This is a genomic window from Peribacillus sp. TE19612 (assembly GCF_056279465.1).
Window position 1 is genome coordinate 115,344 of the sequence record NZ_JBWCCL010000008.1, and the last position, 55,250, is coordinate 170,593.

A 55,250-nucleotide genomic window follows, 5' to 3' on the forward strand; every position below is an offset into this window, starting at 1 on the left:
CTGCAGGCGGATAAGTCCTATAAATTGGCAATACCTGATATGTTCACGTTCGGGCACTTCTTTCCAAGTATCCATCGCTCCAATCGCAAGGAATACTTACTGCCGGAATTCTTACGGGATATCCTTTTATGGAAGCTGAAAAAAATATACACTAACCCCTGATACGAAATCACGGTTTTGCCCTTTTTTTCATAAAGTATGGGGAAGGAAGGGGCGAAACCAATTGATTAACATGATCCCAATAATTCTTGATAATCATACATTCCTAGCCATTTCTGTCCGACTGCCGAAAACGAATTTACTTGCTGTCGCGTCCGAAAAAGGGTATATAATGTGCGGTGCGTTGGATGTTGGACTGCTGAACGATAAATTGAGAGATCGTAAAATCCTTGCAGGGAGGGCCACAGGAGTTAAATCGATTGAAGAGTTATTGGAAGCGCCGCTTGAATCAGTTACCTGGGAGGCTGTGGAAAAGGGCATACATCCAGGAATGATTGGTAAAGAGGCATTAATCAAAATGATTTGAAAAGGCGGGCTTTCTTTCTTCCGGAGGGGGCCTTATTTTTTTATCAAAGTAAATGCTGATATTTTTTCAATAAATATGTTCTAACAGATTCATTTATCAAAATATGTTCCGATAAAGCTTATAAAGGAAAGAATCGGTTTGAATTACAAATATTGAATGGGGAAACGGAGTACAAGTATGAGGCTAGCTATTACAAAGTCCCTAAGCCCTGGAGAAAGGCTCGGTAAAAACATCTATAATGAGCGGGGCCATATCCTATTGTGCGAGGGTCTTACATTAACGCAGAAGATGATCAATCGACTGGTTTCCCTTAATATTCCCTTTGTTTACATTCAAGATTCCAGGACGGATGACATTATTCCGAAGCCCCCAGTTTCCGGGAAACTTAGAAGAGAAGCCATTAATACGATTGAAACCACTTTCCTGGACATGAAAAATAAAATGAACCTGGATGGATCATTCACGATAGAGCAGGCTAACGTCAAATTAACTCAAATAGTCCGGAACATCATGGGCGAGCTGAAAAGGAATAAAGAGCTAATGACTTTATTGGCCGACGTTTATACATACGATGACTATATCTTCACACATTCCTTCAATGTGACCTTATATACCTTGGCGATCGGGTTGGAATTGAATATCAAAAATAAGAATCTCGAAATTCTTGGGCTTGGAGCGATTTTACATGATGTCGGCAAAATGCTCGTGCCTTTGGAAGTCCTCCGGAAACCCGGTAAGCTGACGGAAAAGGAGTTTGAACAAATCCAAAAACATGCCGATTACGGATTTTATCTAATTAAAAATGTTCATACCGTTTCACTTTTAGTTGCGAATTGTGCCTATCAGCATCATGAAAGGTTAGATGGATCTGGATATCCCCGTGGGATAAAAGGGGATGAAATCCATTATTTCGGCAAGATCATTGCCGTTGCCGATGTGTTTGATGCCGTTACTTCCAATCGGGTTTACCGTAAGGCCATGCTGCCGCATCAGGGATTGGAAGTCCTTTATGCCGGAGTCGGGAAAAAGTTCGACAATACGATCATCGAGGCTTTCCGGAGGGCGGTTGCCATTTATCCCAATGGTCTATCCGTCGAATTGAATGATGGGAGGAAAGGGGTAGTATCCTCTCAAAATGAAGGGATAGGAGACCGCCCCATGATAAGGATACTTGAAGAAGATAGCGAGCAGATAAAAGAGCCCTACGAAGTGGACTTGAATAAAAACCTGCATTTGCTCATCATGAAATGTCTCGATATACAAGAACCAGCCTAACCTCAAGGATAAGCTGGTTTTTTCATTCCTTGTTTTCCTTCATGATGGCAGGTGCAACCGAACCATTTCCGTTACTGAAATAACTTGGAACATCACCTTCGATCAGCAGGCTTCCGACTGTCACTTCCTGACTCACCTTTGTCTCCTTCGTGAAAGAGGGGATGACGATTTGAATATTGACATCAAAGTCCACAATCAATTCATAATAAACATTATTGATGCCTGCGTTTGTCAGTTTTGTCCTCAAATCCGATTCAACATTCCCGATGACTGACATTTTCACTGGGATTTCAGGTCCGTAATTGGAAAGGAGGTTATTCCCGGTTACGACACCAAATGGTATATAATACACCACACTTTTATATTGTTCATCATTTATTTTGGCTGAACCTGTTTTAAAAGGGTTTCCCTGTTTGATTCCAAGCTTCTTTTGAATATCCTTCGTGATGTTAGCCCGCAATTCACTATATATGACTGGATTGAAGCTATAGGAAGAACTGGAGTCCTCACCACCCTTGGTGTTGGTGATGATTTTGTTCATGTCAACCTTGGCTATATTCTCATCAACCGATTCATGAATCGTTTCGGTTGCAATCCGTTTGATTTCATATTCCGCTACACTCATGATCACGGGTTCGATCGATTTGTCCACGTACCAAAGAGTCATGATGCTTGATATGATGAACAGGATAAATGAATAGAGAAATACTTTTCGGGTGGGAAGAGGCCCCTTTTTTCGGAATTTCTTCGTTCGAAATCTTTTTCGGAACACGCTTTAGCCCCCTTTACTAATAACTATGCATCAAGTTCAGGGGTTTATGTTCGAATCAAAAAAAAGCAGCGTAAAATTCACGCCGCTCACTATTTCTTTTTGGCCAGATCTTTCCTTTCCCACAATTTTAAATAGGGGTAAGGGTCAAAGCTCCATTCTGTGATTCCGTTGTCTTTGTACATTCCGTAATGAAGGTGAGGAGGGAATTTTCCGGAAGTTCCTGGAGGGCCATAGCCTGTACTGCCAACACCCCCGATGACTTGTCCGGGCTCAACGATTTGTCCGACTTTCAATCCTTTGGCGAAGCCGCTTAAATGGGCAAAATAATGATAGGTATTATTTAAATCCCGTATCCCGATCCTCCAACCGCCGAATTTATTCCAGCCTTTCATTTCAATGATTCCATAGCTCGTGGAACGAACGGGAAGGCTATAATCCGCAAAAATATCAGTGCCTTCATGGATTCTCCTTCCGCCCCATCCGCGAGCGCTTCCCCATGTATTCAAGTACGTATAATGAGTCCGTACTGGAACCGGGAAGGCTTTTTCATGCAGGTCCAACCGGCCGTATTTCTTATAAATCTCGGCATTGCCGATAATGATGCTGACGGCTTTATCGCGTTTATAATAATCCCACAAGCCGATCCGGATATTATCTTCATCTGCACCATATGCCTGGAGATGCTTCGAAAAAGCATACAATCGATCGGTATCATTAGTGATATCCGCTTTGCCATCACCATTGCCATCCTGGCCCAACCCATCAAAAAATGTGATCGTGAGCGGGTTCACATCGTTTAAGTCAGGATTGAGAGCTCCGCTCCATTTTGAAGGCTCGATGTGGATGCCTATAAAACCTTTTGCCGGCTCTAAATCCCTTCGTGCAGCCCTTAGGCTGTGCTCATATTGATCTGCTCCAGCAAGGTAATACCACGGGATTTGGAGGGCAGCCTCCATATTTTTATATAGCGCCATTCTCCCGGCATAAACATCAGGGGTATCGGCAGCATTGGCGACTTGGCCTGGTGCCAAGATAAACAAACAAGTTATCGTTAGAAGGAATAATTTTTTCAACGGGGCAGGCTCCTTTCATGATATTCTCCGTTATTAAAAGACATCAGTCCATCCATCTTTTATAGTTTTGCTGATTTGGCAATAAACATGAAAAATAAATAATGGGAAACCAACTATAACTTGTATAAATGCTTTTTTATTGTTAAAGTAGGGTGTGTTAATTTCTATAGAATGGAGTGGCATTTTCATGTCTTCTACAAATAAAGAAATTCTTCGAAAACCAGATTGGTTGAAAATAAAGCTTAATACTAACGAAAATTACCTCGGTTTAAAAAATATGATGCGCGAGAAAAATCTTCATACTGTCTGTGAAGAGGCAAAATGTCCGAATATTCACGAATGCTGGGCAGTGAGAAGGACGGCTACTTTCATGATTCTAGGTGAAATCTGTACAAGGGCTTGCCGTTTCTGTGCAGTAACAACCGGACGTCCGAATGAATTGGACTGGGCTGAGCCGGAGCGTGTTGCCGATTCCGTTGTTTTGATGAATTTAAAGCATGTCGTTATTACAGCTGTTGCCCGTGATGATTTAAAGGATGGAGGCGCTGAAGTTTTCGCTGAAACGGTCCGTGCCATCCGCCGCAAAAATCCATTTACATCTATTGAAGTATTGCCGTCTGATATGGGCGGGGTGTTTGAAAATATCAAGACTTTGATGGATGCTAAACCGGATATCCTGAACCATAATATAGAGACTGTCAGAAGTTTATCGGACCGTGTACGGGCTCAGGCCAAGTATGATCGTTCATTGGAGCTTTTAAGAAGAGCCAAGGAACTGTATCCGGAAATACCGACTAAGTCCAGTTTAATGGTAGGTCTGGGTGAAACGCGGGAAGAAATCCTTGAGACCATGGATGACCTAAGGGCCAATAATGTGGATATCATGACGATCGGTCAGTATTTGCAGCCGACTAAAAAGCATTTAAAAGTGCTGAAATACTACACGCCTGAAGAATTTGCCGAACTGAAAGAACGTGCATTGGAAAAAGGATTCAGCCATTGTGAATCAGGTCCGCTTGTCCGTTCATCCTACCATGCGGATGAACAGGTTAATGCTGCGGCAAAACATAAGCAAAACAAAGGTGAAGAATTATTGAAATAGAGTGAAATAAAGGACCGAAAAAATTCGGTCCTTTTGTATTCAACGGTTATCCATTTTTTGATGGATGTTATCATGATGATCTCTTTTATCGTTGACCATTTCACCGTTTTCATTTTCTTCGCCACTCATTTTGTATCCTTGAGGCGACTTCAGCATTCTCTTGATGGTTTGTTCAATCGTATAGTCAATCCCTCTGCTGCCGGATTTCACTGTAGCGAAATTCTCGACATCCTGGGCAAGGTTTTGATAATCATCACTGACATAGACATGATAGTAGCGTGGCACGACGGACATGGCAGTACGTTTAACTTGGTCTGCGGTTTCCGTCCGATCCTTGTTATTGGTATCATATACGACAAGAACTTCCTCATCAGTAACGAGGGTAGCGGCATCATTGACATTTGGAATCTGAACACTCAGTTTAGAAATGACATCAGAAAGTTGTTCACGGTCAATGGAAGCAGCTTTGTTTGAAATGTTACGGCCGTCAATGGTTGCACTATTTGTGCGGGTAAAACCGAAATCATCACTTTTATTGTCATTATTACGATAATCCTCATCATAATATTGAGTTGGATTATTTACGTTTGTTGGGTTACCGGCATTGTTTTTTGCACCTAGCCCCTGGTCTTCTTCTTTATCAGCACATCCGGTTAGTGCAATAATCGAGCTTAAACCTATCGTTATTATCGTTTTTTTCATCAATAACACCCCCATAACTTTAGGATGAACATATTTCTCTATTTTTCGCTTAGTAATTGATGGGGAATCAGTTATAATTTAAAGAAGGAATGTATATATGAGAGGTGAAAACAATGATTAACATCAATAACATGACCTATGAAATAATCGAGGATGAAAGGGAAGGCTATAACGAAGAAGCCTTTAAAGCCAGATACAGCGAGATTTTAACGAAGTATGATTATATAGTGGGGGATTGGGGTTACGGGCAATTGAGGCTGCGTGGATTTTTTGATGATTCCAATCAGAAAGCGACCTTTGATACGAAAATAAGCACGCTTAGTGAATATTTATATGAATACTGTAATTTTGGCTGCCCTTATTTCGTCGTGAAGAAAATAAAGAAATAAAAAGGCCAGAATTCACTCTGGCCTTCCATGTTAAGAGTTACCATATCCTTTATATGGAGGCTGTTCGTCTTTTTCTGAATCATCATGTGTCGGATGAGCCCCAGGATATTGTCGAGGTATACCCTCATGTAACGATTTATTTTCATAATTAAAGGCACTTTGATATCGTTGCCCTTCCTGCCACGGGGTATTTTTATTCTGAACGGGTTCATCTTTTGCTATGGCTGATCCAAAAGGTCCTTCGGGAAATTCTTCAGGAATTAAATAATCCCTCTGTTTTTCGACATTGGAAAAATCGTGGTATTCTTCTTTGTCCAAGATAATCCCCCCTCATGTAATCGATCTTACACTCAGTAGGTTTCCCGTTTAAGCTAAAAAACTTCAGCACTCAGACGATTTCCATTAAAAAGTGACGAAGTTCTTCGGCTTCCGCTTCCGACAATTGAAAGGCATGCTCAAGATAGCCTTCCTCTTCCAAATCATCAGGCCCAATAATCGCGAATCGGTTACTCTGCATATTTAAAACAAGCTTCTTTCCATAGAAACGATCGGTTGCCGTAATGGCCAGATCGAATCTTGATTCCTCTCCCATGAAGCTTATGAACCGGGTTTTTGAATCAACGACGTCATTGTATAAATAAAAACGATCTTCCATAGTATCATTCCCTTCGTATCTTCACATTTGTAGTTCCATCATAACAAAGTGACTTCAATAGGGGAACAGACATTTTTCGGGGCTTCCGGCTGAAGAACTTCGCTTCAGCAATAATGGCATTCATCGATTAAATGAAAATGGCAAGAATATAAATGGAATCGGGGAGTGTACGTCTGGAAATGCACCCCCGTAGAAAAGGCAATGTGTGGTTGAAGGAATTGAGAGTAAGGGAGAAGCTATGGTATTATCAAGGAATAAGGTTGGTTCGGTACAGCGTTTTTGACTATGCCGCTCATTCAACCAATGATTCCCTATATCATCTTAGATCAGAAAGGATCTGGAAAAAATGTACTTTGTAGACCGCCAAAAGATTGAACAAATATTAGGTTTTCTTGAAAAGCAACTTGGACTTTTCGAGGGGCAGGATAATTGGGATGGAGACCATTCGGAACTTATCGCTGAAAGGCTTATACAAACTTCCATCGATTCCGTGTTGGATGTAGGAAATGCGGTAATTGATGGTTTCATTATGCGTGATCCAGGAAGTTATGAGGATATTATCGATATCCTTCAAGATGAAAAAGTGATTTCAGAAGAAAAAGCGATGCAATTCAAAAAGGTTTTGCCATTAAGGAAAATGCTGGTTCAAGACTTCATTGAAGTGGATCACAAAGAACTGCATGCCGTATTTTCGGAAAATATCGAGGCATTCAAGCAATTCCCTGATTTGGTGAGGAACTATTTAACGAATGAATTGGGACCTGTTTCAGCTTTTAAAAACTAGCAGCGTTAGGAAGGCGAATATCAAATGAAGTCGTATAAAGGATATTTAATTGACTTAGATGGCACCATGTATCGCGGAACGGAACAAATTGCGGAAGCGGCAGGGTTTATTAATGACTTAAGGAAAAGGGATATCCCTTATTTATTCGTCACCAATAATTCATCCCGGACTCCGGCACAGGTAGCGGATAAATTGAGAAGCATCGGCATATCGACGGAGGATGAACAGGTTTTCACGACAAGCATGGCCACTGCCAATTACATAGCTGAACAAAAGAAAGGTGCATCGGTCTATGTGGTGGGTGAAGAAGGCATCATCGAGGCTCTTAAGGAAAAGGGAATGAAGCTTGTGGAAGAGCATCCCGATTATCTGGTCATGGGCATTGACCGCGGCGTCAATTATGAAAAGTTGTCAAAAGCCTGTCTTGCTGTAAGAAATGGTGCTGTTTTCATTTCGACCAATGGTGATATTGCCATTCCTACCGAGCAAGGCCTTTTGCCGGGGAATGGTTCCTTGACCTCCGTTGTTTCCGTTTCGACCCAGGTACAGCCGATTTTCATTGGAAAGCCAGAATCCGTCATAGTGGAGCAAGCCCTAAGAGTATTGGGGGTTCCTAAAGAAGAGACAATCATGGTTGGAGATAACTATGATACGGATATCCTTGCCGGCATTAATGCTGGGATCGATACACTGCTTGTACATACTGGCGTAACGACAAAAGAACGTTTAAAGCAATATAAGGAGCAGCCTACGCATGTGGTGGACACCCTTGACTTATGGCGCTTTGAATGAAAAAAACCAGGTCTGCGAATGCAGCCCTGGTTTTTTTCATGTCGTGAATATCATTCGTTTACTATTCCGCATTTTCGGTTCTATGGGCAAGCCGGCTTGAAGCAGCAGCGGCAATTGCCCCAACGATATCATCTAAAAAGGTGTTCACCTTACCTGTGCTTTTATCATTTAAATATTTTAAGATACCCGGCTTTTGTTTATCGATGAAACCATAATTGGTAAAGCCGATGGATCCATAAACATTCACAATTGAAAAAGCCAATATTTCATCGACCCCATATAGGCCTTCATCTATTTCAATGATGCTCAGCAAAGGCTCCTCGAGCAGTTTTTTCTCAGCAAGAATATCCAACTGTATGCCGGTAAGGATGGCATTTTGGACCTCGCGTTTTGAAAGGACCCGTTCGACATTGTGAAGGCAGTCTGACATTTGGAGATTTTCATGGTAGCCGGATTGTAAATACATGACAAGCTCAGCGATATCCTCCAATTTCACTCCTCGTTCAATTAGCCATTTCCGAGCCGTTTTTTCAGACATTGATTGTTCAATATTAGCCATTTCATCACCCATTTCTCTATATTTTAAAGGGATAGTTCTAATGCAGGTAGTTTGATTTGATTAAACTGAAAACCTATGGAGGATGTTTTGATTGGAATTTCTAATAAGGTTTCGATAATCATTCAGAAAACGGGTTATTCCACATATATATAAGTATATGATGTCCAATATTTCTATTATATCCATTTGATGAAGGAGGCCATTCCATGATAGAAGAAATCATTTTTAATAATTATGGCATACAGGTGGAGCTTGAAGAAGCCAATGTCAGGTTTCCAAGCTTCCGTTCAGGAAATATGGTGTACAGTATCGTTCCCATTGAAAATATGGAGCAGGAGGAATTAGTGGAACGGTATAAAATGTCTCAACATCTGATTTCACAAGGTGATCGTCACGTATCCGCCTTTGTCCTTGCCAATCATGGAAGTTATGTTTCGGAAGCGGATGAACAATTATTCATCCTTCTCGCCAATCAGGCATTGGAAGGTCCGAGAAATTTCAACCCGGGAAGACGTCTGGCAAGGTTCCATCAGCGTGGTCGAACGATTAATGAAACGATTCGAACATGTTCAAGGATCGGTAAATGGAAAGAGCTCTGGGAACAAAGGATCGATCAGTTAGAAAAGATTTGGCGGGATAAGCTCAACGCCCATCCTGATAACCAGTTTGAAAAATTATTTATAGAAACCTTTCCCTATTATATGGTCCTAGGTGAAAATGCGATTCAATATTTAGTCGACACGGAAATAGATGATACCCCGCAAATTGTCGATAGCGGAACGGTATGTTATGAACGTTTTTTACATGATACCTGGAAAAGCAATAAGTGGATGAAAAATCCGTTCGATTGGGTATTCGACCACGGAACCAGGGATGTCGCGGAATGGGTGAGGGAACATTATTTTCAAAATGTGCATACCCATCAGCGGGGCATTGGCCATTTCTTTCACGAATATCAGTCCATAGAACCCTTCTCCAGTTTTTCAGCCCGGTTGTTATATTCGAGGATGCTGTTTCCCATTCATTATTTTGAAACGGTGGAAGAGTATTTTTCAAAAACGACGGAATCAAGGTCGAATGAATTGGAGGATAAAATAGCTTCGATCACGAAATCCTCCCAACAATATGAGTCCTTCCTCAAACATTTTTATGAATTGGCAGAGGTCCCTGCCAAGCAATATGATTTGCCTAAAATTGACTGGATTTAGATAAAAACGGGAAAGAAATATGATTCATTCTTACTTACTATGTTATGATGATAACAAGATTTTTTAGAATAATTAGATATTTAATCACTGCGGAAGGATGGGATCATGAAAAGATTGATGATGGCCGCCCTTATAGCCTTTTTAATCATCCAAACGGCGAATCTTGCGAAAGCTGAATCGAAAACAAGTTGCGAATCGACTCAATTCAAGATTGTCATGAAGTCTGAAGCGGATGTGAAAGAAAAGGCGTCGGCTGCCAGTAAAACGTTAAAAACGTATAAGAAAAATAAAGAATTATCGGCAAACGGGAGAACTGGAAACTGGTATAAAATCTGTCACGCAAATAAGGCCGCATATATCAATATGGCAGATGTAAAAGAGGTTTTCAGTGCTGATGAAAAAGCTCTTCTGAAGAAATTCGATAGGAGGAAAGGCGTTAACCAAGTTGTATCGGCGACAGGTAAATCGATGAGTGATACGAAGGTCACGATCCAAACTTATGAGAAGAAACAAGGGGAATGGCGCCGTGCATTGAAGAAGATGGAGAGTGTCATTGGGAAGAACGGCTTCACGAAGAGCAAAAAAGAGGGGGATGGGAAATCTCCGGTTGGAATTTATTCCTTTGGTACGGCCTTTGGGAGCGAAACGAAGCCGGCCGGAATGAAAATGAGTTATAAGAAAACGACCAAATATGACTACTGGATTGATGATCAGACATCCAGGGATTATAACAAGTGGAAAACCTATAAAGGAAATCCTTCAGTTAAATGGAAGTCTTTTGAAAGGATGAATCATGAACTCTATAGGTATGGAGCGGTCATCAATTATAATACGGATCCCATCATAAAAGGAAAAGGCAGTGCAATCTTTCTCCATATATGGAGAGGGGGTACAAAACCGACGGCGGGATGTACAGCCACGGCCGAAAGGAATGTCCTCAGTTTATTGAAGTGGATGGATCCCGTGCAAAAGCCGCATATTGTAATGGGTACAAATGATTCATTGAAGAGCGTTAAGTAATAATCATCAAAATGGTTTTCCCATAAAAAAATTAACATTACCCGTTCTTACTCGTTCAAGGGATGGACGAAAAAAGTTCGTGCATCCACCTTTTCTAACTATTGATAATTATGTGAATTAAACTTATAATGTCTACTATACAAATACAAATGTTTTCTACAGGCAAACAGTTTTTAAGGGGGAACCAAAATATGAAAGCCATCTCGATCGGTTTATTGGGGTTAGGTACAGTCGGATCAGGAGTCGTACAAATCATTGAAAGCCACCAGGACAAGCTCATGCATCAAGTGGGCTGTTCCATATCCATTAAGAAGATACTAGTGAAAGACACGACGAAGGAGCGGCTTGTCGCGGTCGAAAAAGGAATGTTAACGGACAATCCTGAGGATATCCTTTCGAATCCCGAGATTGATGTTGTAATAGAAGTGATGGGCGGAATTGAAGAAACACGCGGCTATCTAATAGAAGCGATAAAAAATAAAAAGCATATCGTTACGGCCAACAAAGACCTAATGGCTTTACATGGACCGGAACTGTTGGAATTGGCCACCGATAATCAATGTGATTTGTTCTATGAAGCAAGTGTTGCAGGGGGAATTCCGATTTTACGCGGTCTTGTCGATGGGTTATCTTCTGACCGCATCACGAAAATGATGGGAATCGTCAATGGAACGACAAACTTCATTTTAACGAAAATGAGCAAGGAAGGCAGAGCTTATGATGACGTATTGAAGGAAGCCCAGGAGCTGGGATTTGCTGAAGCCGATCCGACAGCCGATGTAGGCGGATTGGATGCGGCCCGTAAAATGGCGATCCTATCAACACTCGGGTTCTCAATGAACATTGGCTTGAATGATGTTGAGGTACAGGGCATTACCGAGATATCCGAAGAGGATTTGAGATATAGCAAGAAGCTTGGTTATACAATGAAATTGATCGGGGTCGCTTCCAGGGCAGGGGATAGGGTCGACGTAAGTGTCCAGCCTGCACTTCTTCCGGAAGCACATCCGTTGGCATCGGTAAATAATGAGTATAATGCTGTATACGTTTATGGGGAAGCCGTAGGGGAAACGATGTTTTACGGACCGGGGGCTGGCAGTCTTCCTACTGCGACTGCAGTCGTTTCGGATATGGTGACGGTCATCAAGAATATGAGGCTGGGCGTAAATGGCCGCAGTGCCGTTGCACCCCAGTACCCGAAACAATTAAAAGATGCCACTGAGATTTTCGCTAAATTCTTCATTCGGTTACATGTTCAGGATGAAGTTGGCGTTTTAGCCAAAATCACGAATTTATTTGCCGAGCACGGGGTAGGATTCGATAAAATCCTTCAATTGCCTCTGGATGAAAAGGAATCTTCCGAAATCGTATTAGTTACGCATACTGCCACAAAGGCTGCATTTGAGCAAATAATACAGAAATTACATGATTACAATATGGTAAGAGAAGTGAAAAGCACATATAGAGTTGAAGGAGAGGACATCAAATGAGCTGGCAAGGACTTATAAGCACGTATAAAGATTTTTTACCCGTCAATGAAAACACGCCTGCACTAACCCTTTTGGAGGGCAATACACCTTTAATCAGACTGAATCGATTATCCGAAGAGTGGGGAATCGACTTACATGTAAAATATGAAGGGGCAAATCCAACTGGGTCATTTAAGGACCGCGGAATGGTCATGGCCGTCGCCAAAGCGATAGAAGAGGGCAGCGACACGATCATCTGCGCTTCCACAGGGAATACATCAGCAGCTGCAGCAGCTTATGCGGCCCGTGCCAACCTGCGTTGTATCGTCGTCATCCCGGAAGGTAAAATAGCGATGGGCAAGCTTGCCCAAGCCGTTATGTATGGAGCGGAAATCATCTCGATCGAAGGGAACTTCGACCAAGCTTTAAAAATCGTCCGTTCACTTAGTGAGAGTTCACCGATAACTCTTGTGAATTCGGTCAACCCATACCGGATTGAAGGGCAGAAGACAGCAGCTTTCGAAATTTGTGATTCTCTTGGCTCCGCACCGGATATTTTGGCGCTGCCAGTCGGGAATGCAGGGAATATAACGGCTTACTGGAAAGGCTTTAAGGAATATAACGAAGCGAAACAAACGGGCCTTCCTGAAATGAGAGGGTTCGAAGCTGAAGGATCGGCTGCAATTGTCCGGGACAGCATTATTGAAAATCCAGAAACGATTGCAACGGCCATCAGGATTGGAAATCCTGCAAGTTGGAAGTTTGCTGTGGAAGCGGCTAATGAATCCAAAGGCAAAATTGATGAGGTGACAGACGAAGAAATTCTGGAAGCCTATCATTTCCTTGCTAAAAAAGAAGGGGTATTTGCAGAGCCGGCATCATGTGCTTCCATTGCAGGTATCCATAAACAATTAAAAAGCGGTGAAATCAAAAAAGGAAGTAAGATTGTTGCTGTATTGACTGGAAATGGATTGAAGGATCCGAATGTGGCAGTTACTACAAGTACGATTCAACCTACATTGCTGCCAATGGATGAAGAAGTCATTTTAGAACATCTGCAGGGTGTGAAACAGGCATGAGTGCAGAATCAGAGATGTTCTTGATCCGTGTACCAGCAAGTACGGCTAACCTAGGCCCAGGATTCGATTCCATCGGCTTGGCGTTAGGGCTTTACTTGGAAATACACGGATCTTCATCAGATCATTGGGAAGTTGTCCCGCTTTCAGAGGAAATGTCTGTTTTTCCAAGGGATGATCGTAATTATATCGTCCAAATTGCCAAGGAAACGGCGGCTTCTTATGGAAAGGAACTATCCCCATGCCGGCTTTTCGTCTCTAGCGAAATTCCCCTGGCGCGGGGGCTTGGAAGCAGTGCCTCTGCCATTGTGGCGGGAATTGAATTGGCGAACATCGTTGGTGAGCTTCATTTATCAAATGAGGAGAAGAATAGGCATGCTTCCCTCTTTGAAGGGCATCCCGATAATGCTGGGGCATCTGTGTATGGTGGATTGGTTGTGGGCCTTCATACGGAGGAAAGAACGGATGTCGTGTCGTTTCCAATCGAGGGAGTTAAGGTGATCGCTGTCATTCCCAATTTTGAATTGCTTACTGAGGATTCAAGAAATGTCCTTCCGAATTCGCTTTCCTATAAAGATGCGATAAGCGGGAGTGCAGCCGCAAATGTAATGCTTGCAGGAGTTCTATCGAAAGATTGGAAACTTGTTGGAGAAATGATGCAAAGTGATCGTTTCCATCAGCCATATCGAGCGGAGTTGGTCCCCCATTTAGCGCTTATAGAAGAAGTTGTCCTTAATGAAGGCGGATTTGGTGCGGCACTAAGCGGAGCGGGTCCAACTGTTTTATGCTTGGCATCTCAAGAAAAAAGTGAAGGTTTGCTCACTGGATTGAAGGATAGATTTCCGGAATTCCTTGTGAAAGAATTGGAAATCGATAATGATGGAAGTTATACGGCAATCCTTTCTGAACAGGAAAAAAAGGAATTGAAGTTTTTGAAATCGTGAGCCGTTTTCATTTGCCGTCCATATAAAAAAGCTGACCCGTGTCAAGCCGTATCAATTCATTTGATAGGGCAAAAGCCGAGTCAGCTTTATTTTTATTACAGCCCGCAAAAAGATTCCGGCCTGCATGAAAAAAGGTTGAACTTGTATAGATGAAGTGATCCTTCATCCATACGCTGCATGTTATTTAAAGGGCTATTAGAAAACTTGTTCAACTTCCACTACACCAGGAACTTCTTCAAGTAGGGCACGCTCAATCCCAGCTTTTAGCGTAATGGTCGAACTAGGACAGCTTCCGCAAGCTCCTAGTAATCGTAATTTTACAATCCCATCTTCTACGTCAACTAGTTCACAGTCACCGCCATCACGAAGAAGAAACGGACGAAGCTTATCTAGGACTTCTTGAACTTGAACTTCCATTGTTTGTTCAGACATTGCAATCGACTCCTTTCCTAATCATATTATAATGCGAAGGTAATAAAAAATCCAACTGTAACTTTGCGGAAATATAATCTATATTATTCTGGTATGATGGAAACAGGTGAAGTTTTAAACATTATTCAAATGAAGCAACTATAATAAACTGAAGGAGGAAGAGTATGGTAAGGAAAGATATTGAGATAGAAGTGTATGGAGCGGAGCAAATTTGCGCCAGTTGTGTGAATCTCCCCTCTTCGAAAGATACTTGCGAGTGGCTTGAAGCCGCTTTAACGAGAAAGTTTCCTGAGCAGCCATTCAAAATATCCTATATAGATATGTATAACCCACCAGAAACATTGAAGCAAAAGAGCTTTGCCGAGAAGATGATCGAGGAAGATTTATTTTATCCACTGGTCCTCATCGAAGGTGAAATCATTGCGGAAGGAAATGTCCGTCTCAAAAAAGTGGTGGAAACGATGGAGAAATATGGATACTCGGTGCGAGTGTGATATATAATGGAAGAAATAAGAAAAACTGACCCATGAATGGGTCAGTTTATGAATCAACCGTTATGGTATTTATACATCCAGAGAATGCCTGATTTCATTAGGCGTGCCACTCTGCCGGTGATTGGGCGATTTGCAACAAGACCAAAACCTTGTTTCTTCCCAAGGGAACCTAATGTTCCTTTTAATTTCATGGTAGGGAAGCTTTCCGGAAGTGGTTCATTTGCCCATTTCTTCACAAGGACTTGGACGATTTGCTCAGCTTGGGACTCCGCTAATTGAGCACTAGGTGCATGAGGAAGGCTCGCGCAGTCGCCGACTACAAAGATACTGTCATCATTAGGAAGGAAATGCTGAGGAGTCAGAACGGCTCTTCCTTGACGGTCTTTTTCAATATCCATATCGCGGATGATCTTGCTTGGCTGAATTCCAGCTGTCCATACGATGACGTCACTTTGAACGGCTTCGTCGCCATTATAAAGAAGATTTGGTTCAACTTTCGTAATATTTGAATGATGTACGATTTCGATGGTATGTTTATCGAACCATGATTCGACAAAAGTACTTAATCTTTCTGGGAAAGCAGATAGAATATGCGGTCCACGGTCAAATAGCTTAACGTTTAAATCTGAACGGCTTTCAATCAATTCACTTGCAAGCTCAACACCGCTCAGTCCGCCACCAACGATAGAAACGGTTGCACCGGCACCTAAATTATTCAAAGCTGAATATGTGCGGCGTGATTTATCGATAGTTTGGATACTGTAAGTGTGTATGTCTGCACCAGGAATATCGTGGTATTTATCTTCGCAGCCAAGGCCAATGACTAAATCATCATAAACGACAGGATCTTGATTTTCTATAATGACCTGTTTATTTTCCATATCGATGGAAAGTACTTCTCCGTATACGTTCTTCAAGCGAGGATGTTCAGGAAATGCAACACGGATGTGCTGATCTGGAATGGTACCTGCTGCTAAAGCATAATATTCCGTTTTTAAGCAGTGATAAGGATTACGGTCGATAAGCGTGATGCTCACATTTTCAGGAAGCTGATTAGGCAGCAATCTTTGCAACATGCGCATACCACCATACCCGCCACCAAGTATGACTAGATTCTTCATATGATTTTTTCCCCTTTATTTGATCTCTTGAAAAATTTGATTAGCACTTAACTATAGGATTCCCCCAAATGGTCCCCTTAAAAGTTTAATTAAATATATATACCCCAATTTGTAGTAAGAATAAAAAATTAGATAATTTTCTTTTTTTACGTACCCCGACAAAAGTATAACGAATATAAAAGGAAATCACAACCGATATCTTGAAATAGGCTTATTTTTTATGCGTAAATATTGACTGTTAATGGGAAAAGTAATAAGATGGGTTGTTAGTAACTGTGAGGTGAAACAATGTACCCGATTATTGAATTTTGCGTAAGCAATCTAGCCAGTGGAGCTCAGGAGGCTCTAGAAAGATTGGAGCGGGATCCGAATTTGGATATCATAGAATATGGTTGCCTGGGATATTGCGGCAGATGCTCCAGTAACTTATATGCACTTGTAAACGGTGAAGTGGTTTTTGGTGACACAACGGATGAATTGGTAGATAAAATATATAAGTACATTGATGAATTTGAAATGTCTTAATCATCAACGGCGGATAAAGGCTGTTCCTGGAAGGGACAGCCCTTTTTTATCAGTGCTGCAGCAAAGGGTGGGTTGTTTCCTAGGTCCGTTTGAGTTCCTGAAAGCGGTCCCTGGCCATCTGGATGATGGAGGCTTCCCGGGCATTTTTTTGTCTTTCGAACACGAATGAAAAATACTTGATGGCTGCCTTTTCATTGCCTATCCTTCTTGAGATTTCGCCAGCGAGATAAAGGATCCGGGCTTCGGATACCTGGGTGCTGCTGAAGTCCCCTGTTGAATACAATGCTTCATATTCCTTTAGGGCGAACTTCAAAAATCTTTCTTCTTGTTCCTTGTTTTGTTTGATCCTATATAACCAGGCTATCCGTAAACAGATTCCAGCAAGGATTATATGTTTTTCCTTTTTTAAAGCTCCGCAATAACTCGCCAGCTTGTATGTATTGATCGCGTCTTTAATGTATCTTTCCTTGCTAAAATGATGGGGAACCCACTGGGAGCTGACTTTTTCCAAAATGATTTCCATTGTAGTGGGGGGAAGTACCGCGAAAAATCCTCGGAATAAGAAAAGCCGCAGTGAGGGCACACAAAAATATTATAGTAAAGTGGGTTTACGGCTGAATCAGCATGAACGGGACAAAAGTCCGTGTCGTATTTAGCAACCTTTACAAAACGTGACTGTACCTTTTTAGTGGTCGACTTTTGTTTGCATAAAAGGCATTCCATGCTTTTGTCATATAGAGGATGTATACTTTCGATGGTGATTACCCCCTTATTGTAATTAGGATTGGGTTCAACGAATTGGTCCATTATACCTATCCCTATTATTATAGACTAATGTTAGTTGGTAAAATAGGTGGGGGAATATGAATTTTTCCAAGCTGGAAAATTGAGCGCGGGAATTTCTTTGGTATATACTATAAAGAGAAATGGTTCTATCTCACATATTCAGAAGAAGGAGGGATTTATTGTGAGTGAAGTTGTTCAAATAACGGAAGCTGCCGCTTTTCAGATAAAAGAAATGATGAAACATAATGGTGAAGAGGGTTCCTTTTTAAGAGTGGCCGTTAAAGGCGGAGGCTGCAGTGGATTATCCTACGGAATGGGCTTTGAACAAGAGCCCGGAGAAAAAGATAGCCAGCTGGAACAGTTTGAAATTAAGATCCTTGTTAATGCCGAGGATGCAGATATATTGAATGGAACGGTAATTGATTATAAACAAACGATGATGGGTGGAGGCTTTACGATCGAAAACCCAAATGCCATCGCTTCATGCGGTTGCGGGTCTTCCTTCAAAACGGCAAAAAACGCCGGCACGCCGGAGAACTGCTAAGTAAACTCCAATACTTCGGAAAAAGGGGGCACTTTAATAAGTGCCTCCTTTAGTTTGTTTTGACAAAAGGGATTCAGGATGGTCTCATCCTAACACGAGACTAGATTATCATTACGTTTTTTATTGTAAACCTTATTGGATTGAAGAAATTTGCGACACTCCTGCCGAATAACTGGCTAGCCAAGAACCCACAGACGCTTGCGTCGAGGAGGCTTGGCAGACAGTCGGCGGAAAGGGAGCGGATTTCTGAAATCAACTACAACGTTTTTTAGAAAAAACGGTAGGCAAACATGCTTTTCTTTGAATGTTTCTACAGTCTAGTCCAGGGGGGAATTTAACAACTGCCCCTTTTTCATGCTGGCTTACATATTGTTCAGGGCCTCCTTGATTGGGAGGGTGCCGCTGAATATCTCGAATGTTTTATTGAACGTTTTTTCCTCTGTGACAGATTGGGCAAGAACGGAGGCGACATCGGCTCTTGGAATGGACTTATCAGTATGATCGACTTTCTCATCCGCAAAGATTTTTCCGATAGCTTGTTCATTTGTCAAAGCAACCGGCCGGACTATCGTGTATGTCAGCCCGCTTGCTTTTAAATGTTCATCGGCATCATGTTTTGCTTCAAGATAATGGCGCATTTCTTCTTGGGCTTGTTCCGGATTATCAGAACCGACAGAGCTTAACATGACAAAACGTTCGATCCCTTTCTTTTTGGCGGCATCAACCAGTTTAATGGCTCCATTCTTATCCACAGCTGTCGTTTTATCCGGCCCTGTTTTGGATCCAGATCCGGCGGCAAAAATGATGGCTTCCATGTTATCCACCGCTTTATCCACATTTCCCTCTAAATCTGCAAGGATTGGATGCCCTCCGAGTTCTTTTATCGTTTGAGCCTGTTCCTCTTTCCTGATCATCCCGTATACGGTCATTTGCGGATTTTTAGATAATTCCCCAATGATCTGCTTTCCGGTCGTTCCGTTGGCCCCTGCAATTAAAATATTCATGGATGCATTCCCCTTTCATGGCTTCTACTACTCTTTACCCATAGAATGAAAAGGGTAAGCACTGTGGATAACTAATTGAAAAAACTTATCCACAATCATCGAATTGGGGACAAAAAAAACCGGCCATGAAAGCCGGTTTTTGCGTAATATAATTAAAACATGGAAGAACTGTGCATCGGCTGAACTTTTGCTTTTGGGTCAATATATTGTTTGGCGTGATTGACGGCAGTGGGTGCCTCACCAAACCCACTGGCAATCAATTTTACTTTGCCATCATAGGTTGCAATATCACCTGCTGCATAAATTCCCGGGATATTCGTTTCCATTCTGGAATTCACCAAAATGCTGTTCTTCTGGATATCAAGTCCCCATTCCTTAATGGGACCAAGAGAAGAAACGAAGCCGTAATTGACGATGACTGCATCTACATCCATGGTCTCTGTATCGTCACCATTTGTATCCTTGATGACAATTGTATGGATACGTCCGTCTGTACCAATCAACTCTGCAGGTATGTATGGAGTCTTTATTTCCACTTTTGAATTTTTAAGTGTTTCTACACTATGTTCGTGGGCACGGAACTTATCTCTTCTGTGAATGATGCTCACTTTCTCGGCAATCGGCTCCAGCATTAAGGCCCAGTCCACTGCTGAATCCCCACCGCCGAAGACCACCACTTTTTTGCCGGCAAAATGATTGAGGTCATCGATGAAATAGTGAAGGTTGCCGTTTTCATATTTTTTTGCATCTTCAATTTCGATGCGTCGGGGTTGGAAAGCCCCATTTCCAGCTGTAATGATAATCGTTTTGGAGTAATGGATTTCTTTATCAGTCGTTAACTTGAAAACTCCATCGGCTTGCTTTTCCACTTCTTGAACGGCTTGCTCCAGGACGACATCCTGTTCGAACTTTGCCATTTGTTCTTTCAAATTATTCACTAGCTCCTGAGCTCGCACTTTGGGGAAACCAGCGATATCATAGATGTATTTCTCAGGATAAAGGGCCGACAATTGTCCGCCTAATTGTGGCAGGCTCTCGATGATTTTTACGGATGCCTGTCTCATTCCTCCATAAAATGCAGTGAATAATCCAACCGGGCCTCCGCCAATGATTGTAATATCATAAACTTTTTCATTAACTTCCAACGTTATCCCTCCGATATACTAGGTTTGCTGAAATTTATTCTCTTATTTTAACATAGATGATCTTTTAAAAAACGGAGAAAGTTAGAAAAGTGAGAAAGTTTTGACTATATTTGTGCGGTTTCGTGATGAATGTTTTGTATCCGTTTTCAAATCTGGGTGAAATTACCCTTTGCCAATGTTGAGCATAACGTATAAATATGGTCGCAACTGGGTGAAAAGTAATGTTTTTCGGCTATATTTTAACCCGGAAAAGTTCGGTTTGTTACTTGAAAAAGGTAAGGAAAAAGACTAATATTTACTTAGATATCATTTGGTAAATTTTTTATGAATTTTTTATGACATTTATGAAGTGTTACGTGAAATACGTCACAAATGTATAAGAGTGCTTTTTATAATGGAAATTATAAAGATAGACAATATATTTTAGTTATGGAAAGCATCACAAGAAAATATCGTAAAGGTGGAAGAATACTTTTGAAAAAGCCAACAATCGTTGTTTTAGGAGCAGGTTATGGTGGATTGATGACTGTTACTCGCTTACAGAAGGCATTAGGTCAAAATGAAGCAGAAATCGTATTAGTTAACAAAAATGATTACCACTATGAAACAACATGGCTGCATGAAGCATCCGCTGGAACGCTTCATCATGATCGTGTGCGCTATCCAATCAAAAGTGTCATTAACAGCAAAGTTAAATTCATCCAGGATTCCGTTTTGGAAGTGAAAACGGAGAACAAAAAAGTCATCCTTGAAAACGGCGAAATTTCTTATGATTATTTAGTGATTGGTCTTGGACCTGAATCGGAAACATTCGGAATCCAGGGGCTAAAAGAATATGCTTTCTCTATCTCTAACGTGAACACAGCACGTAAAATCCGTGACCATATCCAATTGCAATTCGCGACGTACAGTACTGAGGTCGAAAAGAATGAAGACCGCTTGACGATCGTTGTTGGAGGAGCAGGATTTACGGGTATCGAATTCCTTGGTGAATTGGCTAACCGTGTCCCTGAACTTTGTAAAGAATACGACATCGATTTCCAAAAGGTCCGCATGTACTGTGTGGAGGCAGCCCCAGCCGTCCTCCCTGGCTTCGATCCGGAATTGGTGGATTATGCAGTATCTTACCTTGAGAAAAAAGGTGTGGAATTCAAAATCGGCACACCGATCAAGGGGGCGACTCCTGAAGGCATCATCGTGGCAAAAGGTGAAGATGAAGTGGAAGAAATCAAAGCGGGCACCGTTGTATGGGCAGCTGGCGTACGTGGAAACTCCGTGATAGAGGCTTCCGGTTTTGAAGCTATGCGCGGACGTATTAAAGTGAATCTTGACATGCGGGCACCGGGGCATGACGATATCTTCATCGTAGGGGATTGCGCTTTGATCATCAACGAGGAAATTAATCGTCCATATCCACCTACTGCACAAATAGCGATGCAGCAAGGTGAGGTCATTGCGAAGAACCTGACTAAATTGGTTCGTAACGAAAGCGATCTGGAAACGTTCACTTTCGAAAACAAAGGAACGGTATGTTCACTCGGTGAAGATAATGCGATTGGTGTTGTCTTCGGCAAGAAAGTTACAGGTAAGACTGCATCATTCATGAAGAAAATGGTTGATAACAGGGCATTGTTAATGATTGGCGGAGCCTCACTTGTTGCTAAAAAGGGTAAATTCAACGTCCTTTAATTTTTTCGATAGATCAAAAATGGCCATTTGGGGATTGTCCCTGAATGGCTTTTTCATTGGCATCCCATCCATCGATGAGTGTGTCATAGCGGAGTATGCAATTTTTTTGTGTGGAATATAATGGGGATGACGAAGTTTGATCAAGGAAATTATCTTTGGCATCATCTTTACTAAATAATGAATGTAGGGGAAGTGGGTTTTGGTGGAACGTTGCAAAAATGTTTGGCTGGCAGTGTCCGGCCTTGTGATATCCGATAAAGGTGAGTGGCTTGTCGTGAACAAAAGGTATGGCGGATTGAAAGGGCAATGGTCGCTTCCGGCAGGTTTTGTCAAAAATGATGAAACCGTCGATGAAGCTGTCGTAAGGGAAGTGCTGGAGGAGACGGGCATTCATACAGAAATCGAAGGCATCGTAGGAGTGAGAAGCGGAGTCATCAAAGGGGATATAAGTGATAATATGTTGATATTTTTACTTAAACCGCTCAGTTTTGAAGTAAATGCTCAATTGGATGAATTATATGAAGCTAAATTTTATCACCCTGATTTACTCATGAAGGAGGGGAAGCAATCGTTACTATTGGAACAGCTTTTAGCTTTTAAAAAGGAAAGAATGCAGACGATGCTTGACGGGTTGAATCCGGGAGATCAATTTGGATATACATCATATAAACTATTCTTGTAATTTGGGTAATTATCTTTTCTTCGGTATTATTTGGTATAAGTCGTTGACGCAGCAATTATGTTTTCAGTAAACTAAAGGTGTCGCTTTTAAGGAGGGTCAAGAATAACATGCCATTGCCTGTTTTAATTATCTCAATACTCTTATTTTTCATATTGTTTTTCGGAATTGGCTTTTTGCTGAATATGCTCTTTCGTTCTTCGTGGATCATGGTCTTCTTATTTCCAATCGTCTTCATCATCATTGTCAATGAAACAAAGCTAATAGAATATTTTAGGAATCCGGGAATATCTTTTTCCAATCTTGGTACGAACCTTACATCCCTGCATACGGCAGACATCATTATTTTATCAAGCGGGCTGCTTGGCGCGGTTTTAGCTGGTGTGGTCATCAGGATTCTAAGGAATAAAGGATATCAAATGTTTTAATAAGGGAAGGGTCGTCATTTATGGACGGTCCTTTTTGTTTTCGCATACTTTGTTGCTATTTACTAAGTAGTGCGGTGTGGTTGATATCCCCTCCAGATGCTCGCTTTCCGCTGGGCGGGCGGTGAGCCTCCTCGGCGTAAACGCCTGTGGGGTCTCACCTGTCCCGCTGCTCCCGCAGGAGTCTCGCACTTCCGCTCCAATCAACCTTAAATAGTTTCGTTTTAATAACAACTATCTTTACGAAAAGAGCCTTTTTTGTAAGGAAAATTGGTTCTTTCCATGCTTTATGAATAATTTCACTCCGTAAAGGGAACAAATATCCTTGTGAGAGGAGTGGAATTGATACATATGAAGATTGTAAAGGCATTATTTTTGAGGGTTGCTATTATCATATTATTTATCTTGGCCATCGAATCGACCTTGAATCATGTTTTTGGGGCTGTGCCTGAAGATCATCCTTTTGAAGAAGCGATGAGACAACATCGAATGCTTGGTCTCGAATATAAAGCGATTCATAGTGGAGGGCAAGTGGCAACGCTAATGGCATCGGCATCCGCGAGCAATGGTCCCACGACGATAGCGGAGGCAATCGAGCTCTCGAAATATCCGAAGCATGAAGTTTTGGCTACAGGATATACAGCAGGGTATGAATCAACCGGAAAGTACCCGGAAAGCCCATCCTATGGAATCACGTATTCAGGGGTGAAGGTGAAAAGGGATCTGTTTTCCACCATTGCCGCCGATCTTGCCATATTCCCTCTCGGAACCATCCTTTGGATTCCGGGCTATGGATATGGGGTTGTAGCGGACAAGGGTGGTGCGATCAAAGGGAATCACCTGGATCTATACTACGAAACGGTACAGGATGTGTACGAGAACTGGGGAAAGAAAACCCTTGAAGTATATGTTGTCCAAAAAGGGAACGGCGAGTTATCCGAACAACAGTTAAGCAGGTTGAATGAAACCAAGATCAAGCAGGTATTCAAGCCGAAAATCGCTGAGAAAACATTGAATGAGAATGTAGCTTCCTTTGCTTTTTAAAAAGGAAAGTTAAAGGCTGCCTCAATTGAGGCAGCCTTTTCTGTTTCATTTGGGACGCCCTTAGGGCATGCCTTTGTAGGCTTCAGGATGCAGAGTCTTTGCCAATATGGACAGCCCATCCAGTAAACGCGGGGAAGGCCGGCAGAATAAAGGTTCTTCCATGATGTGAATATGGTTATTCCGGACGGCCTTCATATCAGTCCACCCTTGCCGTTTCTTGACAAGCGCCGGGTTTACTTTTCGTAAAGGGACACCGACCCAAGCTAAGCAAATATGGTCGGGATTCTTTTTTTGGACCTCTTCGGAAGTAACTTGAATGCTTGCCATGTCGACATCTTCGAAAAGGTTATATCCTCCCGCAAGCGTACTGATCTCGGATAACCAATTAACTCCCCCGGGGCTGAATAAGGGATTAGGCCACCATTCCCAATACAGGGACGGCTTTGTTTCGATTTTGTCTGCGATGTTTTTATATTGAAGGATGGCATCACGGAATTTGGCAGCCTGTTCCTCTGCTTTTTCCTTAAGATCCATCGCCTCGCCCAAGGTCAGTAAATCTTTTGCGATATCTTCAAGTGATTGCGGGTTGAAGATGATATGGGGGATGTTCCGTTCCTTTAGCCCCTCAATGTTTTTTTCCATGCCCGGTACACTCAGTGAAGCCAGCACCAAATCGGGTTTTAGTGATTCCACATGATCGATATCGATCGATAAGTCGGGTCCCACTTTAGGAAGATGCTGTATGGTTTCAGGCCAATCAGAGTAGTCATCGATGGCGATCAGCTGATCTTCGATTCCTAGATATGTGCATAGTTCCGTATTGCTGGGGCAAAGAGAGATTATTTTCAAATAGAACACCTACCCTTGAAAGATGAAAAAGTGAAGTGCCAATGCAATGAATACTCCGGTCAAGGCTCCGAAAAATACCTCGATTGGCTTATGGCCCAACAGTTCCTTTAATTGCTGCTGTTTCTGTTTATCTGCTTTTTTCTGCCAGTTCTTTGCTTGCTCGACAAAGGTATTGAAGTCGGTAACGAGCTGGTTCAAGACGGCTGCCTGTTCTCCTGCCTGCCGTCTCACTCCTGTCGCGTCGAACATCGTGATGATTGCAAAGATCGCGGCAACGGCAAATACAGGGGAATCCATTCCGGTTTCGATCCCTACCGCTACGGTCAGGGCTGACACGGCCGCAGAGTGGGAGCTTGGCATACCGCCTGTGGAGTTAATGAGTGACCAGTTGACTTTACGAAATGCTATGAAGTGGATGGGCACTTTAATGAATTGAGCAAAGAAAATGGCAATCAATGCTGCGATTAAAGGGAAGTTGAGTAATAATTCCAAGAGTATCAGCCTTCTTTCTAGTTATAAGTAAAGATGAAATCCATATATGGGTAAATTACATCCTGTTCGGAATAAGGCCCTTATTATTAGTTCCATTCAGTCCTGTCTATTCCCTGCTGGTAATAGTATAAATATGATCTTTCTTATACTATTACTCTAAAGTCACCCATTCTAAACAATATACCTTGTTATTATTATTTTCGCGGACCTTATTCGAAAATTTTTGAAGATTTCGTTATAATGAATGTAATAGAATGGAGGAGGTAGCAGAATGTTCACAGTAAAAAATTCCTTAAATATAGATTTGATTGATGAATGCCTGATTCTAGGCGTATTTGACAGACCCGTAAAGTTCACAGGGATAGGAAAAGAAGCGGATGAACGATTGGATGGCCAGCTGACAGAGTTAGTGAAAGCCGGGGAAATCTCTTCCAAGAAAAAATCAGTGGTCAAAATACATACATTAGGTAAATTAAGCGTAAAGAGATTGATTTTTGTAGGATTGGGCAAGGAAAAGGAGCTATCTTTTGAAACGCTCCGCGAAGCGTTGGGAAAAGCGCGTAAGACGATTAATGAATCCAAGATTACGACACTTTCGATCGCGTTGGATACATTCACGACTGAAAATCTGGATGCATTGGACGCAGCGCACGCTTGTTCCGAGGCTTTTGAACTTGCTTCCTATAAGTTTGACGGATACAAGCAAAAATCGAACCAGGTCGAAAAAAGCCTTGAATCGATTACGGTTTACAGTGAATTTGATCAAGAAGAGGTCGGTGCCGCGCTTCATGTTGGGAGGATCTTCGGAAGGGCGACGAACTCAGCGAGAACTTTGGTCAATACACCAGGCAATTTGCTGACTTCCACGGATTTGGCGAATTATTCATCTGCCTTGGGCGAACGTTATGGTTTTGAAGTGGAGATCCTCGAGAAGGAAGACATGCTCAAGCTGGGAATGGGCGCACTCCTTGCTGTCAATAAAGGTTCGGTCGAGCCTCCGAAAATGATCGTCCTGAAGTATCAAGGTAAGGATGAATGGAAGGATGTTATCGGGTTGGTCGGTAAAGGAATCACATTCGATACGGGTGGATACTCATTGAAAACGAAGGCTGGTATCGTTGGAATGAAGACGGATATGGGCGGTGCGGCAGCCGTTTTAGGTGCAATGGAAATCATCGGCGAATTGGGACCGGACCAAAATGTCGTGGCGGTCATTCCTTCCACCGATAACATGATCAGCGGCGATGCATTCAAGCCCGATGACGTGATCACTGCCATGAGCGGCAAGACGATAGAGGTATTGAACACGGATGCGGAAGGCCGTCTGGTTTTGGCGGATGCCATGACTTACGCTAAACATCATGGTGCTGACTATCTTATTGACGTTGCCACATTAACGGGTGGTGTCATAACGGCGCTGGGCATGGATATGACGGGTGCAATGACAAATGACACGGAGTTCTATGAACAAGTGGTCAAAGCCTCTGAGGAGGCCGGGGAGCCCATTTGGAGATTGCCGATTACGGAAAAGGATAAAGAGCGGGTACGCAATAGTAAAATGGCGGATTTGAATAATTCACCTGGAGGGGCGGGACATGCGATCATGGGCGGCGCCTTCATCGGTGAATTTGCCGAAGACACTCCGTGGGTCCATCTGGATATTGCCGGAACTTCCACAACCTCGAGCAACTCCGAATTGTGCACATCGGGGGCTACCGGTGTCATGGCACGCACGCTTGCACTATTGGTTGAAACCTTTGAAACGAAGACTAGATGAACCCAAATATCCGAAGCCGAAAATAGGCTTCGGTTTTTTTACCAAAAAGGTGTTGGATGGTCGTTATGCATCCCTCCATTTCAAGCTGACGATGATATGGCAATTTTCTTCCGCTTCTTTAGGATAGAAATCAAAACGGATCCCATCGGGGTTATATGTGATATCAGGTTCGTTCTTAATTCCTATCTTTCGGATCATATCGATCACGACATTTTTTTGCGATGCTTGGGCTGCAGTCATCAACCTGTTCGAGAAAGGCTTGGATGTGGCTATAGTATCCATGACTTTTTTTACATCAAGCATCAAAGATTGCGAGGTCTTTGCCGATTTGACTAGCAGATCTGGATTGGGTGCCGAGTAGGGACGCAATGGCCGATTCCTGGCGTGAGGCGGAAATATGATAGGATCATATAAAAAATAAGGGAAATCCTCCAAAAGGTTTCCTTCCTTTCCTTAGGTCTGTCTATAGACAGGTTTTCGTTATACGTTAAAATATGTATAAAGGCCAGCCGATATGATAGCGGTTTGTGAATGACCTTTTTCTGCAAAAAAACTTCTTGAAAATTATGATCAAAGACACACTATTATTTGTAAACTGCTTCATTGACAGGTATAGTGTATAGTAATATACTTACTTACCTAAAGTAAGGAGAAGACACACTATAAATTATAAATTATAAAATAGGTGATGTTAACATGAAAATAACCCAGGAAACAAAAGACCTTTTAATAGATAAAATGAATATCATCAAAACCCCCGGTAAAGCTGATATATGCCTTGTGGGACCTGTGAACCTGCCGGTTGAACAAGGAGATTTCTCAACGGTTTTCCAATGGTATACATGGCTTCAGCTTGTAGGCGCGGATAATGACAAGGATACGGTGCTTGATTCGCTTTCGGAAGCGAACCTCGCTTTTGGACAGCAATCCTCCGTATTGGTTTATGGTGATTTTAAAAAGTCGGAGGATGCACTTGTCCGGATGCATAGCATCTGCCACACAGGTGATATCTTCGGCAGTAAACGTTGTGATTGCGGCTACCAGCTCCACCAATCGATGAAGATGATAGCCGAGCATGGGTGCGGGGCCATTTTTTACCTTGCGGACCATGAAGGAAGAGGGATTGGCCTGTTTTCCAAATCCCTTGCCTATTTGCTTCAGCAGGAAGGTTATGACACGGTCGAGGCGAATGAGGCTTTAGGATTCGAAGACGATACGCGATCTTACGAGGGAGCCATTCGCGTATTGAGGGAACTGCGTAAGGATCCGGTGACTTTAATCACGAACAACCCCAAAAAGCTGGATGCCCTCATGAAGCATGGACTTGCGGCAAAGGACCATATTCCGCTTTGGGGCGGTTTGACGGAGGATAATAGTTTCTATCTCGATACAAAGGTTAAGAAGTCTGGACATATTCCCAAAAAGAAGCCAACTTTGATTGTATAAGGAGAGCTATAGAATGAATGATGATCAATATTACATGAAGCTGGCACTGGATTTGGCAGCCAGTGCTAAAGGAAAGACGAATCCAAATCCAGTGGTCGGGGCAGTCATAGTGAAAGACGGTGTGATAGCCGGGACAGGGATCCACCGTAAAGCGGGTGAACCGCATGCGGAAGTACATGCTTTCAAAATGGCGGGTGAGTATGCAGAAGGTGCAACGCTTTATGTGACTCTTGAGCCTTGTTCACATTATGGAAAGACGCCTCCTTGTGCAAATTTGGTGAAAGAATCAGGTGTCCGGCGAGTGGTCGTTGCGACTCAAGATCCGAATCCGGAAGTGGCCGGCAGAGGGATATCGATCATAAAGGATGCAGGCATTGAAGTCGAAGTCGGCGTCCTGGAAAAGGAAGCTCAAAGGCTGAATGAGCGTTTCATTCACAATATGCTGACGGATCGTCCATTTGTCATATCGAAGTATGCGATGACACTCGATGGAAAACTTGCAACCCACACAGGCCATTCAAAGTGGATAACAGGAGAAGACTCACGTCATTCCGTTCATTTGCTTCGTGATGAGGTGGATGCCATCCTAGTTGGTATCGGGACTGTGTTGGCCGATGATCCATCACTGACGACCAGACTTCCGGAGGGCGGAGGGAAAAATCCGATCCGGATCATTTTAGACAGTGAATTACGGGTTCAATTGGATGCCAAAGTTGTGCAAGTATCAGATGCGAAGACCTTGATCGTAACGCAGGAAAATGCACCTGCGGATAAGATGGACCTTTTACGTGAAAAAGGGATTGAATTCATTTTCGTCCCCAAAAACGAGACTGGACTGAATCTAAAGGCATTAATGGAAGAGCTGTATAAAAAGGGGATTACGGATGTCTTGCTGGAAGGCGGAAGCGAAGTGAATGCCTCATTCCTTAGGGAAGGGCTCATCGATAAATACTTGATTTATATAGCCCCTAAACTATTGGGCGGTAGAAACTCACTGACACCGTATACTGGCATGAATGTGGATACGATGGATGAAGCGATGGATGTTTCCTTCTCTGGCGTGGAAACGTTTGGTGAGGACATACGCATCACGGCTTATCCTAAATAAAAATAGACAACAGGTGAAGAGGCATGATGGTTAAATCAGATGTATGCATAGTCGGTTCAGGTCCTGGAGGTGCCCTGCTGGCTTACCTATTGGCCAAGCAGGACATTTCAGTCGTATTGCTGGAAAGGCATCCTGAAGTTTCAAGGGAGTTCAGGGGCGAGTTCTTGAATGATGAAGGAGAGGGCATTCTTAAAAAGCACGGTTTATTCAATAGTGTGGAAAAACTTGGCTTGCTTAGGATGGAACAAATTGAATATTGGGATGACGGCCAAATATTCAAAACCATTTTCCCAGAATGGCCTGTCGATCATGTTGGGATACATGTCCCTCAAAACCATCTGCTTACAGCTATATTGAATGAGGCTGAAAAGCTGGATTCCTTTCAATTGATGATGAATACGAGGGTTACCGGCTTGATGCAGAATGAAATGGGCCGTTTTACGGGTGTCAAGGCCCGTACTGGCGGGAATGACCTGGAAGTGCAAAGTCCATTGATAATCGGAGCGGACGGCAGGTTTTCCATCGTTCGAAAAAAAGCGGGAATACCAGTCGAGATTAAAGATCATGGCTATGATTTACTGTGGGCAAAAATTCCTGCTCCGGAGGGGTGGAGGCCTTCGATCAAGATGGCATTGGTCAATGGCTCCCAGGTTGCCCTCTTCACCCAGGCCGGAGGTTTCATCCAAATTGGCTGGAATATAGAGCATGGTTCATTTCCCCATTTGCGAAAAAAGCATTTTGAACCGTTCATTGAAGATTTGCTTCTTGCCTTTCCTGAATTAAAAAAGGTTGTGTGTGAAAATATCCGCTCTTGGCAGGACTTCATTTTATTGGATGTTTACAGCAGCTATTGTGAAACGTGGACAAAGGATGGCGTTGCTTTATTAGGTGATGCAGCCCATACGATGACGCCTACAGGTGCGTTCGGACTCAATTGTGCCATGAAGGATGCCGATATATTGGCCGAGCTTATTTCTGGATGCATCCTGCAGGGGGATACTGGCTTCCTTGGACTTAAAATGGCTGAGCCAAAAAGAAAAGCCGAGATTGAAAGATTACAGGCCGTTCAGGTGGACAAGGAGATGTCCTTCGCATCACAGTTTGCCGCCGCTTATGTTTGAATAGGAGTGAAGGATATGAAATTCGGTTTTGATATTGACGATACCCTTATTAACTTGAGGGAGTTCGCGTTCCATCTTTATAATGAAAAGCTTAATACGAACATAGAGTTAACGAAATTCAGGGCTTTAAAGACGTTGGAGATCCATGAAGCTTTCGGGCTTGATAAAGAGGCTGGGGGCAAGATGTGGAACAGCCTTGCCGATGAAGTGTATTATTCATCCTGTCCAGCCTTCGAGGGCGCAGTGGAAACGCTGCAGGAGCTTGAACGCGATGGCCATGAAATCTATTACATCACCGCCAGAAAAGCGGAACATGGTGAACGGACGAAAAAATGGCTGATCGAAAACGGCTTTCCGGTTAAGGATGACCATTTTTACTGCGGGATGAAGGATCATGAAAAAATTGATACGATCCGCAAATTGGAATTGGATTATTATTTTGATGATAAACCGGCGGTGCTGGAAACGTTATTGGATATTCCAACGAAAGTGTATGCAATGGATAACTCCTATAACAGGGAATTGGATATTCCAAGACTGACAAGCTGGTTTGAATTTAAAGAAATCCTCTCCAAATAATACATTTACATTATTGACGGATGACTTGATAGACTTGGGTCATCCTTTTTTTGTATACTAATATGAATAACGGTTCATTTTTTGCTAAAAAAACAAGAGAGTCGGGGGTAATGGGATGGAGAGAAATATTGAAAAGTCATTGATAGGCACGCTTGGGATTGAAATGAAAGAAGTCGGCGAGGGGAAAGTCATTGCGACGATGCCTGTGGATGAACGCACTAGGCAGCCGTATGGGTTATTGCATGGGGGAGCGTCCGTTGCGCTTGCGGAATCCGTTGCAAGCTTTGGAGGGATGATGCTGGTAGATAGTACAAAACAAGCTGTCGTCGGCCTTGAAATCAATGCCAATCATGTTAGGGGCGTCCGTTCAGGTGTTGTTACCGCAGAGGGGAACATCATCCATCGCGGGAAGACGACGATGGTGTGGGACGTGAAGATCCGTGATGAAGAGGATCATCTTATCTGCATTTCACGCTGTACATTGGCCGTTATCGACTTACCGAAGTCAAAGTGAATCAAAAGAACAATCGCAAATTGGCGCAATGATTCTACATTATCCGGTTTACGTATAATATGGCAGTAGACTATTGTATGAAAAGAGGTTTTTTTTATGCTGGTGGGTCATATACAAGAAATCACCCGTCATCCTGTAAAATCATTCACTGGTGAACAGGTACAAAAAACGAAGGTGATGGACTATGGACTATATGGAGATCGCAGCCATGCCTTTAAAGGCAAAAATGGGAAGTTCCTGACGATAACCCAAGTCCCGGAAATGGTCCGTTATCAAGCTGCTTTTTCTGGTGAGGAAGCACTTGACCAATATCCGGAAGTCCAAGTGAAGACCCCTTCAGGAAACGTTTTGACATGGGGAGAGGGAGCCTTTCAGGAGGAAATGGAACGGTTGTTGAAACAGGAGGCAGAACCAGTTGTTTATCATCCTGCACATATTCCGTTAGGTGCGATTGAAGAAGAAAACATCCTGCTTGTCAGTGATGCCTCGATTGGCGAATTGACTAAGCTTTGGGGAAAAGAACTGGATGGCAGGAGATTCAGGCAAAATTTGATTATATCCTTAGTGAATAAAACCCCCTTTTTAGAAGAGCAATGGTTTGGAAAAAGGATTCTAATCGGAAATGAAGTGGAATTGGTGATCAAAAGGCATTGTGAGCGCTGTATGATCATAACTGTCGATCCAAACGATTCACATAGAGATCCATCACTGCTGAAAACTGTCGTCAAGGAAAGGGAAAATCATTTTGGCGTATATGCCTCGGTCATGCAAACAGGTGAAATCAGAGTGGGCGACCAAGTATTTTTAAAAGATTGAAACAGAAAAGAGCTGCTCCTGTAATCAGGGCAGCTCTTTTGCGATGGCAGGGATCACCGGGTTTTCTTTAAATCATCCTGGACACTCCGATCCCACATTTTTACGCCAGTATGATAAGCCGAGCGCATGATTAAATGTCCGGCAACAGGACTGGTCATGAAGATGAAGATGATCGCGAGCACGACCCGGAAATCGAAATGGCTATGTTTATAATAAAAATATAACAAGGTGCCGATCAGGATGAACATGATTCCAAGTGTCGAGCTTTTTGAGGCAGCGTGATTTCTTGTATAGACGTCGGGCAGCCGGATGATGCCGAAAGCCGAAACTAAAAAGAGAAAGACTCCCATTAATAGGAATAGGGCCGATAGGATTTCAACGATTGCGGTCATCTTCGATTATCTCCCCTTTCTCAAGGAATTTGGCGAAAGCGACCGTACCGATGAAAGATAGGATTCCGAGCAGAAGAATGGCTTCCAGATATGCGCTTGTATCCATGACAATGGAGGCAAGTGCAACGATTGCGATAAGATTGATTCCCATTGCATCGAGTGCGATGACCCGATCCGGCACGGAAGGCCCTTTGATTAAACGGTATAAGAATCCAATCATGGAAAGCGAAACACCGAGCAACGCGATTTTAAGCATTAGATCGAACATTATTTGCCCACCTCCATAATCGCTTTTTCAAATGTATTTTTAATGCTGTCAACAGCCTCTTCCTTGTCGGCAATATCCATCGCGTGGATATAAAGAATCCGATTATCTTCCGATACTTCAACGACAAGTGTTCCTGGTGTAAGTGTAATTAAATTCGATAGTATCGTAATTTCCCAATCCTTGGTCAGCACGGTTTCAAATGCGAATATGCCAGGCCTCATATCCAGGCTCGGTTTAAGCACGGCCTTAAGGACGCTAATGTTGGAAAGTATGAGTTCCCTTGCGAATATGAGCAGCAATAGAACGACGGCATTCACCCTTTTCAAGTAAAAACGATCATTGAAAAAATGACGGAAGACGAACATGATGCCGAGCCCCAATATATATCCGATGATAAAAGTGCTCCCGTTAAACTCATTTTTTAAAAACATCCAGATAAACGCAAGGAACACATTCAGTAAAATTTGGAATGACATCAGGCACTACTCCTTTAAAACCGCTTTGTTATAGATTTCGGGATTCATTAATGAATCTACAGCTTGTGTAATGTATGGGTAAACCGATTCTGTCCCTATTCCGAATAAAACGGAAATGATGACGAGGAGGACTGCTGGAATCAACATTTTATTAACCTTTCCATTAGTTAAGGCATAATCAGCTTTTGGAGTTCCCCAAAAGCCATTCATGAATATTTTCATGACGGAATACAGGACCATCAAGCTTGAAATTAAGACAACGGCCATTCCCATGTATGCCCCTTTTTCTGCAGCTCCCTGAAGAATAAGGAGCTTGCCGGCAAAACCGCTGAACGGCGGGATTCCAGCCAATGATATGGCCGCTATGAAGAAGGTCCATGCAACAGCAGGGTATTGCTTGATCAAGCCGCCCATGTCCCGTAAATCATCCGATCCGCTGATTTTGATCATGATGCCAACCAGCAGGAAGAGTGCAGCCTTGATCAGCATGTCATGAATGATATATAGAATGGAACCCGATAAAGCCTGTTCATTCATGATGGAGATGCCGTATAGAATAACCCCGACGGCGATGATGATATTGTAAATGATGATTTTTTTTACATCCCAATAAGCTATCGCACCAATGACACCGATGATGATGGTCAAGATTGCAAGTATCGCAAGGAATGTATGTGTGAAATCCTGGTCATGATAAAACATCAGTGTATAGGTCCGGAAAATGGAATATATCCCGACCTTTGTCAGCAATGCCCCGAATAGAGCCATCACTGGAATGGGCGGAGCATAATAAGAACCAGGAAGCCATTGGAAAAGCGGGAAAATGGCTCCCTTCAAACCGAAGACGATCAGAAAGCCAATCGCTATCACCGAGATGATTCCATGCTGGTTGACTTCCGTTATCCTCTGGCTGATGTCCGCCATGTTCAATGTGCCTAGAACTGAATAAAGATACGCCACCATGATGACGAAAAAGGAAGAGGAAAGCACATTGACGATGATATACTTCAATGATTCCCTCAGCTGGATTTTCGTCCCTCCCAACACTAGCAGCACGTAGGAAGCCATCAGCATGACTTCGAAGAATACGAATAGATTGAAAAGATCCCCCGTTAGGAAGGCACCGTTTACCCCGATCAGCAAAAATTGGAATACAGGATAGTAATAATGTCTTTCCCGTTCTTCCCCTATGGAGTAAAACGAATAAAGCAGTATGGCAAATCCAATTATATTCGTGGTCAGTACGAGCAGCGAAGAAAGCATATCTGCGACGATCACGATTCCGAATGGCGCATCCCAGCTGCCGACGCCTAAAGTCAAGATCCCTTGAGTACGGACCGTAAACACTAGATAAAGGGAAATTGCAATTCCGATAAAAGAGGAAAAAAGCGATATCCCTCTTTGCAGCTTGATTTTTTTTGCAAAGAAAATGAGCAGGATGCCTGTGAAAAGCGGCCATAAAACAGGCATGAAAGTAAGATTATTCATTCGTTTCCGTACCTCTCATTTCTTCCATGTCATCCGTACCGAGTTCCTGGTAGGTCCGATAAGCAAGTACCAGCAGAAATGATGTGACTCCGAAACTGATGACGATCGCCGTCAAGATAAGCGCTTGCGGAAGCGGATCGACATAGGATGCAGCTTCATCACTCAGCAATGGAACGGAACCGCCTTTCAAACCGCCCATCGTCAAAATCAAAAGGTGGGCGCCGTGACTGAGCAGCCCAGTACCGATTATGATTCTTAAAATGCTTTTGGAAAGCATTAAATAGGTCGCACACATAAATAGTATTCCAATGACAAATGCCATTAAAAGTTCCATTATTCACTCTCCCCTATCGTTTGAATAATGGTCATCGTTACACCAACAACCACAAGATAAACACCCAGATCAAAAAGTACCGCGGTATGAAGCGAGATGTGCCCAAGAAGCGGTAAATCAACATATTGATAAACATGTGTCATGAGGGGCACCCCGAACACCAGCCCACTGGCCACGGTCAGGCTTGATATGAACAGGCCTGAACCGATCATTAACTTATAGTCAATCGGCAAAATGCCGGTGACGGTTTTAATGTCGAAAGCGAGCAACAGCAGGACTATGGCGGCTGAAGTCATTAAACCGCCGACAAACCCGCCGCCTGGCGAATAATGCCCGCCTAAAAAGATGGCTACCGCAAACAGCAAGATAACAAAGGCGGCGACTTTCGTAACCGTTTGGAGAATCAGGTCATTTTGCTTCATGATTTATCTTTCCCCCCTGTCAAACGCAATTTGATCATCGCGAATATTCCGAGCGCAGCGATGGAAAGGACAGTGATTTCAAACATCGTATCAAGTCCGCGGAAGTCAACGAGAATGACATTTACGACGTTTTTCCCGCCTGCTTCCTTATAAGCATTTTCAAGATAGTAACTGGATATGGAATCAAATAGTTTATTGCTATGTGCCGATAAGGCAATCAATGTGACGATGACTCCTACACCAATTGATATCATGGCATTATTCAACTTGAACGTCATCCGTTCTTCCTTTCTGCTTGCCATTAACGGAAGGTGGAAGAAACAGAGCAAAAACAGCGATACCGAAATCGTTTCGATGACTAGTTGAGTCAAGGCTAAATCCGGTGCCCGCAGCAAAACGAAAAATAGGGAAATCGTATAACCGACGGCTCCTAAGATGATAATGGAAGTTAAACGGGATCTTGAAAACAGAATGGCGACCGAGCCAATCACGATGATTCCGGCTAATACCAATTCATATATGCCGATCGGGGCAAAATTCCCTGCATCCAATTTAAATGCATCCTTCCAATAGAGCGTAAAGCCCAAGGAAAGAATGAAGAAAAGGAAGATTGAAAGCAGATATGTCCGAATCGAACCTGTCATTAATACTTTCATGACGAAGGAAGCTGAACGTTCGAGCCCTCTTACCCCGTCATCATACAAAGCATTCAGGGAGATGCGTTCAGGAATCCACTGAGTGACTTTCTGCCACTTCGGAAGCGTTTTATATAATAGAATTCCAAAAGCTATGATGCCGATGGTCATCCATACTTCAGGTTTGAATCCATGCCAGAAGGCGATATGGACTTGGAAATCCGGTCCCGCCAAGCTTGGCTGTATGCCGGCTACAGCAGGTTTAATGATGGATGAAGACAGCAAGTTTGGAAAAATACCGAAAACGATGACCAACGAAGCAAGGATGATAGGGGATATCAGCATCCCGACCGGTGCCTCGTGGGGCTTCTTTTCCAAAAGTTGTAACTGGAGTTTGCTAGTAAAGGGTTTGAGCACGACAATCATGCTATAATTAAAAGTGAATACACTGGCTACCCATGCAACCACAGGGAACAGGACCCCCCATGTCTCCATATTGAAGATATTCAATTCCAATACATTCACCATGCTGGCCAGGAACATTTCCTTGCTCAAAAAACCATTGAAGGGCGGAAGTCCAGCCATTGAAAAAGCACCTATCAAAGCGACGGTGAAAGTGATCGGCATCAACTGCATCAACCCGCCAAGCTTTCTGATATCACGCGTACCGGTTTCATGATCAATGATGCCTGCAACCATGAATAGGCTCCCTTTAAAGGTCGCATGATTAATCAAGTGGAATACTGCTGCAACCGTGGCTGCCAAGTATATATTTTCCCCCAATGTTTCATAGTGGAGTGCCGCAGCACCAAGTCCCAAAAGCGACATGATCAATCCAAGCTGACTGATGGTGGAAAAAGCGAGAATCCCCTTCAAATCAGTCTGCTTGATTGCAGAGAATGAGCCCCAGAACAGGGTGATCAATCCGGCGATCGAAACGAGCCAGAACCATAATCCTGATTCTGCAAAAACAGGGCTTAATCGGGCAACCAAATAAATGCCAGCCTTGACCATTGTGGCGGAATGAAGGTAAGCACTGACGGGAGTAGGGGCTTCCATCGCGTCAGGAAGCCAAATATGGAACGGGAACTGTGCGGATTTAGTGAACGCGCCAAGCAGCACAAGCAAAAGTGCAGGAACGAAGAGCGAGTGGTCCATAAGTTCCCCGCTTTGGGCAATCAATTCACGTATGCTGAATGTGTTCCCCATAATGGAAAGGAGAATGATGCCTCCAAGCATGCTTAAGCCTCCAAGCACAGTGATCAGCAGCGATTTCTGCGCCCCGTAACGTGAACGCTCCCTCTCATTCCAATATCCTATCAATAGAAAAGATGATAAACTCGTGAATTCCCAAAACGAATAAAGGACTATTAGATTATCGGAAAGGACGACACCAAGCATCGCCCCCATGAAAAGCAAAAGGAAGACGTAAAATTGGTTCAGCTTTTCTTTCTCCTTCGATAAATAGAAAATTGAATAAAGAACGACGAGTGAACCAATACCTGTAATGAGCAAGGCAAACAAAAGCCCTAGTCCATCGACATAGAAATCAACATCAATTCCGAGAGAAGGAATCCATGTTGCGCTTTCCATGATGATATCCCCTTGTTTGGTCAAGGAAATGAACCTTGAAAAATAGGTGAAAAGGAGAATCGGTAAAATCAATACAAACCATCCTGTGTGGATTTGTCGAAATAGTTTGTACAATATCGGTACAATAAGTGCTAATAGAAACGGTGATAATACCGCCCAATGAAGTAAAGACATAAACTCCCCCCTTTTTTTAAAAACGAAGTCAGTCGTCTTATTATGCTTTTTTCACGCAATCCTAGACGTTAGGAAATCTTCGTTGAATATGTATTTTTTTATCGAATGCTTGCCTCGCTTAAAAGTATAACGCAATTTATGTGGGTTTGCATGGCTTTAAAAACGGTGAAGGCCAACTTGAATGATGTTTTATATATAGGTAGAAAAGGAGGGGGAACCGCCCTGAAAAATTTATTAAAAAAAGTTTTTCAACGGTGAATGAGTAGAGTATCCATTGTGAAATCGTGGATTATCTTGCATAATATAGGATAAAAGACACATTGATGGAGAAATCATGAAAAACACCTATTTATTTAGCTATTTACCAATTATTTCTATCCTATTATTCAGCCTCTCCTTTGCCATTTATGGGGAAATGCAAATGCTTAAGTTATTTGGAAATTTGGGAATCTACCAAGGGATGCTGGAATTCTTTTCTGAAGCCGGCATCAAGCTGGCGCTGCTGATCGTATTGCTCCTTTTATTCTTCATGGTTTTTGCTGCATTGAAGCTGATCTCCGATACGATATTGGAGCTGTCTTTATTATTCTTTTCCAAGGATTCGGAGGGTAAAGCCCTGAACAGTGTAAGAAAGGGGTCTGTCATTTATATGATTGGCGGTGCCTGTTCATTGTTCAGCGTTCAATTCATCTTCGGGCTTGGGTCGATCTTTATCGCGACGAATGTCGTGGCTTTAATTTATTTTGTCAATAAGTTGAGCCCGAGCCTGAATTTGTCGAGGCTAGTGGGATTGGTCTTCTTTCCAATCTTCGTTTGGATGGCACTGATTTCAATAGTCGCTTATGCGGGATTGAAGCTCTATAACAGCGTCATTGCAAGTCTTCCCATATAGCGAAAAAGAAGGTGCCATTGCGGCACCTTACAGAATGTAGACAATAATGAGTTGCGTACAGTTTTTTTTGAGGAAATGTAAGAAGGTTGATTTCCACTCCAGGCACTCGCTTTCCGCGGGCGGTCCGCCCTCGGCGCCAGCGCCTGCGGGGTCTCCCTTTGACGCGCTTTTCCCGCAGGAGTCTCGAACACCCGCTCCAATCAACTTTGTTTTAACATTTAGATGGAACTTCTTTTGTCGACAACAGGAAGGTGCCATCAGACTGTAGACAAACTCGATAATATCAAAGCAAGTGGCTAGCATTGTCTTGGCTAGCTGGTTATTCGCCAGGAGTGTCACGAATTTTTTCAATCCATTGAGGTTTCATCCCCTGTAAAACAAATCATGGAGTAGACCAAGTCTTGTTTTAAAATCATGGTAATAATTCCATGATCAAATCGTGTCAGGGATTGAGACCATTCCGAACCTCATTTTATTGACAAACTAAGAAGGTGCCATTGCGGCACCTTCTTTTTTCACTCGGCAGTCTGGCTGATATCTTTCCAAATCAATAGATGGGGTGAATGTGAATAAATGGATTGTAGATTGGATGGCTTGTCCCTTCCAATCCAAACCCCTGTTGTATAGTGTGCTGTCAGACCGACAAACCACATGTCTTTGACATCATTGGTCGTACCGGTTTTACCGCCGACATAATCTGTAGGAATGTAGGCTTTGCGTGCTGTTCCGGATAGGGTTGTTTCATGGAGCATCTGCCGCATCTTGGCTACGGTGCGTTTGTTCCATATCTCCTTGGAGCGGTCTTTCCATTTATAAAGGACTTTACCTTCTTGGTCGGTGACTTTTGTAATGGCACGCGCTGGCTGATAGTTTCCGTCATGGAAGGAAGTATAGGCATTTGTGAGTTCAAGGGGACTCATGCCATATTCGAATCCGCCTATGGCCGAACTCGTATGGTGGTCTTTTTTGCTCACCTTTTTAAAGTCGAAAGCATCCAGGTACTTGAAACTCGTTTCCATCCCCGTCTTTTCAAAGAGTCTTATGGCGGGTGTGTTATAGGACTGAGCGAAGGCAGTTCTAAGTGTGACCATCCCATAGCTGTCGCCGCTATAATTCTTTGGACAATAGCTATTGCTGCAATAGCTTGCTCCGCTTACGAGCTGATTGATGTCAGCATTCGTTTCTTCTAAATAGGGAGCATAATCGAGAAGCGGCTTAATCGCTGACCCTGGCTGCCTATAGCTTTGGTATGCCCGGTTGAAAGAATTTTTTTTATAATCTTTTCCCCCAATCAAAGAGACAAGCTCGTGCGTATGATGCTGTATAACCACTAAAGCTCCCTCGATATCATTGACACCGATTTTTGATTGTACAGCAGTCTTTGATTGTGTTTGCAGTTTAGTATCGAGTGCGGTATGGATGGTTACACCGGAATTCAAAAGCTTTTTGACCTTTTTATCCAACTCGGCTTCCGCGTTCTTACGTATTGCGACATCAGTGCTTTGCAGAGATTTGTCGAGACCCTCGGAAGATGCCACCAGGTTTTTCAATTCCTGATGAACATATGTCACGTAATCGGGATATAAGTCGACCGGGGTGGACAAGTCTAATTTAATCGTACTTTTGATAAGCTTTTCGTACTCGGCCTGTTCTAAAGCACCATTGGCAACCATTTGTTCCAGCATTCTCTCCTGACGCTTTTTCGTCACATCGAAATGTTCAAGGGGATTATAGTATTCCGGATTATTAGGGATTGCGGCAAGGAAGGCAAGTTCCGCTTTGGTTAACTCTCCAGTCGGTTTACTGAAATAATATTGGGAAGCAGCTTCGATTCCATAAGCTCCATTACTGAAATAGATGGCATTCAAATACAGCTCCATGATTTCCGGTTTTGATTTTTTTCGCTCTATCTGATAGGCATAAATGATTTCGCTGAGTTTTCGGTTATATGTCCTATCATGTGATAGATAAACATTCCTGGCCAGTTGCTGGGTAATGGTACTGCCGCCTTGTTCGATTGTTTTATTTTGTGAATTGATAAAAAGCGCCCTGCTTATGCCGGATAGGTCGATTCCTGCATGATCATAAAATTTCTGGTCCTCTGTAACGATGAACAGATTTTCCAGGAAAAGGGGGATGTCTTCAAGTTTTAAGTAAGTCCGTTTCTCACCAGTGGAAATTTCACTGATGACCTTTCCATTTGCGGCCTTCATGTAACTATTCTGAGCCAGTTCTATCGATTCAACAGGAATCCGCTCGTCGAGTACATGATAGGGAGATTGCGCTAAGGACCACTCCTGATGGGAAAGGAAAATGAAAAGGATCAATACGGGAACTAAGAGGGAAATCGTGATATAGCCAAGATACGTGCGCATAGTTCAACTTCCTAATTAATATATTTTTAGTATGTCCTTGGAATGAAGGAATGAAAAAATGGTACTTTTGGTTCATTCATCCATCATAATCCAAAAAAGGTAGACAATAAAGAGTTTTGGGTAAATTAAGTATGACGGCGAGTGCGGTATCCGAATGGCAAAGAAATAACTTTCTAAATCTTCTGTTATAATAATCTCGTGAGAAAAAACCATGTTTGTTTATATGTTGATGTCAGGAATATGAAGGGGGTCATAAAAATGGAGGAACAACAGCAATATGTATTCATAGATTTTGAATTTACGATGCCGGAAGGAAAAGCCAATCCAACGGGGTTTTATCCGGAAATCATTGAGGTTGGTTTAGTCACCGTCATTAATGAGACCATTGAGGAACAATTCTCATCTTTTGTTAACCCATTGAAATTTCCAGTTTTAACGGGAAGATGCAAGAAGTTCTTGAACATTACCCAGGATCAGGTGGACCGGGGGATTTCATTTGAAGAGCTGGTTGCGTTATTGAAGAAAATAGATGAACAGCACCCGACGACGATTGTTACTTGGGGAAATATGGACATGAAGGTGCTTCGCCAGAATTGTCAGAAGGCAGGATTGGATTTCCCTTTTTCAGGTAAGGAAAATGATCTATGCCTGGAGTATAAACGCTTTTTCGGGGATCAAAATCAAACCGGACTTTGGAAAGCTGTACAGGCCTATGGCAAAGAAGGGACAGGCAAGCATCATAGGGCGCTCGATGATGCGATTACGACATATAATATCTTTAAGTTAGTTGAGAAAGATAAAAGTTATATGAAAAATCATGAACCGACGACAATTGGCGACCGCATTGATTTATCAAAGGTATTGAATCATTTAGCGTTATAAAAGCCAAATCATATACTACTGATTTGGCTTTTAAGCTTTATTTGAAATAATCCGCCGCTAGATCTTCAAGCAACTGTAAGCTTTTATCATTCCACTCTGTTTGGGCTTCGCTTAAAGTGCCTTTCATTTTATCAACAGCTTCTCTTAAGGATTCCTTATACTCCGGAATCTCCTCATCGAAAGTCCTTACCATATTTTTTGGTACATTGGTTTGTTCCCGGAATGCAAGAGCACGCCGCTGATGGAACATGGACACTTCCGTTTGCTTCGGGTTATGAAGATCTCCTTGCATGGGGTGCTTCAAAACAGCCAACACTTTAACAAGATATGCAGCAGGTCTGATATCGGTGACTTCCCCGATGTATTTTCCAGTTTTATATATGGCGGTAACCTTATCGCCGATTTTAAAATCCTGTTCTGACATTTCCCTACCACCTTTCTTTTAACTTCCTTCATGATACATAAGAACAACGATTTTTTACAGCGAATTTGTTCAATTTCGTAAAGATGCTTTTTTTATGAAAATCGTGTAAAGTGTACAAATGAAGATGGAAAATGGTGTTTCATGCCATTTTATTTTAAAAAGAAAGAGGTTATGTACAATGACAAACTTTCCGCAATTAACAAGTGAAGTTTTGGAAAATGAAAAAGCGGTCATCATGCAAACGACGATGGGCGATATTAAAATTAAACTATTCCCTGAACTGGCTCCAAAGACAGTGGAGAATTTCTTGACACATGCTGAAAACGGTTATTACGAAGGAATCATCTTCCACCGTGTCATCAAGGATTTCATGCTTCAAGGCGGAGATCCGACAGGGACTGGAATGGGTGGAGAAAGTATTTGGGGAGCTCCATTTGAGGACGAGTTCTCCATGCAATTATTCAATTTGCGCGGAGCTCTTTCCATGGCTAATGCAGGCCCGGGAACAAACGGCAGCCAATTCTTCGTCGTACAAGCCCAGCACGTGGACAGCAGGATGGGTGAGCAAATGAAGCAAGCCGGTTATCCGGAAGAAATCATCAGTGCTTATATGAAACAAGGAGGCACACCATGGCTGGATCATAAACACTCTGTTTTTGGACAAGTGGTCGAAGGCATGGACGTTGTTGATACGATTGCTAACGTAGAGACAGTTGCGGGAGACAAGCCAGCAGTGGACGTTGTCATTAAAGGGATCACCATTTTATAAATAAAAGATAAGCGAGGGGCTCAGTGCCTCTCGTTTTTTTATGTTTTAGTGGATTAGGCCCACTAGTGGATTGTTCTGGTAATTGATATAATGAGAGAATGCAGTTTAATTCCCTATCAGGAAGGATGTAACGGATGGACTTTCTCAATCATGCTTTACTAGGTTTGTTTCTTTACTTTCCGGAAGACAAGACTGAATATATCTCGGCTGGTATAACTTGCTTCATTTTTTTAGTGGCGGCCGTTTTTACGATGAGGGCAATTATAAGATATTCAAAGAAGGAAGAATTGAAAACGAAGCAATTCGAAGATGAGGTCACCAGAAGGAACCAGCGTATAAAGGATGATACCATTTCCTGATCCCGGAAGATGCCTGCATCGCGAGCCCCGTTTTTTGATATTGATTATCTGAATATGAATGGTATTATGTTTTGTTAGAAGGTCGTAAAGAATTAAATGTTCCCTTCTTAGCATAAGCATTTTATACTATAAGCATAGAGATAGAAACTTTGGGGGCGTAATTGGTTATGCAAATCGTAGCTAAAAGAATGATTGCGGCAGATACGGTCAAGGACTTTTTCATTCAGCACTGGGAGACGACTCAAGTCGTTTTTTCAAGAGGCTTGTTTCATTATGCGGAACTTGAGGGTTTTGGGGTGATGGACGAGAATGGAAAAATCATGGGATTGGGAACATACAAATTATCCGACCATGTATGTCAGATCATCTCTTTGAACAGTGAGCATGAGAATCAAGGTGTGGGCTCATCATTGCTTTATGTGATGGAAAATATCGCTAAGGAAAAAAATTGCCATACTATTAAAGCGATTACAACGAACGATAATCTACAGGCGTTGAAGTTTTTTCAAAAGCGTGGTTATGTCATTTCGGAAATCGTTAAAAATGCCGTGGAAGAATCACGGAAAATCAAGCCGGAAATACCATTTTACAGTTTTGATGGAATTCCGATCCGAGACGAGATCATACTGGAGAAATGCTTATAATAAGGTGAAATTCACCTGGATACTGATAGGGGGAATGGTTATGTTTAAGAAAATGGCGGCTGATGCCCTAGGTCTTAGTGATATTGGAAGTGTGATTAGTCCTGCAGATTATGACAAGGTGGATGCAGATGATTATATCATGCATGAAGATGGGGAAAAAATTTATTTCCTGATTAAATCGAAAACCGATGAGTACTGTTTCACCAATCAAGCGTTCATACATTTGGACGGCACAAGTGCGATTAGCAAAAAGCGAACACTTACAAGATATAGCTACAGCCAGTATACGATTTCCAATGCCACGCTTGAAACCGCAGGGACAGTGGATTTGGATGCAGAAATTAAATTCTCGATCGGTGCAAAGACTTTCTCCATTGATGTCCATAAGAAATTCATTGAAGAATTAAAGGACTTGTTCAAATCACTCGTGAAAATATCGGAAATTTGCCATGAGAATGAATTTGCCCTTCAATATGCCCAGCAAAGCGTAAACCTTGCTTCTTCCACTTTGAACCAGGTTCGCACTGATGGAAGCCAAATGGCTGCAAGCTTCAAGGAAATTAATTCGGCCGCTTTCGAATGGTTGATGGACAGCCGGAAAAAGTACCATGTGAAAGATTTTGGCTTTGTTTTTGAGAAATATATCAATAATTAAAAAAGAAGGCGAACACAAAATGTTGTGTTCGCCTTCTTTTTTAATTATTCAAATCACTCAATCCCGGGCTATGTTCATTTGGCATATCCGGCATTTCAGGCACAGGGAATCCTTTTGGCGGCTCGGTAACAGCAAGGTTTCCGCCATTTCGGCTCGGTGTCTCCCCTTGGAAAATCTCGCCGATCCGTGTTTGATCCATCCTGAAATTGAATTGGGCATTATGGTAACCTAAATCCACATATTTGCGGCATTCAGGATATTTGTTCAAATCATAATTAGGTACAGGGAAGATTTTCCCCCAGTCGACGCCAAGCGTTTCTAATGCCTTGGCAAATGCATTTTGGTGGGCATTGTCGCGAACCATTAAAAATGCCAGTGTTTCGCGCATTGATTTATTGGAACTCATTTCATAAATTCTGGACTTTTGCAGGACTCCCGTAGATTCAAGCATGACATTGTTCAAAAGGTTGGCCACAAGATTACCGTGATCATAAACCCATGATCCGTTCCATGGATTGCCGCCAGCATCGACGGGCAGGGATGCTTTCGCACCGACGATGAAATGGTGGGGGTTTGCACCGCCTTTGATGACTTCATCCAATGGGGCGCCATCGATACCGGAATCTCCAGGCATATCTCCGCCAGCACCATTCAGCAGCTGATTGATGGTAGATTGGACAAGTTCAACGTGGCTCAGTTCCTCCAAGAAAACTCCGCGAATTAAATCACGATATTGTTTAGCCTTGCCGCGAAAGTTGGCGCTTTGGAAAGAATATTGCATCATCGTCCGCATTTCACCGAATTGCCCTCCAAGCGTTTCCTGGAGCACTTTTGCAGCATTTGGATCAGGCTTATCGGGAACGATCATATTGATTAAGTCTTCTTTATAGAAGTACAAATGGAAGCCCTCCTTAAAATTAATATTTCTAAGTTAGCTTCTATTATCTGAATTAATTTATTCCTAAGGTAAAAAGTACCTTTATGGAATGACGGGAAGAGAGAAATACTAGAGGGAAGAACGATTTTGAAAGGATGTTGCACATGCTATCCAATCAGCAGCTAAAAGAATTTCAACAGCAATTGCAGCAAACGAAGCAAGAGTTGGAAGAACGATTAAATGATTCAGGCAACCACGATTTAAGAAGAAGCATGGAGGATTCGACTGGTGAGTTATCGAGTTACGATAATCATCCCGGAGATGAAGGAACCGAGTTATATGAACGGGAAAAGGATTTGGCCCTTACCGAGCATGATCGGGATGAAATAAGGGATATTGAACGAGCGCTTTCTGCCATCGAGGCAGGTGAGTATGGCAAATGCGAGGTTTGTTCAAAGGAAATACCTCTTGAACGTTTGAAAGCAATCCCTACAACGACTTATTGTGTCGAGCATACCCCCTCACAGGAAACTTCGGACAATCGGCCGGTGGAAGAGGAAGTGCTCGGACCCCCATTTGGGAGGTTTGATTATGATGACCGGCATGAATCGGTTGCCTACGATGCGGAAGATTCTTGGCAGGATGTTGCCAGTTATGGAACATCTGAATCGCCTTCCGATTTCGTAAATCCGCCAAATGATTACGAAGATATGTATGTCGAGTCCGAAGAAAATGTCGGCTATGTCGAAAATTATGAAAATTTCGTTGGTGTGGATATGTACGGGAAAGAGGTAACGGTTTATCCAAACTCCCAATATGAAGAATTGAAGGAAGAACTTTTTGAAGAAAATATTCAAACCCCGTTTGGGGATTTGCCCCGATATGAGCATGATCCTTATGTGGATGAAGAAAAAGATTAAAATGAAGAACCAGGATTCTAAGCCTGGTTCTTTTTTTATTTAAGAAAAAGCCAATTTCAACCGGTTTAGCCCATCCATCAGGACGCTGCGTGAACAACCGAGATTCATTCGGACGAAACCTTCTCCGCCAGGTCCGTATTTAGAGCCAGGCTCCAATGCGAGCTTCCCTTGATGGATCAGTCGATCCTTTATTTCCTTGTCGTTCAATCCAAGGTCACGGCAGTCAATCCATAAAAGGTAAGAGGCTTCCGGATGCATGACATGCAGTGAAGGAATTTCGGCTGCAATGAATTCCTCTGCCACTTTTATATTCTCCTCAATGTAGCCTATCATGTCTTCAAGCCATTCCAAGCCCTCCCGATACGCGGCTTCCATTGCTGTTAAGGCAAAGATGTTAAGACCATGGAAGGCCAGTTTCGTTTGCGCCATTTGCAGTTGCTTCTGCAATCCTTCATTACTGGTGATCAGGAATGAGGCCTGAAGGCCGGCAATATTGAATGTTTTGCTTGGCGCCATCAATGTAACGGTCCTATCCGCTAATTTTTCTGAAAGCGAGCCGATCGGATAATGCTTGGATGTTGTATGGAATAAGTCAGCATGTATCTCATCACTGACGATGACTACATCATATTTTTCACATAGCTCCCCGATCCGTAGGAGTTCGTCCTTTGTCCAAACGCGTCCGCCAGGGTTATGCGGACTGCAAAAAAGGAATAGTTTCACTCCGCTTTTCAGCTTGTCCTCAAAATCGTTGAAATCAATCTCGAAGCGGTCCTTTTCTATGATAAGGGGACTATTGACCACTTCCCGGTCATTATTTTTGATCATATCAAAAAATGGGGTATAAACGGGAGATTGTAACAGTATTTTATCGCCCGGGTTCGTGAATGCCTGGATCGTTGTACCGATTGCGGAAACGACGCCGGAGCTGAATGAAATCCACTTCTTATCGATTTGCCAGGAGTGCCGGTCTTTAAGCCAGCTTTGAATTTCAGTGAAGACCGTTTCAGAAGGGACGGTATAGCCGAAAATCGGATGATTCAAGCGTTCCATCAATGCCTTTTGAATGCCCTCAGGAGATGGGAAGTCCATATCGGCAACCCACATTGGCAGAACATCCTCGCGCCCATATAAGGATGTGAGGGAGTTTTTATCCCATTTTGCAGACCCTGAATCTTCCCTGTTGATTTGTTCTTCAAAAATTGATTTGTTCAAAATATCCACCACCGAATAAAAATTTGTCGTCTTCGCGAAAAGCCTGTTGTTATGATACTATGATATCATGTTCTTTGAAAATATTGAGCAGGTGATAAATTAGATGGATACACAGCAAATGAATTTAGCGTTGGTTGCCGTTTTACAAGAATGGGACCCTTTCAAGATAGGTTGGGATCTATATGAACCGGAAATTGCAGATACGGTCGTAGCAATCCGGGATATAGATGACCCGAAGGAACTGGCGGAAAAAATAAAATCCATTTACGAGTTCGCATTCGATGAGTCCATTCAGATGGAAAAGTGCCTGGACGTTGCACGAAAGCTGCTCATCATAAAAAATGATGCCAGCTGTTCGATATAAAGTTGAAAAAGGTGTACCCGGAAATCAGGGGCACCTTTTTTACGTAGTTTTTTGCTCTATACTCATAGTTTGTTCAGTTAACTGATGGTTTGTAGTTTACTCGTGAGATTCGGCGATTTACTCGCGAGTCTCGGTTATTTACTCGTGAATAGTGCTTTTACTCGCGAATTACAGCGATTTACTCGTGAGTTTACGTTGGGGTGGCTACTCCAATAAACCCCTTAATTAGCTGATACACTTCTTCAGGTTTCTCCTCTGGAAGAAGGTGCCCGGAATCCTCAATGACAACAAGCTCGGAATTAGGCAGGTCTTCATGGAGCCTTTCGCCGATACTCAATGGCACCACTCGATCATGTCTTCCCCAAATAAGCAGGCATGGTGTATGAATATCACTAAGGTCCTCCTTCAGCAAATCGATTTCCTTATCTCGAAGCATTCTTCCCAATGCCCGGAAAATATCATGCTTCTTTATGAATGGCCCTAGATATCCCTGCCGCATTTCATCGTCAATCATCGCCGGGTCATGGACGACATTTTTCAAGTTCTTTTCGATACCTGATTTTTGCAGATACCGTTTTATCCCGTATGAAAAGAAAGGCAGGTAACTCACCATCTTCATTTTTTCCGAATAGCCGGGCTGATAGCCTGAGCCGGCAAGTAGAATGGCATGGTCGACAAGATCAGGATATGACTTGATGAGTTGCAGGGAAATCTGCCCGCCCATGGAATGGCCGATGATACTGAATTTCCTGATTCCTTTTCCCTCCAGGAACATAACGACGGATTTAGCGATGTTTCGGAATGAATATGTATATCGATAATCTTTTCCGCTTTGCCCGAATGGCGGGAGGTCTATGGAGATCACATTGTATTCCTTGATTAAATGGGGGACTAATTTACGGAAACTGAAGCTCGATGACAAAAATCCGTGAAGCAGGACAAGGGTGGGGAGAGAATCATCGATTCGGTCATATTCAAAATAGATTTCGATATTACCTACCCGTTCGAGACCTTTGATTGTATGACTTTCCATATAAGCTCCTCCTCCGTTATTGTTCCATGATAAAAACCCATGTTACCCTGAATATTCCAAAAAAGGTCCTATAATACTGTTGCATAACAGTAATTGTAATAATAACGATGAAAAAACACAATTACTATAACAGGTCACCAGCCAATTTTGATATAATAGTGTAAGTTTATCCTGACAGCATAGGACTTATTAAATTATATTGTCATATAGGATTTTTAAAAAGTCTAATAAGGTAATTCGTGAGACTATCTGCCAGCCAAACCATCACAGCTAAATTAGTGAATTCCAAAAGGGGGGTTTTCCAATGCACTTGAATGAAGAGGAATTGGAAGTCTTGAGAATCATTGAAAATAACAGCCGGATTGATCTGAAGGATTTGGCTAAAATGACCGATCAATCAGATTCGGACATTGAAATAACATTGAAGAAATTGGAAGATATGCGGGTCATTGTACGTTACTTAACAGTCATTAACTGGGCTAAAGTGGATGAATACCATGGTGTCACAGCGATGATCGATGTAAAGGTCACTCCAAAACGCGGCGTCGGTTTCGATGATGTTGCAAAAAGGATTTACAAATTCAAGGAAGTCGAGTCCGTTTATTTAATGTCTGGGGCTTATGATCTTTCAGTCATTGTCGAAGGGCGTTCGATGAACGAAGTGGCAAGCTTCGTTTCGGAAAAACTTTCGACACTGGATTCCGTCATTTCTACGACGACTCACTTCATAATGAAAAAATACAAGCATGATGGCACCATTTTTGATCAAACTGAAGAAGATAAGCGGATAGTGGTGTCACCATGATTAAAACGAGTTATGTTTCAAAAACGATTGCAGAGCTTAAGCCATCAGGCATCCGCCGCTTTTTCGACTTGGCAGCCAATTTGGAAGGGGTCGTTTCGCTTGGTGTAGGTGAGCCGGATTTCGTTACATCTTGGGCGGTAAGGGAAGCGGCGATCAACTCCCTGGAGGAAGGATATACCTCATATACGGCCAATGCCGGATTATTTGAATTAAGGTCGGAAATCAGCCGGTATATGGAGAAGCAGTTCCATGTTTCGTATAGACCGGATGATCAAATCATTGTCACGGTCGGAGCAAGCCAGGCCCTCGATATTGCCTTGAGGACCATCTTGAATCCAGGTGAAGAAGTCATTGTCGTCGAACCTTGTTTCGTCGCCTATGCACCGCTTGTGACCATGGCAGGGGGAATACCGGTCACGGTCCAAACATCCAAGGAAGAAGACTTTAAGCTGACTCCCCAACAACTTGAAGCGGCGATCACGCCTAAAACGAAGGCCGTTTTAATCTGTTCACCGAATAACCCGACGGGAACCCAGCTTGGGCAGGAAGAATTAGTGATGCTTGCTGACATCGTTAAAAAGCATGACTTGCTGGTCATTTCCGATGAAATCTATGCCGAACTTGCTTATGATGAGGAATTCACTTCTTTTGCTGCCGTTGACGGCATGCTTGAGCGGACAATTGTCATCAATGGGTTTTCGAAAGGGTTTGCGATGACTGGGTGGCGTCTTGGGTTCGTTTGTGCACCTAAGGAAATTTCCGAAGCGATGCTTAAGCTTCACCAATACGCGATGATGTGCGCGCCGACCGTTGCCCAGCATGCTGCATTGGAGGCTTTAAAGAACGGGATGCAGGATGTGGAAGAAATGCGTCGGAGTTATCGGAGAAGACGAAATTATATCGTGAAATCATTTAACGAAATGGGTCTGGATTGCCATAATCCCGGCGGGGCTTTTTATGCTTTTCCATCAATCGAAAGAACGGGGATGACTTCGATGGAATTTGCTGAAAAACTTTTGACGGAAGAACTTGTTGCGGTTGTACCGGGAGATGTGTTCGGGGAAAGCGGTGAAGGTCATATCCGCTGTTCTTATGCATCCTCCATGGAACAGCTTCAGGAGGCGCTCAGAAGGATGGAGCGTTTCATGAAGAACCATTGCCAATAAAAGCAAAAAAATAGGGATCCGGCCATTAGCTGCCGGATCCCTTTCCATAGGGGGAATTAGAAAAAAGAGTTAATCTAATGGATTAACATAGAAAGTGTTAATCATAGTATATCCAGTACCCAGAAAAAAAATACACATACTACGACCCATTTTTTGAATTAAGCTTGTGTATTATATAAAGTATGCATAACTTTCAGAATTTGTTCTTCGCTAAAGTCCTTGGCTGTTCTTAAAAGGAGCTCCGCTTTTTTGGTTCCGATTTCTTCAATCAATTTTTTTATGTCCTCGTCGATACCAGCGGCGTTACCGGTCTGGGCATCCTTCAGGAATTCTGAAGCCGGAATGTCAAGAACGGTGGAAAGCCGTAAAATGGTTTGTGTATCAGGAACCGATTCACCCGATTCATACTTTTCGATTTTCTTCGTGCCGATTCGTAATTTTAAAGCCAGTTCCTGCTGAGTTAGGTTGTGATCTTCTCGGTATTGACGGATATTCTTCGCGATATTTGACATGGTCAGACACTCCTTTTTCAGGAAATATATTTTTATTATGTAATTATTTTACCATATTATTACTTAAGTGAAGGAACGGAATATGTAGGTTTTGTGAAAAAAATGCCGCATCGGGATTAACGAAACGGCACGTTGATTGTTAAATGAGATTAGTTGACTTAAGGAATACGAGTATGATCATGATCGGCACGATGTAGCGAATCAGGAAGTGCCAAAGTTTAAAAAGTGATCGGCCGGAATCAGCGCCAGTTTCGAACTCCTTTTGTACCTCGATCCTTTTCATTTGATAGCCGATGAAAAGGGATATGAACAAGGCGCCGACTGGCAGCGCGATATTGCTTGTCAGATAATCAGCGAAATCGAATATGGATAAATTGAAAATCTTCACATCCGAAAGCACCCCAAAGGATAATGCGCTTGGAATCCCAATCAGGAAAACGGTAATACCAGCTATCCAAGAGGCCTTCTTCCGTTTTGCGGAATCCCCCTTGATCATGGCTGCAACGACGATTTCGAGAATGGAGAATGCCGTCGTAAGGGTGGCAAATAATAATAATATGAAGAAAATGAACATGAAGATCCCGCCAAGCGCCATTTCATTGAAGACGGCAGGCAACACGACAAATACCAATCCAGGCCCGCTTGATGGGCTGAAACCCAGTGCGAAAACAGCCGGGAAGATGACCAAACCTGCCAGCAAGGAAATGAAGATATTCAGTCCAACTACCGAAAAGGCCGATTTTGTAATATCTTCTTTTTTACTTAAATAGGATGCGTAGGTTACCATTACGGAAACACCGACACTTAGTGCAAAGAAAGATTGGCCGAGTGCCAATAGGATCGTTTCCCCTGTTAATGCGGAAAAGTCCGGTTTCAAGAAGAATTTAACACCTTCCATAGCTCCATCCAGAGTCAAGGATCGGATAAGAAGGATGATGAAAAGAATGAACAATGAAGGCATCATATATTTATTAGCCTTTTCAATTCCCTTGGAAACGCCGCCTTGCACGACCCAAATGGTAAAGACCATGAATAATAACTGAGCGATGACCGTTTCATAAGGATTACTGATTATCGTATTGAAGAAGTTCCCATATTCCTCTTGCGTCAAGTTTGAGAGGGAACCTGTAAAGCTCCTTGCTAAATAGGAGATAATCCAGCCTCCAACAACACTGAAGAAGGAAAGAAGAATGATTGAAGCGACGACACCGCCATATCCAATCAATGCCCAAGGCTTTCCAGGGGCGATATGTTTATATGCGCTAATGGCATCTTTCTGTGCATTGCGGCCAATCGTGAATTCCGCTATTAATATCGGTGCCCCGATAAGCAGGGTGAATATAATGAAGAGCAGGAAGAAGACCCCACCGCCATTTTCCCCAGTCATATACGGGAGCTTCCAGATGGCGCCCAATCCAATAGCGGATCCCGCGGCTGCCAGGATGAACCCAAGTTTTGAAGTCCATTGATCTTGTTTTGACATGATGGAAAAACTCCTTTAGATGTAAAGAATATCTAGCTGTATATTTTTTTTAAAACATTTTCTCATCTTACTATGATTAGGTGCAATTGGATAGGTTTAATATTACAATCTTTAGAAAAATGAATAAATATTTTAAGGGAAATAGAGGTTATTTGCAAATTTTTAGGTTAAGTTATATACAAAGATCTTATAATATTTATTATTTCCAAAAAACAAACATTTTTAATGAGTAAAATCCCAAAAAGTATGGTATACTTAACTTTGATTATTTTCCAATTATGTGATATAATTTTTTATTGCGTGAAAAGACGAAAAAATATATATAAAATAGGAGTGTTACCATGTCTGAAAAATTCGAAATTGGTGCGGTAGTTGCTGGTAAAGTTACTGGTATTCAACCATACGGTGCATTTGTTGCTCTAGATGAATCAACTCAAGGTTTAGTTCATATTTCTGAAATCACTCACGGCTTCGTTAAAGATATCAACGAACATTTAAAAGTGGGCGATGAAGTGAAAGTTAAAGTTCTTTCCATCGATTCAGCTGCTGGAAAAATCGGCTTATCGATCCGCGCTACAGAAGAAGCTCCTGAGCGTACTGAAGCTCCGAAAAAAGCTCCGAAAAAACGCCAAGCATCTGTTAAAGCGACATCTCACATCGAATCTACTGAAGGTTTCAACACATTGAAAGACAAACTTCAAGAGTGGATTGAACAATCTCAACGCGAAGACTTAATCAAAAAATAATTTTTTAGAACCGGCAGATCCTTGATCAGCCGGTTTTTTTTGTCCAGGGGGCATATGAATGAAATAAAGCCGGGTCATGTGTTTATCCATGGTCCGGCTTTATTTTATAGAACATAACATTGTCCATGATCAAGATCTCAACGAGTCGGTTTGGTTTCAGGCTCCCTGGAAATTTCAGGACTTGGTTTAAAGAGAAGACCAAGATTAATGAGACCGGCAATTCCAACCAATCCATAAACGATACGGGCCATTCCAGCATCTTGCCCTCCGAAAATCGAAGCGACCAAGTCAAATTGGAAAAACCCTATTAATCCCCAATTGATTGCCCCGATTATTGTAAGAACAAGTGCAATTCTTTGTATTCCACTCATTGTACAGCCTCCTTTTTTTTGAAAAAATCAGTTCTTTACT

General features: G+C 42.6%; 65 protein-coding genes and 1 pseudogene (1 of these 66 only partly in view). 37 read left to right on the forward strand and 29 right to left on the reverse strand.

The genetic code is table 11. The features are described from left to right. The 3 genes from ACZ9AO_RS15475 to ACZ9AO_RS15485 form a co-directional block, all read left to right on the forward strand. Nucleotides 1-162, forward strand: partial view of a bifunctional metallophosphatase/5'-nucleotidase gene (locus ACZ9AO_RS15475; RefSeq protein WP_476109397.1) — the 3' portion only. Its footprint begins 1,224 nt before the window's first position; only the last 162 of its 1,386 coding nucleotides appear in the window; its start codon lies off the left edge, out of view; the stop codon is at nt 160-162. 61 nt (nt 163-223) lie between these two features. Next, complete coding sequence (locus ACZ9AO_RS15480) at nt 224-526, forward strand: YunC family protein (RefSeq protein ID WP_034310161.1); 303 nt, start codon at nt 224-226, stop codon at nt 524-526. A 177-nt stretch (nt 527-703) separates the two neighbouring features. Then, nucleotides 704-1,801, forward strand: a complete 1,098-nt coding sequence (locus tag ACZ9AO_RS15485) for an HD-GYP domain-containing protein (RefSeq protein WP_476109398.1) — start codon at nt 704-706, stop codon at nt 1,799-1,801. Between the two features lie 22 nt (nt 1,802-1,823). Here ACZ9AO_RS15485 and yunB read toward each other — a convergent pair whose 3' ends face one another. Both yunB and ACZ9AO_RS15495 read right to left on the reverse strand, forming a co-directional pair. Then, nucleotides 1,824-2,573, reverse strand: coding sequence for a sporulation protein YunB (gene yunB / locus ACZ9AO_RS15490; protein WP_053536750.1), 750 nt, complete (start codon nt 2,571-2,573; stop codon nt 1,824-1,826). An 89-nt stretch (nt 2,574-2,662) separates the two neighbouring features. Further along, on the reverse strand, nt 2,663-3,646 hold the full coding sequence (locus ACZ9AO_RS15495; RefSeq protein ID WP_412102171.1) for a M23 family metallopeptidase: 984 nt from the start codon (nt 3,644-3,646) through the stop codon (nt 2,663-2,665). A 187-nt stretch (nt 3,647-3,833) separates the two neighbouring features. Between ACZ9AO_RS15495 and lipA the strand changes: the two genes are divergently transcribed. Beyond that, nucleotides 3,834-4,748, forward strand: a complete 915-nt coding sequence (gene lipA / locus ACZ9AO_RS15500; protein WP_048688246.1) for a lipoyl synthase — start codon at nt 3,834-3,836, stop codon at nt 4,746-4,748. A 39-nt stretch (nt 4,749-4,787) separates the two neighbouring features. On the opposite strand, the gene ACZ9AO_RS15505 is transcribed toward lipA, so the two are convergent. Beyond that, nucleotides 4,788-5,450 carry a YhcN/YlaJ family sporulation lipoprotein gene (locus tag ACZ9AO_RS15505; protein WP_048688249.1) on the reverse strand — a complete coding sequence of 221 codons (663 nt, stop codon included), beginning with the start codon at nt 5,448-5,450 and terminating at the stop codon, nt 4,788-4,790. A 113-nt stretch (nt 5,451-5,563) separates the two neighbouring features. Between ACZ9AO_RS15505 and ACZ9AO_RS15510 the strand changes: the two genes are divergently transcribed. Then, on the forward strand, nt 5,564-5,839 hold the full coding sequence (locus ACZ9AO_RS15510; protein ID WP_034310177.1) for a YutD family protein: 276 nt from the start codon (nt 5,564-5,566) through the stop codon (nt 5,837-5,839). A 30-nt stretch (nt 5,840-5,869) separates the two neighbouring features. Here the strand turns inward: ACZ9AO_RS15510 and ACZ9AO_RS15515 are convergent, their stop codons facing one another. Both ACZ9AO_RS15515 and ACZ9AO_RS15520 read right to left on the reverse strand, forming a co-directional pair. After that, nucleotides 5,870-6,157: a cytosolic protein gene (locus ACZ9AO_RS15515; protein ID WP_134782572.1), complete on the reverse strand. Its 288-nt coding sequence runs from the start codon at nt 6,155-6,157 to the stop codon at nt 5,870-5,872. 70 nt (nt 6,158-6,227) lie between these two features. Next, nucleotides 6,228-6,494, reverse strand: a complete 267-nt coding sequence (locus ACZ9AO_RS15520; RefSeq protein ID WP_034310182.1) for a DUF3055 domain-containing protein — start codon at nt 6,492-6,494, stop codon at nt 6,228-6,230. 346 nt (nt 6,495-6,840) lie between these two features. Between ACZ9AO_RS15520 and ACZ9AO_RS15525 the strand changes: the two genes are divergently transcribed. After that, nucleotides 6,841-7,278 (forward strand): DUF86 domain-containing protein, encoded by a 438-nt coding sequence (locus ACZ9AO_RS15525; protein WP_048688255.1) that lies wholly within the window; start codon nt 6,841-6,843, stop codon nt 7,276-7,278. Nucleotides 7,279-7,302: 24 nt separating this feature from the next. Next, entirely contained in the window at nt 7,303-8,070 is a 768-nt protein-coding gene (locus ACZ9AO_RS15530) for a TIGR01457 family HAD-type hydrolase (protein ID WP_476109399.1), read from the forward strand. Between the two features lie 61 nt (nt 8,071-8,131). Here the strand turns inward: ACZ9AO_RS15530 and ACZ9AO_RS15535 are convergent, their stop codons facing one another. After that, complete coding sequence (locus ACZ9AO_RS15535) at nt 8,132-8,629, reverse strand: phosphatidylglycerophosphatase A family protein (protein ID WP_034311650.1); 498 nt, start codon at nt 8,627-8,629, stop codon at nt 8,132-8,134. A 206-nt stretch (nt 8,630-8,835) separates the two neighbouring features. On the opposite strand from ACZ9AO_RS15535, the gene yutH reads away from it, so the two are divergent. The 5 genes from yutH (at nt 8,836) to thrB (ending at nt 14,346) form a co-directional block, all read left to right on the forward strand. Then, entirely contained in the window at nt 8,836-9,837 is a 1,002-nt protein-coding gene (gene yutH / locus ACZ9AO_RS15540; RefSeq protein ID WP_063595838.1) for a spore coat putative kinase YutH, read from the forward strand. Nucleotides 9,838-9,942: 105 nt separating this feature from the next. Then, complete coding sequence (locus ACZ9AO_RS15545; RefSeq protein ID WP_476109400.1) at nt 9,943-10,857, forward strand: L,D-transpeptidase family protein; 915 nt, start codon at nt 9,943-9,945, stop codon at nt 10,855-10,857. Between the two features lie 191 nt (nt 10,858-11,048). Continuing rightward, nucleotides 11,049-12,347, forward strand: a complete 1,299-nt coding sequence (locus ACZ9AO_RS15550) for a homoserine dehydrogenase (RefSeq protein ID WP_034310194.1) — start codon at nt 11,049-11,051, stop codon at nt 12,345-12,347. Continuing rightward, entirely contained in the window at nt 12,344-13,405 is a 1,062-nt protein-coding gene (thrC, locus tag ACZ9AO_RS15555) for a threonine synthase (RefSeq protein WP_476109401.1), read from the forward strand. The genes ACZ9AO_RS15550 and thrC overlap by 4 nt, the downstream gene beginning before the upstream one ends. After that, the gene (thrB, locus tag ACZ9AO_RS15560) at nt 13,402-14,346 is read left to right on the forward strand and encodes a homoserine kinase (RefSeq protein WP_476109402.1); all 945 of its coding nucleotides are present in this window, start codon (nt 13,402-13,404) and stop codon (nt 14,344-14,346) included. Before thrC ends, thrB begins: the two co-directional genes overlap by 4 nt. 195 nt (nt 14,347-14,541) lie before the next feature. Here thrB and ACZ9AO_RS15565 read toward each other — a convergent pair whose 3' ends face one another. After that, a complete protein-coding gene (locus ACZ9AO_RS15565; RefSeq protein ID WP_034310199.1) occupies nt 14,542-14,778 on the reverse strand; it encodes a NifU family protein in 237 nt (78 codons plus the stop codon). Between the two features lie 164 nt (nt 14,779-14,942). Between ACZ9AO_RS15565 and ACZ9AO_RS15570 the strand changes: the two genes are divergently transcribed. Next, nucleotides 14,943-15,272 (forward strand): YuzD family protein, encoded by a 330-nt coding sequence (locus ACZ9AO_RS15570; RefSeq protein ID WP_034310202.1) that lies wholly within the window; start codon nt 14,943-14,945, stop codon nt 15,270-15,272. Nucleotides 15,273-15,325: 53 nt separating this feature from the next. On the opposite strand, the gene ACZ9AO_RS15575 is transcribed toward ACZ9AO_RS15570, so the two are convergent. Then, nucleotides 15,326-16,393, reverse strand: a complete 1,068-nt coding sequence (locus ACZ9AO_RS15575) for an NAD(P)/FAD-dependent oxidoreductase (RefSeq protein ID WP_048687320.1) — start codon at nt 16,391-16,393, stop codon at nt 15,326-15,328. A 288-nt stretch (nt 16,394-16,681) separates the two neighbouring features. Between ACZ9AO_RS15575 and ACZ9AO_RS15580 the strand changes: the two genes are divergently transcribed. Continuing rightward, entirely contained in the window at nt 16,682-16,918 is a 237-nt protein-coding gene (locus ACZ9AO_RS15580; RefSeq protein ID WP_034310204.1) for a YuzB family protein, read from the forward strand. Between the two features lie 79 nt (nt 16,919-16,997). On the opposite strand, the pseudogene ACZ9AO_RS15585 reads toward ACZ9AO_RS15580, so the two are convergent. Beyond that, a pseudogene (locus ACZ9AO_RS15585) lies at nt 16,998-17,725 on the reverse strand (DUF2225 domain-containing protein). Between the two features lie 160 nt (nt 17,726-17,885). Between ACZ9AO_RS15585 and ACZ9AO_RS15590 the strand changes: the two are divergent. Continuing rightward, nucleotides 17,886-18,248, forward strand: a complete 363-nt coding sequence (locus tag ACZ9AO_RS15590) for a HesB/IscA family protein (RefSeq protein WP_063574759.1) — start codon at nt 17,886-17,888, stop codon at nt 18,246-18,248. A 362-nt stretch (nt 18,249-18,610) separates the two neighbouring features. Here the strand turns inward: ACZ9AO_RS15590 and ACZ9AO_RS15595 are convergent, their stop codons facing one another. Beyond that, nucleotides 18,611-19,252 (reverse strand): SDR family oxidoreductase, encoded by a 642-nt coding sequence (locus ACZ9AO_RS15595; protein WP_476109403.1) that lies wholly within the window; start codon nt 19,250-19,252, stop codon nt 18,611-18,613. 152 nt (nt 19,253-19,404) lie between these two features. Next, nucleotides 19,405-20,397, reverse strand: coding sequence for an NAD(P)/FAD-dependent oxidoreductase (locus ACZ9AO_RS15600; protein ID WP_034310210.1), 993 nt, complete (start codon nt 20,395-20,397; stop codon nt 19,405-19,407). Nucleotides 20,398-20,871: 474 nt separating this feature from the next. Between ACZ9AO_RS15600 and ACZ9AO_RS15605 the strand changes: the two genes are divergently transcribed. From ACZ9AO_RS15605 to ACZ9AO_RS15620, 4 genes are all read left to right on the forward strand, one after another. Then, nucleotides 20,872-22,086: an NAD(P)/FAD-dependent oxidoreductase gene (locus ACZ9AO_RS15605; protein WP_034310214.1), complete on the forward strand. Its 1,215-nt coding sequence runs from the start codon at nt 20,872-20,874 to the stop codon at nt 22,084-22,086. A gap of 202 nt (nt 22,087-22,288) precedes the next feature. Next, a complete protein-coding gene (locus ACZ9AO_RS15610) occupies nt 22,289-22,768 on the forward strand; it encodes an NUDIX domain-containing protein (protein ID WP_053537405.1) in 480 nt (159 codons plus the stop codon). Between the two features lie 107 nt (nt 22,769-22,875). After that, a complete protein-coding gene (locus tag ACZ9AO_RS15615) occupies nt 22,876-23,193 on the forward strand; it encodes a YuiB family protein (protein ID WP_034310217.1) in 318 nt (105 codons plus the stop codon). A 348-nt stretch (nt 23,194-23,541) separates the two neighbouring features. Beyond that, nucleotides 23,542-24,234, forward strand: a complete 693-nt coding sequence (locus ACZ9AO_RS15620; protein ID WP_048687644.1) for a 3D domain-containing protein — start codon at nt 23,542-23,544, stop codon at nt 24,232-24,234. Nucleotides 24,235-24,294: 60 nt separating this feature from the next. Here the strand turns inward: ACZ9AO_RS15620 and ACZ9AO_RS15625 are convergent, their stop codons facing one another. Together ACZ9AO_RS15625 and ACZ9AO_RS15630 are read right to left on the reverse strand one after the other, a co-directional pair. Continuing rightward, entirely contained in the window at nt 24,295-25,083 is a 789-nt protein-coding gene (locus ACZ9AO_RS15625) for a cobalamin-binding protein (protein WP_063595844.1), read from the reverse strand. A gap of 9 nt (nt 25,084-25,092) precedes the next feature. Further along, nucleotides 25,093-25,575, reverse strand: coding sequence for a divergent PAP2 family protein (locus ACZ9AO_RS15630; protein ID WP_034310222.1), 483 nt, complete (start codon nt 25,573-25,575; stop codon nt 25,093-25,095). A gap of 271 nt (nt 25,576-25,846) precedes the next feature. On the opposite strand from ACZ9AO_RS15630, the gene ACZ9AO_RS15635 reads away from it, so the two are divergent. Continuing rightward, a complete protein-coding gene (locus tag ACZ9AO_RS15635; protein WP_048687646.1) occupies nt 25,847-27,352 on the forward strand; it encodes a leucyl aminopeptidase in 1,506 nt (501 codons plus the stop codon). 63 nt (nt 27,353-27,415) lie between these two features. Here ACZ9AO_RS15635 and ACZ9AO_RS15640 read toward each other — a convergent pair whose 3' ends face one another. Then, nucleotides 27,416-27,787: a YuzC family spore coat inner layer protein gene (locus ACZ9AO_RS15640; RefSeq protein WP_476109404.1), complete on the reverse strand. Its 372-nt coding sequence runs from the start codon at nt 27,785-27,787 to the stop codon at nt 27,416-27,418. Nucleotides 27,788-28,048: 261 nt separating this feature from the next. Between ACZ9AO_RS15640 and ACZ9AO_RS15645 the strand changes: the two genes are divergently transcribed. From ACZ9AO_RS15645 to ACZ9AO_RS15670, 6 genes are all read left to right on the forward strand, one after another. Continuing rightward, a complete protein-coding gene (locus ACZ9AO_RS15645) occupies nt 28,049-28,798 on the forward strand; it encodes a GTP cyclohydrolase II (RefSeq protein ID WP_251540376.1) in 750 nt (249 codons plus the stop codon). 13 nt (nt 28,799-28,811) lie between these two features. After that, a complete protein-coding gene (gene ribD / locus ACZ9AO_RS15650; protein WP_476109405.1) occupies nt 28,812-29,906 on the forward strand; it encodes a bifunctional diaminohydroxyphosphoribosylaminopyrimidine deaminase/5-amino-6-(5-phosphoribosylamino)uracil reductase RibD in 1,095 nt (364 codons plus the stop codon). Nucleotides 29,907-29,929: 23 nt separating this feature from the next. After that, the gene (locus ACZ9AO_RS15655) at nt 29,930-31,027 is read left to right on the forward strand and encodes an FAD-dependent monooxygenase (RefSeq protein WP_476109406.1); all 1,098 of its coding nucleotides are present in this window, start codon (nt 29,930-29,932) and stop codon (nt 31,025-31,027) included. 15 nt (nt 31,028-31,042) lie between these two features. Next, the gene (locus ACZ9AO_RS15660) at nt 31,043-31,606 is read left to right on the forward strand and encodes a 5' nucleotidase, NT5C type (RefSeq protein WP_476109407.1); all 564 of its coding nucleotides are present in this window, start codon (nt 31,043-31,045) and stop codon (nt 31,604-31,606) included. 115 nt (nt 31,607-31,721) lie between these two features. Then, on the forward strand, nt 31,722-32,120 hold the full coding sequence (locus ACZ9AO_RS15665; protein ID WP_048687651.1) for a hotdog fold thioesterase: 399 nt from the start codon (nt 31,722-31,724) through the stop codon (nt 32,118-32,120). A gap of 96 nt (nt 32,121-32,216) precedes the next feature. Beyond that, nucleotides 32,217-32,936, forward strand: a complete 720-nt coding sequence (locus tag ACZ9AO_RS15670; protein ID WP_251540370.1) for an MOSC domain-containing protein — start codon at nt 32,217-32,219, stop codon at nt 32,934-32,936. 53 nt (nt 32,937-32,989) lie between these two features. Here ACZ9AO_RS15670 and mnhG read toward each other — a convergent pair whose 3' ends face one another. From mnhG to ACZ9AO_RS15705, 7 genes are read right to left on the reverse strand one after another with little or no spacing between them, the layout of a single operon-like run. After that, complete coding sequence (gene mnhG / locus ACZ9AO_RS15675) at nt 32,990-33,328, reverse strand: monovalent cation/H(+) antiporter subunit G (RefSeq protein WP_048687653.1); 339 nt, start codon at nt 33,326-33,328, stop codon at nt 32,990-32,992. Beyond that, nucleotides 33,312-33,584 carry a Na(+)/H(+) antiporter subunit F1 gene (locus ACZ9AO_RS15680; RefSeq protein WP_370023645.1) on the reverse strand — a complete coding sequence of 91 codons (273 nt, stop codon included), beginning with the start codon at nt 33,582-33,584 and terminating at the stop codon, nt 33,312-33,314. Before ACZ9AO_RS15680 ends, mnhG begins: the two co-directional genes overlap by 17 nt. Before the next feature lie 11 nt (nt 33,585-33,595). Further along, nucleotides 33,596-34,072 (reverse strand): Na+/H+ antiporter subunit E, encoded by a 477-nt coding sequence (locus ACZ9AO_RS15685; protein WP_063595851.1) that lies wholly within the window; start codon nt 34,070-34,072, stop codon nt 33,596-33,598. A 6-nt stretch (nt 34,073-34,078) separates the two neighbouring features. Next, a complete protein-coding gene (locus ACZ9AO_RS15690; protein WP_476109408.1) occupies nt 34,079-35,560 on the reverse strand; it encodes a Na+/H+ antiporter subunit D in 1,482 nt (493 codons plus the stop codon). Beyond that, a complete protein-coding gene (locus tag ACZ9AO_RS15695) occupies nt 35,553-35,894 on the reverse strand; it encodes a Na(+)/H(+) antiporter subunit C (RefSeq protein WP_048687657.1) in 342 nt (113 codons plus the stop codon). Before ACZ9AO_RS15695 ends, ACZ9AO_RS15690 begins: the two co-directional genes overlap by 8 nt. Continuing rightward, entirely contained in the window at nt 35,894-36,316 is a 423-nt protein-coding gene (locus ACZ9AO_RS15700) for a Na(+)/H(+) antiporter subunit B (RefSeq protein WP_476109409.1), read from the reverse strand. The genes ACZ9AO_RS15695 and ACZ9AO_RS15700 overlap by 1 nt, the downstream gene beginning before the upstream one ends. Beyond that, nucleotides 36,313-38,718, reverse strand: coding sequence for a Na+/H+ antiporter subunit A (locus tag ACZ9AO_RS15705; RefSeq protein WP_476109410.1), 2,406 nt, complete (start codon nt 38,716-38,718; stop codon nt 36,313-36,315). Before ACZ9AO_RS15705 ends, ACZ9AO_RS15700 begins: the two co-directional genes overlap by 4 nt. A 421-nt stretch (nt 38,719-39,139) precedes the next feature. Here ACZ9AO_RS15705 and ACZ9AO_RS15710 point away from each other — a divergent pair, with 421 nt between their 5' ends. Continuing rightward, on the forward strand, nt 39,140-39,610 hold the full coding sequence (locus ACZ9AO_RS15710; protein ID WP_476109411.1) for a DUF5366 family protein: 471 nt from the start codon (nt 39,140-39,142) through the stop codon (nt 39,608-39,610). 515 nt (nt 39,611-40,125) lie between these two features. On the opposite strand, the gene ACZ9AO_RS15715 is transcribed toward ACZ9AO_RS15710, so the two are convergent. Beyond that, the gene (locus ACZ9AO_RS15715; RefSeq protein WP_476109412.1) at nt 40,126-41,985 is read right to left on the reverse strand and encodes a transglycosylase domain-containing protein; all 1,860 of its coding nucleotides are present in this window, start codon (nt 41,983-41,985) and stop codon (nt 40,126-40,128) included. A gap of 258 nt (nt 41,986-42,243) precedes the next feature. Between ACZ9AO_RS15715 and kapD the strand changes: the two genes are divergently transcribed. Further along, nucleotides 42,244-42,867, forward strand: a complete 624-nt coding sequence (kapD, locus tag ACZ9AO_RS15720; protein ID WP_034310264.1) for a 3'-5' exonuclease KapD — start codon at nt 42,244-42,246, stop codon at nt 42,865-42,867. A gap of 37 nt (nt 42,868-42,904) precedes the next feature. Here kapD and kapB read toward each other — a convergent pair whose 3' ends face one another. Then, the gene (kapB, locus tag ACZ9AO_RS15725) at nt 42,905-43,291 is read right to left on the reverse strand and encodes a kinase-associated lipoprotein KapB (RefSeq protein WP_034310268.1); all 387 of its coding nucleotides are present in this window, start codon (nt 43,289-43,291) and stop codon (nt 42,905-42,907) included. Nucleotides 43,292-43,469: 178 nt separating this feature from the next. Here kapB and ACZ9AO_RS15730 point away from each other — a divergent pair, with 178 nt between their 5' ends. From ACZ9AO_RS15730 to ACZ9AO_RS15745, 4 genes are all read left to right on the forward strand, one after another. Continuing rightward, nucleotides 43,470-44,060 carry a peptidylprolyl isomerase gene (locus tag ACZ9AO_RS15730; protein WP_476109413.1) on the forward strand — a complete coding sequence of 197 codons (591 nt, stop codon included), beginning with the start codon at nt 43,470-43,472 and terminating at the stop codon, nt 44,058-44,060. A gap of 134 nt (nt 44,061-44,194) precedes the next feature. Continuing rightward, nucleotides 44,195-44,419 carry a hypothetical protein gene (locus ACZ9AO_RS15735; RefSeq protein ID WP_034310272.1) on the forward strand — a complete coding sequence of 75 codons (225 nt, stop codon included), beginning with the start codon at nt 44,195-44,197 and terminating at the stop codon, nt 44,417-44,419. A 167-nt stretch (nt 44,420-44,586) separates the two neighbouring features. Further along, the gene (locus tag ACZ9AO_RS15740) at nt 44,587-45,063 is read left to right on the forward strand and encodes a GNAT family N-acetyltransferase (RefSeq protein ID WP_476109467.1); all 477 of its coding nucleotides are present in this window, start codon (nt 44,587-44,589) and stop codon (nt 45,061-45,063) included. A gap of 40 nt (nt 45,064-45,103) precedes the next feature. Further along, a complete protein-coding gene (locus ACZ9AO_RS15745) occupies nt 45,104-45,718 on the forward strand; it encodes a PH domain-containing protein (RefSeq protein ID WP_048687662.1) in 615 nt (204 codons plus the stop codon). A gap of 40 nt (nt 45,719-45,758) precedes the next feature. On the opposite strand, the gene ACZ9AO_RS15750 is transcribed toward ACZ9AO_RS15745, so the two are convergent. After that, nucleotides 45,759-46,616 carry a manganese catalase family protein gene (locus ACZ9AO_RS15750; RefSeq protein ID WP_476109414.1) on the reverse strand — a complete coding sequence of 286 codons (858 nt, stop codon included), beginning with the start codon at nt 46,614-46,616 and terminating at the stop codon, nt 45,759-45,761. Between the two features lie 143 nt (nt 46,617-46,759). On the opposite strand from ACZ9AO_RS15750, the gene ACZ9AO_RS15755 reads away from it, so the two are divergent. Continuing rightward, nucleotides 46,760-47,515, forward strand: coding sequence for a TraR/DksA C4-type zinc finger protein (locus ACZ9AO_RS15755; RefSeq protein ID WP_406593128.1), 756 nt, complete (start codon nt 46,760-46,762; stop codon nt 47,513-47,515). A gap of 39 nt (nt 47,516-47,554) precedes the next feature. Here ACZ9AO_RS15755 and ACZ9AO_RS15760 read toward each other — a convergent pair whose 3' ends face one another. After that, on the reverse strand, nt 47,555-48,730 hold the full coding sequence (locus tag ACZ9AO_RS15760) for a MalY/PatB family protein (RefSeq protein ID WP_476109415.1): 1,176 nt from the start codon (nt 48,728-48,730) through the stop codon (nt 47,555-47,557). A 103-nt stretch (nt 48,731-48,833) separates the two neighbouring features. Between ACZ9AO_RS15760 and ACZ9AO_RS15765 the strand changes: the two genes are divergently transcribed. Next, the gene (locus tag ACZ9AO_RS15765; RefSeq protein WP_048882924.1) at nt 48,834-49,094 is read left to right on the forward strand and encodes a DUF1871 family protein; all 261 of its coding nucleotides are present in this window, start codon (nt 48,834-48,836) and stop codon (nt 49,092-49,094) included. A 190-nt stretch (nt 49,095-49,284) separates the two neighbouring features. Here the strand turns inward: ACZ9AO_RS15765 and ACZ9AO_RS15770 are convergent, their stop codons facing one another. Further along, nucleotides 49,285-50,127, reverse strand: coding sequence for an alpha/beta fold hydrolase (locus ACZ9AO_RS15770; RefSeq protein ID WP_063574779.1), 843 nt, complete (start codon nt 50,125-50,127; stop codon nt 49,285-49,287). 304 nt (nt 50,128-50,431) lie between these two features. Between ACZ9AO_RS15770 and ACZ9AO_RS15775 the strand changes: the two genes are divergently transcribed. Both ACZ9AO_RS15775 and ACZ9AO_RS15780 read left to right on the forward strand, forming a co-directional pair. Beyond that, nucleotides 50,432-50,932, forward strand: a complete 501-nt coding sequence (locus tag ACZ9AO_RS15775) for an Lrp/AsnC family transcriptional regulator (protein ID WP_034310292.1) — start codon at nt 50,432-50,434, stop codon at nt 50,930-50,932. Next, entirely contained in the window at nt 50,929-52,098 is a 1,170-nt protein-coding gene (locus ACZ9AO_RS15780; RefSeq protein ID WP_048678022.1) for an aminotransferase, read from the forward strand. Before ACZ9AO_RS15775 ends, ACZ9AO_RS15780 begins: the two co-directional genes overlap by 4 nt. Nucleotides 52,099-52,256: 158 nt before the next feature. Here ACZ9AO_RS15780 and ACZ9AO_RS15785 read toward each other — a convergent pair whose 3' ends face one another. Beyond that, entirely contained in the window at nt 52,257-52,610 is a 354-nt protein-coding gene (locus ACZ9AO_RS15785) for a helix-turn-helix domain-containing protein (protein WP_048678021.1), read from the reverse strand. Nucleotides 52,611-52,749: 139 nt separating this feature from the next. Then, on the reverse strand, nt 52,750-54,093 hold the full coding sequence (locus ACZ9AO_RS15790) for a sodium-dependent transporter (RefSeq protein WP_251540342.1): 1,344 nt from the start codon (nt 54,091-54,093) through the stop codon (nt 52,750-52,752). 341 nt (nt 54,094-54,434) lie between these two features. Here ACZ9AO_RS15790 and yugI point away from each other — a divergent pair, with 341 nt between their 5' ends. Then, complete coding sequence (gene yugI, locus ACZ9AO_RS15795; protein WP_034310304.1) at nt 54,435-54,839, forward strand: S1 domain-containing post-transcriptional regulator GSP13; 405 nt, start codon at nt 54,435-54,437, stop codon at nt 54,837-54,839. A gap of 137 nt (nt 54,840-54,976) precedes the next feature. On the opposite strand, the gene ACZ9AO_RS15800 is transcribed toward yugI, so the two are convergent. Then, the gene (locus ACZ9AO_RS15800) at nt 54,977-55,210 is read right to left on the reverse strand and encodes a DUF378 domain-containing protein (RefSeq protein WP_034310308.1); all 234 of its coding nucleotides are present in this window, start codon (nt 55,208-55,210) and stop codon (nt 54,977-54,979) included. Nucleotides 55,211-55,250: the final 40 nt, after the last annotated feature.

What these genes read in the sequence shown, in the direction of transcription:
- ACZ9AO_RS15785 (WP_048678021.1), bottom strand. Translation starts at nt 52,610, where the DNA reads ATGTCAAATATCGCGAAGAATATCCGTCAATACCGAGAAGATCACAAC.
- ACZ9AO_RS15510 (WP_034310177.1), top strand. Translation starts at nt 5,564, where the DNA reads ATGATTAACATCAATAACATGACCTATGAAATAATCGAGGATGAAAGG.
- ACZ9AO_RS15520 (WP_034310182.1), bottom strand. Translation starts at nt 6,494, where the DNA reads ATGGAAGATCGTTTTTATTTATACAATGACGTCGTTGATTCAAAAACC.
- ACZ9AO_RS15545 (WP_476109400.1), top strand. Translation starts at nt 9,943, where the DNA reads ATGAAAAGATTGATGATGGCCGCCCTTATAGCCTTTTTAATCATCCAA.
- lipA (WP_048688246.1), top strand. Translation starts at nt 3,834, where the DNA reads ATGTCTTCTACAAATAAAGAAATTCTTCGAAAACCAGATTGGTTGAAA.
- ACZ9AO_RS15775 (WP_034310292.1), top strand. Translation starts at nt 50,432, where the DNA reads ATGCACTTGAATGAAGAGGAATTGGAAGTCTTGAGAATCATTGAAAAT.
- ACZ9AO_RS15620 (WP_048687644.1), top strand. Translation starts at nt 23,542, where the DNA reads ATGAAGATTGTAAAGGCATTATTTTTGAGGGTTGCTATTATCATATTA.
- ACZ9AO_RS15550 (WP_034310194.1), top strand. Translation starts at nt 11,049, where the DNA reads ATGAAAGCCATCTCGATCGGTTTATTGGGGTTAGGTACAGTCGGATCA.
- thrC (WP_476109401.1), top strand. Translation starts at nt 12,344, where the DNA reads ATGAGCTGGCAAGGACTTATAAGCACGTATAAAGATTTTTTACCCGTC.
- ACZ9AO_RS15525 (WP_048688255.1), top strand. Translation starts at nt 6,841, where the DNA reads ATGTACTTTGTAGACCGCCAAAAGATTGAACAAATATTAGGTTTTCTT.
- ACZ9AO_RS15530 (WP_476109399.1), top strand. Translation starts at nt 7,303, where the DNA reads ATGAAGTCGTATAAAGGATATTTAATTGACTTAGATGGCACCATGTAT.
- ACZ9AO_RS15745 (WP_048687662.1), top strand. Translation starts at nt 45,104, where the DNA reads ATGTTTAAGAAAATGGCGGCTGATGCCCTAGGTCTTAGTGATATTGGA.
- ACZ9AO_RS15735 (WP_034310272.1), top strand. Translation starts at nt 44,195, where the DNA reads ATGGACTTTCTCAATCATGCTTTACTAGGTTTGTTTCTTTACTTTCCG.
- mnhG (WP_048687653.1), bottom strand. Translation starts at nt 33,328, where the DNA reads ATGACCGCAATCGTTGAAATCCTATCGGCCCTATTCCTATTAATGGGA.
- yugI (WP_034310304.1), top strand. Translation starts at nt 54,435, where the DNA reads ATGTCTGAAAAATTCGAAATTGGTGCGGTAGTTGCTGGTAAAGTTACT.
- ACZ9AO_RS15670 (WP_251540370.1), top strand. Translation starts at nt 32,217, where the DNA reads ATGCTGGTGGGTCATATACAAGAAATCACCCGTCATCCTGTAAAATCA.
- ACZ9AO_RS15505 (WP_048688249.1), bottom strand. Translation starts at nt 5,450, where the DNA reads ATGAAAAAAACGATAATAACGATAGGTTTAAGCTCGATTATTGCACTA.
- ACZ9AO_RS15770 (WP_063574779.1), bottom strand. Translation starts at nt 50,127, where the DNA reads ATGGAAAGTCATACAATCAAAGGTCTCGAACGGGTAGGTAATATCGAA.
- ACZ9AO_RS15800 (WP_034310308.1), bottom strand. Translation starts at nt 55,210, where the DNA reads ATGAGTGGAATACAAAGAATTGCACTTGTTCTTACAATAATCGGGGCA.
- ACZ9AO_RS15730 (WP_476109413.1), top strand. Translation starts at nt 43,470, where the DNA reads ATGACAAACTTTCCGCAATTAACAAGTGAAGTTTTGGAAAATGAAAAA.
- ribD (WP_476109405.1), top strand. Translation starts at nt 28,812, where the DNA reads ATGAATGATGATCAATATTACATGAAGCTGGCACTGGATTTGGCAGCC.
- ACZ9AO_RS15655 (WP_476109406.1), top strand. Translation starts at nt 29,930, where the DNA reads ATGATGGTTAAATCAGATGTATGCATAGTCGGTTCAGGTCCTGGAGGT.
- kapD (WP_034310264.1), top strand. Translation starts at nt 42,244, where the DNA reads ATGGAGGAACAACAGCAATATGTATTCATAGATTTTGAATTTACGATG.
- ACZ9AO_RS15565 (WP_034310199.1), bottom strand. Translation starts at nt 14,778, where the DNA reads ATGTCTGAACAAACAATGGAAGTTCAAGTTCAAGAAGTCCTAGATAAG.
- ACZ9AO_RS15710 (WP_476109411.1), top strand. Translation starts at nt 39,140, where the DNA reads ATGCTTAAGTTATTTGGAAATTTGGGAATCTACCAAGGGATGCTGGAA.
- ACZ9AO_RS15595 (WP_476109403.1), bottom strand. Translation starts at nt 19,252, where the DNA reads ATGAATATTTTAATTGCAGGGGCCAACGGAACGACCGGAAAGCAGATC.
- ACZ9AO_RS15535 (WP_034311650.1), bottom strand. Translation starts at nt 8,629, where the DNA reads ATGGCTAATATTGAACAATCAATGTCTGAAAAAACGGCTCGGAAATGG.
- ACZ9AO_RS15570 (WP_034310202.1), top strand. Translation starts at nt 14,943, where the DNA reads ATGGTAAGGAAAGATATTGAGATAGAAGTGTATGGAGCGGAGCAAATT.
- ACZ9AO_RS15580 (WP_034310204.1), top strand. Translation starts at nt 16,682, where the DNA reads ATGTACCCGATTATTGAATTTTGCGTAAGCAATCTAGCCAGTGGAGCT.
- ACZ9AO_RS15485 (WP_476109398.1), top strand. Translation starts at nt 704, where the DNA reads ATGAGGCTAGCTATTACAAAGTCCCTAAGCCCTGGAGAAAGGCTCGGT.
- ACZ9AO_RS15715 (WP_476109412.1), bottom strand. Translation starts at nt 41,985, where the DNA reads ATGCGCACGTATCTTGGCTATATCACGATTTCCCTCTTAGTTCCCGTA.
- ACZ9AO_RS15660 (WP_476109407.1), top strand. Translation starts at nt 31,043, where the DNA reads ATGAAATTCGGTTTTGATATTGACGATACCCTTATTAACTTGAGGGAG.
- ACZ9AO_RS15790 (WP_251540342.1), bottom strand. Translation starts at nt 54,093, where the DNA reads ATGTCAAAACAAGATCAATGGACTTCAAAACTTGGGTTCATCCTGGCA.
- ACZ9AO_RS15685 (WP_063595851.1), bottom strand. Translation starts at nt 34,072, where the DNA reads ATGTCATTCCAAATTTTACTGAATGTGTTCCTTGCGTTTATCTGGATG.
- ACZ9AO_RS15615 (WP_034310217.1), top strand. Translation starts at nt 22,876, where the DNA reads ATGCCATTGCCTGTTTTAATTATCTCAATACTCTTATTTTTCATATTG.
- yutH (WP_063595838.1), top strand. Translation starts at nt 8,836, where the DNA reads ATGATAGAAGAAATCATTTTTAATAATTATGGCATACAGGTGGAGCTT.
- ACZ9AO_RS15665 (WP_048687651.1), top strand. Translation starts at nt 31,722, where the DNA reads ATGGAGAGAAATATTGAAAAGTCATTGATAGGCACGCTTGGGATTGAA.
- thrB (WP_476109402.1), top strand. Translation starts at nt 13,402, where the DNA reads ATGAGTGCAGAATCAGAGATGTTCTTGATCCGTGTACCAGCAAGTACG.
- ACZ9AO_RS15740 (WP_476109467.1), top strand. Translation starts at nt 44,587, where the DNA reads ATGCAAATCGTAGCTAAAAGAATGATTGCGGCAGATACGGTCAAGGAC.
- ACZ9AO_RS15645 (WP_251540376.1), top strand. Translation starts at nt 28,049, where the DNA reads ATGAAAATAACCCAGGAAACAAAAGACCTTTTAATAGATAAAATGAAT.
- ACZ9AO_RS15690 (WP_476109408.1), bottom strand. Translation starts at nt 35,560, where the DNA reads ATGAATAATCTTACTTTCATGCCTGTTTTATGGCCGCTTTTCACAGGC.
- ACZ9AO_RS15635 (WP_048687646.1), top strand. Translation starts at nt 25,847, where the DNA reads ATGTTCACAGTAAAAAATTCCTTAAATATAGATTTGATTGATGAATGC.
- ACZ9AO_RS15700 (WP_476109409.1), bottom strand. Translation starts at nt 36,316, where the DNA reads ATGAAGCAAAATGACCTGATTCTCCAAACGGTTACGAAAGTCGCCGCC.
- ACZ9AO_RS15575 (WP_048687320.1), bottom strand. Translation starts at nt 16,393, where the DNA reads ATGAAGAATCTAGTCATACTTGGTGGCGGGTATGGTGGTATGCGCATG.
- ACZ9AO_RS15780 (WP_048678022.1), top strand. Translation starts at nt 50,929, where the DNA reads ATGATTAAAACGAGTTATGTTTCAAAAACGATTGCAGAGCTTAAGCCA.
- ACZ9AO_RS15765 (WP_048882924.1), top strand. Translation starts at nt 48,834, where the DNA reads ATGGATACACAGCAAATGAATTTAGCGTTGGTTGCCGTTTTACAAGAA.
- ACZ9AO_RS15755 (WP_406593128.1), top strand. Translation starts at nt 46,760, where the DNA reads ATGCTATCCAATCAGCAGCTAAAAGAATTTCAACAGCAATTGCAGCAA.
- ACZ9AO_RS15695 (WP_048687657.1), bottom strand. Translation starts at nt 35,894, where the DNA reads ATGGAACTTTTAATGGCATTTGTCATTGGAATACTATTTATGTGTGCG.
- ACZ9AO_RS15680 (WP_370023645.1), bottom strand. Translation starts at nt 33,584, where the DNA reads ATGCTTAAAATCGCGTTGCTCGGTGTTTCGCTTTCCATGATTGGATTC.
- ACZ9AO_RS15705 (WP_476109410.1), bottom strand. Translation starts at nt 38,718, where the DNA reads ATGTCTTTACTTCATTGGGCGGTATTATCACCGTTTCTATTAGCACTT.
- kapB (WP_034310268.1), bottom strand. Translation starts at nt 43,291, where the DNA reads ATGTCAGAACAGGATTTTAAAATCGGCGATAAGGTTACCGCCATATAT.